Annotated in this window: 37 protein-coding genes and 1 pseudogene (1 of these 38 running past the window's edge); 14 read left to right on the top strand and 24 right to left on the bottom strand. The window is 68.1% G+C overall.

Features of this window, described 5'->3' with window-relative positions; translation table 11 throughout:
- From ACRWND_RS15510 to ACRWND_RS15500, 3 genes are all read left to right on the top strand, one after another.
- Positions 1-5,220, top strand: partial view of a LamG-like jellyroll fold domain-containing protein gene (locus tag ACRWND_RS15510; protein WP_431949529.1) — the end only. It extends 5,283 nt beyond the left edge of the window; only the last 5,220 of its 10,503 coding nucleotides appear in the window; its start codon lies off the left edge, out of view; its stop codon occupies positions 5,218-5,220.
- A gap of 11 nt (positions 5,221-5,231) precedes the next feature.
- On the top strand, positions 5,232-5,753 hold the full coding sequence (locus ACRWND_RS15505; RefSeq protein ID WP_431949527.1) for an SMI1/KNR4 family protein: 522 nt from the start codon (positions 5,232-5,234) through the stop codon (positions 5,751-5,753).
- A gap of 436 nt (positions 5,754-6,189) precedes the next feature.
- Complete coding sequence (locus ACRWND_RS15500) at positions 6,190-7,566, top strand: IS1380 family transposase (protein ID WP_431949525.1); 1,377 nt, start codon at positions 6,190-6,192, stop codon at positions 7,564-7,566.
- A gap of 249 nt (positions 7,567-7,815) precedes the next feature.
- On the opposite strand, the gene ACRWND_RS15495 is transcribed toward ACRWND_RS15500, so the two are convergent.
- From ACRWND_RS15495 to ACRWND_RS15385, 23 genes and pseudogenes are all read right to left on the bottom strand, one after another.
- On the bottom strand, positions 7,816-7,968 hold the full coding sequence (locus ACRWND_RS15495; RefSeq protein ID WP_431949523.1) for an integrase core domain-containing protein: 153 nt from the start codon (positions 7,966-7,968) through the stop codon (positions 7,816-7,818).
- Positions 7,969-8,193: 225 nt separating this feature from the next.
- Positions 8,194-8,667, bottom strand: a complete 474-nt coding sequence (locus ACRWND_RS15490; RefSeq protein WP_431949521.1) for a hypothetical protein — start codon at positions 8,665-8,667, stop codon at positions 8,194-8,196.
- Positions 8,664-9,473, bottom strand: a complete 810-nt coding sequence (locus ACRWND_RS15485) for a hypothetical protein (RefSeq protein ID WP_431949519.1) — start codon at positions 9,471-9,473, stop codon at positions 8,664-8,666. The genes ACRWND_RS15490 and ACRWND_RS15485 overlap by 4 nt, the downstream gene beginning before the upstream one ends.
- Position 9,474: 1 nt before the next feature.
- Complete coding sequence (locus tag ACRWND_RS15480) at positions 9,475-10,080, bottom strand: DUF4913 domain-containing protein (RefSeq protein WP_431949517.1); 606 nt, start codon at positions 10,078-10,080, stop codon at positions 9,475-9,477.
- 257 nt (positions 10,081-10,337) lie between these two features.
- Positions 10,338-11,093 (bottom strand): DNA cytosine methyltransferase, encoded by a 756-nt coding sequence (locus ACRWND_RS15475; RefSeq protein ID WP_431949533.1) that lies wholly within the window; start codon positions 11,091-11,093, stop codon positions 10,338-10,340.
- Positions 11,086-11,328: a DNA cytosine methyltransferase gene (locus tag ACRWND_RS15470; protein WP_431949531.1), complete on the bottom strand. Its 243-nt coding sequence runs from the start codon at positions 11,326-11,328 to the stop codon at positions 11,086-11,088. Before ACRWND_RS15470 ends, ACRWND_RS15475 begins: the two co-directional genes overlap by 8 nt.
- A gap of 37 nt (positions 11,329-11,365) precedes the next feature.
- A complete protein-coding gene (locus ACRWND_RS15465) occupies positions 11,366-11,968 on the bottom strand; it encodes a hypothetical protein (protein WP_431949515.1) in 603 nt (200 codons plus the stop codon).
- Positions 11,965-13,143 (bottom strand): DnaB-like helicase N-terminal domain-containing protein, encoded by a 1,179-nt coding sequence (locus tag ACRWND_RS15460; protein WP_431949513.1) that lies wholly within the window; start codon positions 13,141-13,143, stop codon positions 11,965-11,967. Before ACRWND_RS15460 ends, ACRWND_RS15465 begins: the two co-directional genes overlap by 4 nt.
- Positions 13,140-13,376 (bottom strand): hypothetical protein, encoded by a 237-nt coding sequence (locus ACRWND_RS15455; RefSeq protein ID WP_431949511.1) that lies wholly within the window; start codon positions 13,374-13,376, stop codon positions 13,140-13,142. The genes ACRWND_RS15460 and ACRWND_RS15455 overlap by 4 nt, the downstream gene beginning before the upstream one ends.
- 100 nt (positions 13,377-13,476) lie before the next feature.
- Positions 13,477-15,270 carry a type IV secretory system conjugative DNA transfer family protein gene (locus tag ACRWND_RS15450; protein WP_431949509.1) on the bottom strand — a complete coding sequence of 598 codons (1,794 nt, stop codon included), beginning with the start codon at positions 15,268-15,270 and terminating at the stop codon, positions 13,477-13,479.
- A 165-nt stretch (positions 15,271-15,435) separates the two neighbouring features.
- The gene (locus ACRWND_RS15445; RefSeq protein ID WP_431949507.1) at positions 15,436-16,143 is read right to left on the bottom strand and encodes a hypothetical protein; all 708 of its coding nucleotides are present in this window, start codon (positions 16,141-16,143) and stop codon (positions 15,436-15,438) included.
- 14 nt (positions 16,144-16,157) lie between these two features.
- Positions 16,158-16,655, bottom strand: a pseudogene (locus ACRWND_RS15440) (hypothetical protein).
- 40 nt (positions 16,656-16,695) lie between these two features.
- Entirely contained in the window at positions 16,696-17,415 is a 720-nt protein-coding gene (locus ACRWND_RS15435) for a hypothetical protein (RefSeq protein WP_431949505.1), read from the bottom strand.
- Positions 17,416-17,494: 79 nt separating this feature from the next.
- The gene (locus ACRWND_RS15430) at positions 17,495-18,211 is read right to left on the bottom strand and encodes a hypothetical protein (RefSeq protein ID WP_431949503.1); all 717 of its coding nucleotides are present in this window, start codon (positions 18,209-18,211) and stop codon (positions 17,495-17,497) included.
- Positions 18,212-18,299: 88 nt separating this feature from the next.
- Positions 18,300-19,655: a hypothetical protein gene (locus ACRWND_RS15425; protein ID WP_431949501.1), complete on the bottom strand. Its 1,356-nt coding sequence runs from the start codon at positions 19,653-19,655 to the stop codon at positions 18,300-18,302.
- Positions 19,648-19,839 (bottom strand): hypothetical protein, encoded by a 192-nt coding sequence (locus ACRWND_RS15420; protein WP_431949499.1) that lies wholly within the window; start codon positions 19,837-19,839, stop codon positions 19,648-19,650. The genes ACRWND_RS15425 and ACRWND_RS15420 overlap by 8 nt, the downstream gene beginning before the upstream one ends.
- Positions 19,840-19,939: 100 nt before the next feature.
- Positions 19,940-21,445, bottom strand: a complete 1,506-nt coding sequence (locus ACRWND_RS15415) for an ATP-binding protein (RefSeq protein WP_431949497.1) — start codon at positions 21,443-21,445, stop codon at positions 19,940-19,942.
- Between the two features lie 19 nt (positions 21,446-21,464).
- Positions 21,465-21,920, bottom strand: coding sequence for a DUF6238 family protein (locus ACRWND_RS15410; protein WP_431949495.1), 456 nt, complete (start codon positions 21,918-21,920; stop codon positions 21,465-21,467).
- A gap of 44 nt (positions 21,921-21,964) precedes the next feature.
- Positions 21,965-23,434, bottom strand: coding sequence for an SCO6880 family protein (locus tag ACRWND_RS15405; protein ID WP_431949493.1), 1,470 nt, complete (start codon positions 23,432-23,434; stop codon positions 21,965-21,967).
- A gap of 90 nt (positions 23,435-23,524) precedes the next feature.
- Positions 23,525-24,895 (bottom strand): SCO6881 family protein, encoded by a 1,371-nt coding sequence (locus ACRWND_RS15400; RefSeq protein ID WP_431949491.1) that lies wholly within the window; start codon positions 24,893-24,895, stop codon positions 23,525-23,527.
- A gap of 31 nt (positions 24,896-24,926) precedes the next feature.
- Positions 24,927-25,613 carry a hypothetical protein gene (locus ACRWND_RS15395; protein ID WP_431949489.1) on the bottom strand — a complete coding sequence of 229 codons (687 nt, stop codon included), beginning with the start codon at positions 25,611-25,613 and terminating at the stop codon, positions 24,927-24,929.
- Complete coding sequence (locus tag ACRWND_RS15390; RefSeq protein ID WP_132850668.1) at positions 25,613-25,921, bottom strand: DUF6112 family protein; 309 nt, start codon at positions 25,919-25,921, stop codon at positions 25,613-25,615. Before ACRWND_RS15390 ends, ACRWND_RS15395 begins: the two co-directional genes overlap by 1 nt.
- Before the next feature lie 73 nt (positions 25,922-25,994).
- Complete coding sequence (locus ACRWND_RS15385) at positions 25,995-27,122, bottom strand: C40 family peptidase (protein WP_431949486.1); 1,128 nt, start codon at positions 27,120-27,122, stop codon at positions 25,995-25,997.
- Between the two features lie 641 nt (positions 27,123-27,763).
- Here ACRWND_RS15385 and ACRWND_RS15380 point away from each other — a divergent pair.
- Positions 27,764-28,513 carry a DNA-methyltransferase gene (locus ACRWND_RS15380; RefSeq protein ID WP_431949484.1) on the top strand — a complete coding sequence of 250 codons (750 nt, stop codon included), beginning with the start codon at positions 27,764-27,766 and terminating at the stop codon, positions 28,511-28,513.
- 92 nt (positions 28,514-28,605) lie between these two features.
- Here the strand turns inward: ACRWND_RS15380 and ACRWND_RS15375 are convergent, their stop codons facing one another.
- Complete coding sequence (locus tag ACRWND_RS15375; protein WP_431949483.1) at positions 28,606-29,520, bottom strand: DUF5655 domain-containing protein; 915 nt, start codon at positions 29,518-29,520, stop codon at positions 28,606-28,608.
- Positions 29,521-29,734: 214 nt separating this feature from the next.
- Here ACRWND_RS15375 and ACRWND_RS15370 point away from each other — a divergent pair, with 214 nt between their 5' ends.
- From ACRWND_RS15370 to ACRWND_RS15325, 10 genes are all read left to right on the top strand, one after another.
- Positions 29,735-30,802 (top strand): serine/threonine-protein kinase, encoded by a 1,068-nt coding sequence (locus tag ACRWND_RS15370; RefSeq protein WP_431949481.1) that lies wholly within the window; start codon positions 29,735-29,737, stop codon positions 30,800-30,802.
- A 63-nt stretch (positions 30,803-30,865) separates the two neighbouring features.
- The gene (locus tag ACRWND_RS15365; RefSeq protein WP_431949479.1) at positions 30,866-33,805 is read left to right on the top strand and encodes a DEAD/DEAH box helicase; all 2,940 of its coding nucleotides are present in this window, start codon (positions 30,866-30,868) and stop codon (positions 33,803-33,805) included.
- A 5-nt stretch (positions 33,806-33,810) separates the two neighbouring features.
- The gene (locus ACRWND_RS15360) at positions 33,811-38,730 is read left to right on the top strand and encodes an Eco57I restriction-modification methylase domain-containing protein (protein WP_431949477.1); all 4,920 of its coding nucleotides are present in this window, start codon (positions 33,811-33,813) and stop codon (positions 38,728-38,730) included.
- 9 nt (positions 38,731-38,739) lie between these two features.
- A complete protein-coding gene (locus tag ACRWND_RS15355; protein ID WP_431949475.1) occupies positions 38,740-45,345 on the top strand; it encodes a DEAD/DEAH box helicase in 6,606 nt (2,201 codons plus the stop codon).
- A complete protein-coding gene (locus tag ACRWND_RS15350) occupies positions 45,345-47,495 on the top strand; it encodes a UvrD-helicase domain-containing protein (RefSeq protein ID WP_431949473.1) in 2,151 nt (716 codons plus the stop codon). The genes ACRWND_RS15355 and ACRWND_RS15350 overlap by 1 nt, the downstream gene beginning before the upstream one ends.
- Positions 47,496-47,811: 316 nt before the next feature.
- Positions 47,812-48,969: a hypothetical protein gene (locus tag ACRWND_RS15345; RefSeq protein ID WP_431949471.1), complete on the top strand. Its 1,158-nt coding sequence runs from the start codon at positions 47,812-47,814 to the stop codon at positions 48,967-48,969.
- Positions 48,966-52,316 carry a hypothetical protein gene (locus ACRWND_RS15340; protein WP_431949469.1) on the top strand — a complete coding sequence of 1,117 codons (3,351 nt, stop codon included), beginning with the start codon at positions 48,966-48,968 and terminating at the stop codon, positions 52,314-52,316. The genes ACRWND_RS15345 and ACRWND_RS15340 overlap by 4 nt, the downstream gene beginning before the upstream one ends.
- Positions 52,310-54,976, top strand: a complete 2,667-nt coding sequence (locus ACRWND_RS15335; RefSeq protein WP_431949467.1) for an RNaseH domain-containing protein — start codon at positions 52,310-52,312, stop codon at positions 54,974-54,976. Before ACRWND_RS15340 ends, ACRWND_RS15335 begins: the two co-directional genes overlap by 7 nt.
- A 604-nt stretch (positions 54,977-55,580) precedes the next feature.
- Positions 55,581-55,820 (top strand): helix-turn-helix domain-containing protein, encoded by a 240-nt coding sequence (locus tag ACRWND_RS15330; RefSeq protein WP_431949465.1) that lies wholly within the window; start codon positions 55,581-55,583, stop codon positions 55,818-55,820.
- A 127-nt stretch (positions 55,821-55,947) separates the two neighbouring features.
- Positions 55,948-57,201, top strand: a complete 1,254-nt coding sequence (locus ACRWND_RS15325; protein WP_431949463.1) for a tyrosine-type recombinase/integrase — start codon at positions 55,948-55,950, stop codon at positions 57,199-57,201.
- Positions 57,202-57,671 lie beyond the last annotated feature (470 nt).

The following is a 57,671-nucleotide window of genomic DNA, read 5'->3' as shown; positions in this document are numbered from 1 at the left end:
CGGAGGGACACCACCGGCGCTGTCACCTCCTACGCCTACGACACAGCTGGCAACCTGCACACCATCACCGACCCCGACGGCCACACCTCGGTCACCGGACACGACGCACGCGGAAACGTGGTGTCGACCACGACATGCCGGGACGCCGACTCCTGCTGGACCGGCTTCACCTCGTACCAGCTGAACGCGTCCGACCCGCTCGACCCGCGCAACGACAAGGTGCTGTCGGTGAGCGACCAACGCTCCACCGACTACAAGGACACCCGCTACCGCACGACCTACACCTACAACGCCCAGGGCCTGCCGTTGACCACGGTCCGCGCGGACGGCTCCACCGCCACCACCACCTACACCGCCGGCACAGAGGCAGCGGTCGGCGGCGGCACCGCGCCGCCGGGCCTGGTCCTCACCCGTATCACGCCCGCCGGGGCGAAGACCTCCTACCGGTACTTCGCCAACGGCGACGTCGCCGAGGCGACTTCCCCGTCCGGCCTGGTGACCTCGTACACCTATGACGGACTGGGCCGGAAGACCTCCGAGACCCAGATCTCAGACACCTTCCCGAACGGCGTCACCACCACCTATGCCTACGACGCGGCCTCCCACGTGGTCTCCCAGACCGGTGCGGGCGTGAAGAACGAAATCACCGGCACCACCCACACCGCGCAGATCACCCGGTCCTACGACGAGGACGGCAACCTACTGTCCGAAACGACCAAGGACACCACTGGCGGCGACCCCTCGCGCACGACCACGTACCACTACGACGCACACGGTCTCAACGACTCCTTCACCGACGCCGAGAACAACACCACCAGCTACGAGCACGACAGCTTCGGCCAGGTCACCGGCATGACCGACGCGGCCGGTACGTACTTCACGTACGCGTACACCTCGCGCGGCCAGCACGCCACGACCGTCCTGAAGGACTGGACGGGCGACCCGTCGGGCACCGCACGTGACCTGACCGTGATCTCGAACGCCTACGACCCGGCCGGACGCCTGGCCTCCACCACGGACGCCATGGGCGCGACCACCGCGTACACCTACTACGACGACGGTCTGCCAGCCACCACGACGGCGAAGCGAGTCACCCAGTCCGACGGCACCCGGCACGACATCGTGCTGGAGAACGACGCTTACGACCCGGCGGGCCACCTCACCAAGCAGATCACCGGCGGTGGGAAGACCACCCGGACCTTCACGGTCGACACCCTGGGCCGCACCGTCACGAGCGTCCTCGACCCGGGCGGTCTTAACCAGAGCGCCGGCTATACCTACGACGGTGACGACCGCGTGAAGACGGAGACGCACTCCATCTCCGCCAGCCAGACGCTGACCGTTTCCTCCGAGTACGATGCTGCTGGTGACGTGACGAAGCGGACCGTCACGGACGGCAGCAGCACCCACGTCACTACGGGAACCTATGATGACCGCGGCCTGCTCCTGACCGCTGTCAGCCCGCGCGGCAACGAAACGGGTGCGGACCCGGCCGCCTTCACCTCGTCCTACCGGTACGACGAGCTGGGACACCTGGTACAGCAGACTGCCCCTGGTGTGCAGGCTGAGGAGCAGGGCAACCCGGCCTCCACCATCAATCCCGCCACGGTGACCGGCTACAACACCTTCGGAGACGTCACCGACACCAAGGACCCCCGGGACGAGGTGACCCGGGCGGAGGTCGACCGCCTCGGCCGGACGACGGCGCTGACGCTGCCCGACTACACCCCGCCGGGCTCCTCGACCGCACTGACGGCGACCAGCCGCACCAGCTACAACGCGCTGGGCCTGCCCACGTCGGTCACCGACCCGCTCGGCCGGGTCACCCGGTACGGCTACGACCAGTTCGGTCGGTTGGCTGACAAGACCGACCCGGTCGCCGATCCGGCGGACGCGCTGGCGTCCAAGTCCGTCCCCGGTCTCGTCACGGGCCCGGTCACGTCCACGGACGGCGGTGGCATCACCCACTACTCCTGGACACCGACCGGCCTGCGACTGTCGGTCACCGACCCGACCGGCGCCCGCACGGAAGCCACCTACGACGAACTGGGTCGGCAGATCACGGCGACGACGGTCGAGCGCTACCCGACCCTCCAGAACCTGACCAGCCGTTACACCTGGGACTACGCGGGCAACCAGATCTCGTCAACCACGCCCGAAGGGGCCACCACGACCGCCGGCTTCGACCCGGCAGGCGAGGTCACGTACGTGACCGACCCGGCCGGCACGACCCGCTTCGGCTACGACGGCCTGGGCCGCAGGACCGGGGTAACGGACGCGACTAACCGCAGGACGACGACCACCTACGACGCCCTCGGCGATGTCACCGCCACGATGGACTACGGGACCGGCGGTACGGCCCTGCGCACGCTGACGGCCGAGTTCGACGCCGACGGCGACCGCACGGCCGTGATCGACCCGCAGACCAAGGCCCGTACCACGTACACGTACGACGCCCTGGGCCGACTGACCCAACAGGTCGAGCCGGTCTCGGACACCAAGTCGATCACGACGGCGTTCGGCTACGACGCGGCGGGCAACCGCACCCGGCTGACGGACGGCCGCGGCAACACCACCGTCTACACGTTCAACAGCTGGGGCCTGGCCGAGTCCACGATCGAACCGGCCACCGACGCCACCCCGTCCGAGGCCGACCGTACCTGGACGACTGCCTACGACAAGGCGGGTCGGCCTGTCACCGAGTCGCTGCCGGGCGGGGTGAAGCGCGAGCGTACCTACGACGGTCTGGACCGGCTCATCCACGAGACCGGCACCGGCGCCGAGGCGGCGACCGTGGACCGCGGCCTGGACTACGACCTGGCGGGCCGTCTGACCTCGGTCACCACGGCTGACGGCACCAGCCGGAACAAGTACACCTACAACGACCGCGGCGAACTCCTGACAGCCAGTGGTCCTGCCGGAGAGGCCAGTTACACCTACAACGCCGTCGGCGACATGACCCACCGCAAGACCACCGCCGGCGACACCGACTACGGCTACGACAGCGCGGGCCGCATCGACTGGGCCTCGGACTCCCTCACCGGCAGCCAGGTCTGGTACGACTTCGACGCCGCCGGACGCCCGAGCCTGGAGCAGTACGCCACCAAGCGGGCCGGGGCGACCCAATACACGGTCACGGCCAGGCGTAGCTACGGCTACGACGACCTGGGACGCCTGACCACAGACAGAATCACCAACCCCGACGGCTCGACCACAGTCGCCTCCACCACGTACGGCTACGACTTGGACGACAACCTGACGTCGAAGAAGACGACGGGCACGGCGGGAGCTGGCGACAACTCCTACGCGTACGACCACGCGGGCCGTCTGACGTCCTGGACGAAGGACGGAGCCACGACGCCTTTCGCGTGGGACGCGGCGGGCAACCGGACCACGGCGGGCCCGACCAAGGCGACCTTCGATGCTCGCAACCGTCAACTGAGTGACGGGGCGACGAAGTTCACCTATACGCCACGCGGTACTCTGGCATCGGTCGATGCTGGCAGGGACACCCCGCGTTCGCTGACCTTCGACGCCTTCGAGCGCAAGATCACTGACGGCGGCACGACCTACACCTACGACTCCCTCGACCGTGTCCAGACCCGGGGCTCGTCGGCCTTCACCTACGACGGAGGCTCCAACAACCTCGCGAGCGACGGCGTCAGCGCCTACAACCGCACACCCGAGGGCGCCTTGCTGTCCATAGCCACCGGCACCACCAAGCAGTGGGCGCTGACAGACCAGCACACCGACCTGGTCGCAGGCCTTAGCGCCGACGGAGCGTCGGTCAGCGGCTCGAAGGCGTATGACCCCTTCGGCACGGAGACAGCCACCAACGGCACCACCCCCGCCGTCGGCTACCAGTCCGCCTGGACCGACCCGTCCTCCGGCGGCATAGACATGGCCGCCCGCTGGTACCAGCCGGGCACAGGCTCGTTCGAGTCCCGCGACACCTACCAGCTCGACCCGACGCCCTCGGCCCGGGCCAACCGCTACGTGTACGCCGATGGCGACCCGCTCGGCGGCACAGACCCCACAGGGCACTGCCCGGATGCATGCGTAATTGAGGGGACGTTGGTCATCGGCGGTCTCACCGTTTTGGCCGGCTGGGCCTCCTACGAGTTGCAACACGTGAACATCGGCTCCTGGGGCGACTCCGGGACCACGGTCGGACACCACAGCGCCCCGGCCGGTCACGCGCTGTCCCAGTGGACGAACACCAGGAGCCTGGCCGACGCCATCGCGGCCCAGGCCGAGGCCCAGGCCCAGGCCGCGAGTGCCTGGAGGGCGCGTGCATCGAGGGATAGCGCCGCCCATGTCTCCACGGGCACCAGCAGCACCTACTACCCCCACCCCTACGTCGGCAGCTGGTCCGCCGCGGCAACCCGGGTGACCACCCCGCCAAAGCCGCCCATCCCTCAGAACCCCAATAAGGGCAAGAACCCCAGGCCCGCCCCCACTCGCCCGGCGCCCAAGCCGGACTGGGGAGGCAAGGGCAGCGGAGGCTGGAAGCCCGGCGACGCAATCACGCTGGTCGTCGGCGCGCTGAAGATGCTCGACCTCGTAGGAGACGACCGCTACACGCCCGACAATGAACCGGAGGCCATGCCGGCACCGGTGAACAACGCCGTCTGCGTGTCCACCGGCGGCTGCACCGGAGACGATGATGACGAGGGGCGCAGGAGCTCGTGCGATGCGACGCCCCTGATCGACGGTGGGCGGATCTACGGCGGTCTTGAGGAATACACGGACCACCACGGGAACAAGGGATGCAGGGCGACCGGCGCCATCGCATTCCTCACCAAGAGCGATCGCAGGTCGCGCACGGGAGCGGGTGGCCTGCCGAAGTGCCCCGAATGCGAGCCCTCCGTCGCTCCGGACGGAATGGAAGAGATCCGGGCAGGGGGAGGAGATCCGCAGGCTGGTCACCTGATAGGTTATTGGGGTAAGGGTACCGGTCAGGATATTCGAAACCTGGTGGCTTTGAATGCTAGGGCGAACGCCCGGATGGCGAGCAAGGTGGAAGCCTTCGGCTGGAAGTCCCTGAATAAAAACAACAGCCTGTTCATGTCCGTCGTTCCCCTATACGGAGACACTCGCTCGGCCGTTCCTACGACTATCCAAGTGGGAATGACCGTGTATGGACCCGGGGGAGGGATCGTGGACAGTTATTCATGCACTGCGATCAACTCCAAGACGGGCATAGGCTCGAAATGCTAAGGAGGTCTGTGGTGGGAACATTCGCAGAGATCCGAGCCCTGCTGGGCGAACCCAGATTCAACTGGACGGATCCGGCGCCATGGATTGAAATGAAACGGGAGTTCGGAATCGAATTCCCGACAGACTTCCGCGAGATCGTGGATGCCTACGGGTCGGTCCAGATCAACAATCAACTGTATCTGAAGCACCCCGCCGGCCATCTTCTGCACAGCCTGGGAGAATCCATCAGAGGGGATCTCGAGCTCTGGCGCGAGGAAGACATGGTGGAATATCTGCCCAGTCCGGCAGGGGCGAACCCTGGTGATTTGATGCCGATCGCGTTGGCCAAGACGGGGGAATGGGTTTTCCTCCGGGTCCCGGAGGGTTCCTCGTCACCCTGGCGCGTCGTGGTGGCGGAGCTCGACAGTCCGGCCTGGACTCTGTACGAGATGACGTTCGGCGAATGGTTGGTGGCTTACCTCAGGGGTGAGGACGTAACGGTGTGTTCTCGCCACTTCGCACCTGACCGCCCGTTCTTCGAACCGCTAAGCTGAACCGGGGTATCGCAGATCAGCACATCGCCGTACGCCCCCACGGCAGAGATGAAGTCGGATGGGAGCTCAACACCCCGCTCCATCGCTACCGCTTCGATCAGCTCCTCCTCGCCCGAGCGGACCGGTAGTTCGAGAGGCGAGGAAGGGGCGGGGGGTTCAGTGCGCGGGCTCATTGTCCCTCTCCATGTCGACAGCCGGGCGTTCCGCTCCTGGTGCTGTCTTCGCCCGGGGGAGCCCTGGTGTGGGGTAACGCGGGTCTTCAAAGTTGAGCGGTGCGGAGATGTCCGCGGGCTCGGCGGGTGGTGACACCAGCCTCGGGCTTTCACGGGGTGGGCTGTCCGAGGCGTGATCATAAAAGCGGAAAGTGCTCCTGACCTGCAACGATGGGACTTGTCGAGGGTCCTGTCGGTTGCGAGGAAAGAAGCACACTTGCCAGGTGAAGAAGCGTATCGGGTCCTACCCGTGTGTCCGTACCGAAGGCGGCGGCCGTGGGGTGGTCTCCCAGGCCGGTGGTGTGCTGCTGGTGGAGACGATCCGCAAGACCGGGCTGGATCAGGCGATATCGGCGGCGCTGACGCCGTGGCGCAAGCCGCGGGCGGTGCACGATCCGGGCAAGATCCTGCTGGATGTGGCGCTCGCGGTCGCGCTGGGCGGGGACTGCCTGGCCGACGTCGGGATGCTGCGGGCCGAGCCCGCGGTGTTCGGGCCGGTGGCCTCCGACCCGACGGTGTCCCGGCTGATCGACACCCCGGCCGCCGGCGGCAAACGCGCGCTGACCGCGATCCGTGCGGCCCGCGCCCACGTACGCGAGCACGTCTGGCAGGTGGCAGGCCCCGCGGCGCCGGACGCGGCCGGGCAGGTGGTCGTGGACCTGGACGGAGTGCTGGTAATCGCGCACTCCGACAAGCAGGACGCGAAGCCGACCTGGAAGAAGACCTTCGGCCATCACCCGCTGATGGGGTTCGTCGACCACGGACACGGTGGGTCCGGAGAGCCGGTGGCCGGGCTGCTGCGGCCCGGAAACGCGGGCAGCAACACCGCTGCCGACCACATCACCGCTGCCAAACTGGCCCTGGCCCAGCTACCGAAGAAGTACCGACGCGGGCGGCAGACGCTGATCCGCACCGACTCCGGCGGGGGCACCCACGAGTTCCTCGACTGGCTGTCCGCCCGCGGCCGGTGGCTGTCCTACTCGGTGGGCATGACCATCACCGACGCCATTCACCAGGCCGTCTTGAAGGTCCCGGCATCGGCCTGGACGCCGGCCGTCGAACCCGGCGGCGACATCCGCGACGGCGCCTGGATCACCGAACTCGACGGCGACTGCCTCAAGGGCTGGCCGAAGGGAATGCGGCTGATCGTCCGGAAAGAACGGCCACACCCCGGAGCCCAGTTGCGGATCACCGACGCCGACGGCATGCGCCTGACGGCCTTCGCCACCAACACTGCCGGCACCCCGATCGCCGAGCTGGAACTGCGGCACCGCCAGCGCGCGAGGGCCGACGACCGCATCCGGGCCGCACGGGCCACCGGCCTGCGAAACCTGCCCCTCCACGACGCCGCACAGAACCAGATCTGGCTGGAGATCGTCCAGATCGCTCTCGATCTCCTCGCCTGGATGCCGATGCTCGCCCTGACCGGTGAGGTCCGTCGGTGGGAGCCCCGCCGCCTGCGGCTCCGGCTGTTCTCCGCCGCCGCCCAACTCGTCACCACCGGACGGCGCCGCATCCTCCGCCTCGCGGCCCACTGGCCCTGGACAGGCGTGATCACCCAAGCCCTACAGCGCCTCGCAGCCCTGCCGAACCCAGGCTGACCAGCAGCTTCCCGTCCCTACGAGCAGCACCACCCCGACCGGAACCGTGGAACCCGGCGCCCACCCGACGCGACAGACGGGCCACCAGCCTGCCCACCTGCAGGAACCTCGGCCCCCGAAGGAGCCGAAAGGGCCCGCCAGCAAGCTGACGGACCCTCATGCAAGATCGAGGCCAGCGACGCTTGTGCCAGTAGAACTCCAGCTTCCGGTTGAGCTGTCCCGAGTTTCGTGGAGTCCGGTGGTCTTGTTTCAGGCGGACTGCGGGACGGCTTCCTGCTGTCGCCACCAGTCGCGTTCGTACTCGGCGGGCGGTACGTAGTCGATGGCGGAGTGGAGCCGTTCCTCGTTGTACCAGGTGACCCATTGGAAGATCGCCGCTCGACCTGGTCGACGTCCCGCCACGGTCCTTGCATCTCGATCGGTTCGGCCTTGAAGGTGCCGTTCAGGTCGACCATCGTGTTGTCGTAGCTGTCCGTGACCGAGTCCTGCCCTGAGCGACAGCGTCGACTGACAATGCCTTTCCACGGGGTTGGCGATTCGGACACGCCTTGGCCGTCGGGTCGAGGCTGCCGAGGTCGATAGGTGGAATGGGGAGTACCTCGGGGCGTGGCGGATGAGGGGTGGGTGTCATGACCGGCGGCGCGTTCGCGGCGAAGCCGTGGAGGGGGCGGGGGTAGCCGCACCGGCGTGCACCGGACCAGCGCTCCCGTGCTGGGACCGGGACCGTGCCGCCTGGGCACGACGGCCGTGCAGCGGCGTCGTCGCGGCGGATGCCTCGTGTTCAAGCTCCAGCCGGCGAGCCGCGGTGCGGTACGCGGCCTGGTCCTGGCGCTCGCCGACCGCCAGGAGGTAGATCTCCCGGCAGTGCTGCGAGGACGCCGTGGCCTCTCGGTACTGGATGACCATGCGCCAGCGGGTCTCCGGATCAACATAGATCTTGTGGCAGCCCGCGAGTTCGCGGGTCAGCGCCGCGCCGCGTTCGTTGCCGTGGACCAGGTGCTGCAGCTCCAGCAGGGCCAGGTCGCGGATGTTCTCCGGGACCGAGCGCAGGTCGGCCAGGGCCGCGGGGTGTGCCGCGAAGGCGTACCGCGCCCGACTCACCGCGCACCCCGGCGAGAGCGCTGCGCGGAAGAGAGCGTGGGGCGAGGAGCCGTGACAGGCGCCGGGGGGACCGCGAGGCCGGCGGCTCCGGCGAGTGGCGACCGGGTGCGGGCAGCCTGAGCCCTGTGGGCGACGACGCTCTCCGGGGCCGGGGCCAGCGGGAGGGGAGCGGTGCGGTCCATGGCCCAGGCGTCCGCTGCCTCGGCGCCGGCGAATTCCCCTTCGCGCATCGTGTAGGAGCGGAAGTCCTTGACCGTCTCTTCGAGGAAGAGGCGGTAGGGGGCGTGCGCGGAGTCCGGGTGGCTGTCGCGGACGAGGGTGCGCACCTCGCTGCCGAAGTCGAAGTAGCCCGGGTTGTCGGTGTAGTGGTCGACGACCTCGTACCGGCCGTCGGGGTTGGTCCGGAGCAGGTCCTCCAGCCGAGAGGTGAGCGCGTCGGCGGGGCGGGGCCCGTGGTTGCGGGTCGGCATGGTGGCCTCTGGCGGGCAGCCCCGGCGGATGAGCCAGTTCTGGGCGAGCGGCACGACGGGAGCCCGCTCATACGCGAAGTCGAAGGTCCGCCGCTCCACGTCACGGGTGAGGTGGAACGCGACGTACTCGGCTGTGCCGGGCGTATCCCAGATGGCCGCCCGGTCGTGGTACAGCAGGTAGGTGTCGCGCCCGTCGTCGCTGTGGTGTTCGGCGAGGGCCACGAACACGTCGTCCGAGAGCGTGACCGAGAAGAAGTCCTCCTCGATCTGCTCGGAGACGGCCTCGAAGCCGTCGATCCGGTAGTCCGGTACCGAGGGCTCGTACGTGTCGGCCATATCAGGCTCCCGCGGGCTCGGGCGAGGCCAGGAGCCGGTGGTCGGGACGGGCCGCGTTGGTGGTGCACGCGCCGAACGGGCCGTCGGGTGCACGGAGTTGGAGCAGGGTCGGTTCGAGGTGGTCGCGGTGCCACGTCGAGGGGCCGGTGAGGCCGGCCTCGACGTCGGTGAGCTGCTGCCAGGCCAGCCACAGGGCATGCAGTCGGGCCACGGCCTCGGGATGCTCCTGCCACTGGTGGCACCACGGGCGGCTGGTGGTGATCTCCCGTCCGTAGACCGGCAGCAGCAGGTCGTGCACCCAACTAGTCAGCGCCGCGAGTTCCTCGACGTACGCGTTGCCGTCGAGCGCCAGGATGAAGATGGACGCTGGGCCTTCCTGGGAGCCGCCCGGCTCGGCCGCCGCTGACGCGGCGACCGAGCCCTCGCCGCCACCGTGCTCATACGCGCTGCCCTCGTCGTCCGAGAGCGGGGCGTCGTCGGTGAGTCGGGCGAGCGTCTCGCCCTGCTTACGGCTCTCCGTGACCAGCCTCGCGACCATGGAGACCAAGTCGTCCAGGTCGTGGTCCGGCACACGTATAGGCTCGCTCTCCTGAGCGGGTTCAGCCATCGCTACCCCTTCGCAAGATCGGGTGGTTGGGGTGGCGAGGATCCGGAGAAACCCGGGTTTGGCCCGGCCGGGGAAACTGGTGTAGGAGCCGCCGGTCACCGCAGGCCGTGATGGCCGCAGAGCGGGACCGGAGGAGCAAGGATCTCCAGTGCGCGAGACGCTTGCTGGGGCACGACTCCGTTGCCCAGGGCAGCCAGTTGGGCGGGACGGCCCAGCCCCGGAGTGGCTGTCACCCAGCCGACTTCAAGCCCCTGCATTCACTCGACGAACAGCGGGCTGAGGCGGCCCGCTTCGTCGGTGGGCCGGGGCGCCGGTCGTGTCGCCCTCTCCCATCGAGCGATGGCGGCGGCGTACGGCCCCCACGCCCGTCGTCCGTCGGCGTCGATTGGGTGAACAAGGGGAGCACCACTGCCGAGAGCGGAGGCCGAAAGCCGGTGCCCGGTCGGCGTCCCGGAGTGCCCGTGTCGCTGGCTCGTGGAGTCGGCAACAGGCGGGCCGCTGCCGAGGGCAGCGTCAGGTCCCCGTTCCCGTGACGCTGGTTCGGCGACCCTTTGGTGCCGTCCGACGCCTTCGGCGTCGGCAGCAGCCACTCGACCTCGTCCGCCAGATTGGGGCCGTGGCCCCCTTGCTTCCTCTTCGTCGGATGCTGACTCCCTCCGTTCGTGGCCAGGTTGCTCGTCGGCGTCTTCAACAGGGCCGGACCGCATGGAGGGCCAAGCGGCGAGGAAGATCCGCTCGCTGTGCGGGGCTCCGACGTCAGAGGCGCGAAGCACGCACCAGAGCGCATCGAACCCGAGGTCGGCCAGGGAGCCGAGTACGGCACCGAGGGCGCGCACAGCAGGCTGGCCTGCGGTGTCTCCCAGACACCACGGGCAGGGTTCCACGTCGCCAGGGGAACCGGCGGGGGAGGTGAGGAGTCCTCGGACATTCTCGATGACCACCAGGCACGGGTTGAGGGCTTCGATGGCACGGGCGATGTGCAACCACAGGCCGGACCGGGTGCCATCAGCCAGTCCGGCGCGACGGCCGGCGACCGAGACGTCTTTGACAGGGGAACCCGGCCGTCAGGACGCACACCTCCGAGACATCGGCCCAGTTCACGGCCGTGATATCGCCGAGGTTAGGCACGCCAGGCCAGTGGCGGGACAGGATCCGGGCCGGGCCCGGATCGACCTTGGCATGCCAGGTGACCGTGCCGCCGAGGACGGCCTGGACGCCGAGATCCAGGCCGCCGTACCCGGAACACATACTCCCGATCGACGGCTGGAGCGGTGCCGCTGGAAGGTCAGCGCGCATGGCGGGACACCGGCATGTAGGCGAGGCGGATCGGCTCGGTCGCGGGGAGCTTCGCCGGGACGCGGTAGATCGAGTTCGCTGGGTATGCCGAGCGGCTCAGTGCCGCGAGGACGCGGGGCGGGGTGCCGTCGATCCGGTCGGCGGCGTGCCGCAGTGTGACGAAGGTTTCCTGGAGCGAGTCCACGGTGAGGTCCAGCCGGTCCTGAACGACGTTGAACGCGGCCTGGCGGGCGTCGCGAAGGTTTGCCGTCGCTGGGGCTTCCGCGTACCTGCGCAGGAATCCGAGCTGCTCGAAGGCTTCGGTGTAGTTGTTCACGGCCCGTCCCGCAGGGGTGGACGCGCTCGTGTAGGCCGCGATGACCGGACCGAAGTCGAGTCCCGGGTCGTTGTCGGTGGCGCGGAAGAGGACCTCGTCGGACAGGTCCTTCACCAGTCCCGTCAGTGCGGCGAGATGACGGGACGCGGTGACCAGGTCGGGCAGGGAGGTCGTTGTGTACGACCCGACGATCGCGTGGCGGGCCTGCTCGAACTCCTGAGCTACTGCGTACAGTTCGTCCTTCTCCAGGCCCGCGCGGCCGGTGTGGTCGGTCATGACGGACTCCGGTGGTTGTGTCGGTCGGGAAGCGCGGCGCAGGAGGTCGTGACAGCTGTCGAGGGAGCCGAGGTGGCCGCGAGGCGGCTGCGGGCTCGGGCGGCGTCGATGCGGGCGGCGGGTGGCGGCGCACCGGGCCGACTGGCCGGCCGCTGCGGCTCTGGTTCGGCTTCGTGCGCGAGGCGCAGACGGTGACGCACTTCGTCCAGCGGGCCGAGCGCGTGCAGGGCGTACCCGATGAGCTGTCCGGGCGCGAGGGCGTCGCGGCTGGCCAGGGCTCCCACCTGCTGGGCCGCCAGGGCGGCCGTGCGGACGAGAGAGGCTTGGACGACCTGCTCGCCGAAGTGCTCGGCGGCCAAGCCCACGAGCGGATCGCAGACCCGCCGCACACGCTCGGCATCGAGCGTCCCGTCGGCCAGAGAGCCGCGACGCTGGACCTCCCACAGCACGGTCAGCTGGTCGATCGGCTCGCCGCGATGGTGCAGGGCTCCCAGCGCGCGGTAGATCTGCTGATGTCCCGGGTCGGAGAAGTCACCGGGGCGAAGCCACCGCACCAGGCCGAGCAACTGCTCGGGGCGGGAGGCAAGACAGCCGAGGAGGAACTCCTCGTCGGCGAGGACCTGCTCGCCCACCGGCTGGGGGCGCTCGGCCCGGGGCGCGTACGCCACGGGTGGTTCCACGGACCGCGCCTCGGCACCCCAGCCGCGAGCCAGGTCAGCGAGTACGTCGGCCAGGACCTGGGCGTGGTGCAGCGTCTCTTCCACCGTGCCGGCACGGCCGTCATCGAGCGCGGCCTGGTGAAGACGGGCGGCATGCTTGGCCACACTGCGGTGGATGGCGCCCTCCAGGACCATCCGCCCGTACACCGGGGCGTGGTCGGGGCGCGGACACGCCGACACGAGGGTGTGCAGGTGCGAGGCGGTGAGGCCGCGCGTGCGCATGCTTGCCTCCCGCAGCGTGTCGGTCAGCCAGGCCAGCGGGACGGGAGCGCCGGCCGTCGTGGCCGTTGCTGGGTGACCGTCGGCCTTGAGCTTGAGCATCGCGGCGTAGATGGCCGTGTGGGCGGGGCGGGAGAAGTGCTCCGGCCGCAGCCAGGGCGAGAGCTGGTCGAGCTGGCCGGGCTTCAGGAAGATCGCGCCCAGCACGGCCTGCTCGGCGTGGACGAGTGGCGTCACGACTGTGCCTTGCGCGCGGTGTTGCCCAGGGCGCGGATCTCGGCGACCGCGCGGTTGGCCGCCGTCAGGTCGGCCGCGAAGCGGTCCAGTTCACCCGTGAGGACGGGGTCCGAGGCAAGCACGGACCCGGACGCGGACACGAGCCACCAGTCGGCGCCACGCCGTACGACGGGTGTGTCGGCCAGGCGCTCGGACCGGTGGACCGAAGCCCAGGACGGGACGGGGTGGGACATGGGAGTACCTCAAGAGGACGAGGACGAAAGCCCGGGGATGGAGACGGATGAGGGCGTGCCCCATCGCGTCTCGTCACCCGGGGGCCTGGCAGCACCGGGGTCATGCGGCCGGACCGAAGTCGTCGCGACGCAGGTTCTTGGCCAGCGCTCGCTCGGTGATCGCCGCTGTCTCCTTGGCGGACGCGGCACCGAGTTGGTCGGCGTCCGGCTCCCTGTACCAGGGCTTGAGGTCGAGGAGCGCGGGGCGGATGCCGGTGGCAAGCAGGAGGGCGGAACCCTTGGGCAGGGCGCGGATCGCGTCAGCTGGCAGCACGCGCTCCTGGCGCATGGAGACCGACGTGGACTTGCCTGACTCGCTGGTGGACACCGAGACCGTACGGACGTCGTGATCGCCCACCAGACGGCTGAGCTTGTCCGCGAAGTCGGCGTCGTCGATGCCCGAGCCGACGAGCTTGATCGTCGCGGCGGACCACAGGGCGTCCATCCCGGCCTCGCCCCAGACACGGACGCCCTGGCGGTAGGACTGCAGGATCGTGATCGGGATGACGCCCCGGGAGCCGAGGTGCGAGTACAGGTCCGGCAGGTCGGCGATCTTGCACACGTTGGCGGCCTCGTCGAGGATCGCGAGCAGCGGAGCATCGAGCCGCCCGCCGTCGCGCTCGGCCTGGATGACCGCCGCGCGCATCACCGCGTCGGCAGCGGCGGCGATGATCGCGGAGGCGGAGCCGCCGCCGTCCTTCGACAGCAGGAACAGGGTGTCCTTGCTGGTTGCGAACGCCTCCGGCCTGAACTCGCGGATCTTGCCGAGGCCGGTGGGCGGCGTGACCCAGGCGGCGATGGCCGGGTCGAGCAGGCAACTGGCGTACTGCCGCGCGGTCTCGAAGATGCCGTCGCGGGTCTCGACGGCGCCGGCCACGGTGCCCTGGAGCTGGGCGGCGACCGCGTCGAGTCCGGCGTCCCGGAGCAGGTCGATGGGGGTGCGGTCGGCCGGGGAGGCGAGCCATGCCAGGACGTCGGTGATCGGCCGCCGGTCGCGGGCTGCGGCGAGGAACAGCGCGGTGAGCGTGTTCGCGGCGGCGGTGGACCAGAAGTCGCCCGCGCTCGACTCGTCCACGGAGGCGGTCACGAAGTGGCCCGCCAAGCGGCGGGCCCCGGCGAGATCGCGGGCGTCGGCGAGGATGTCCCACCACATCGTCTGTGGCGCATGGGCGATCTGCTGCGGATCGAGCGTCCACACCGTGCCGACTTCGGCGCGGGCCGCGAGCGTGGCGGTGTAGGCGTCGCGGGCAGCCTTGTTCGAGGTCAGCAATACCGGTCCGGGCGCACGCAGGATCGCCGGGATCGCCAGGCCGGAGGTCTTTCCCGACCGGGGCGCCATGATGGCCAGGATCACGTCCTCCCACGAGGAGCGGACCTCGCGTGCGCCGGGTGCGAGAGTGCCGAGCAGAACGCCGCGGTCGTCTGGGACGACGTCCTTGGGCCTGGTGCCCTTGAGGCTCGGACGAAGGTCGATCGCCTTGGCCGCGATCTTCTTCGGCATCAGATCAGCCAGATCGCGCTGGTCGGCCAGCCCCTTGGTATTGCCGCGCAGTCGCAGCCACACCTTCACACCGAGCAGCGCGGCGGCCAGGAGGACGAGCGTGGGCAGGACGTAGCAGGCGCCGACGAGGACGGGCTGCGGGAGGTGCGGCCAGAGCTCATGGGGGTGCAGCAGCGCCGCAGTCGGCTCGTAGGGGGCCCAGGGGCCGGACCTGGTGAAGGTGCTGGCGCCGTTGCCGAACAACCAGGCCAACGTCCCGGCCCCCACACCGAGCGCGGCGACGGACAGCATCAGGTACAGCAGGAAGTCGGTGCCGGTGGTGGTCGAGGGCGTGCTGGTGTGTGCAGGAGACAAAGTGCGGTCCCGGTACGTGGTGCGAGATGGGCGGTGGGCTGGGGCCGGCGGGTTCTTCTGGCGATCACGAGTGGGCTCCTGGCGGCTGTGCGGGCGGGTGGAAGAGGAGAGGGCCGAGGGGGACGGCCCCGGTCGCGTTGTCCGGATACGACGGTGGCGTGGTGGTCAGCGCGTCCGGTTCGGCTTGGGCGCGGGCGGCGGGGCGGCGGCAGACGCCTCAGGCGTGGCGGTGGGCGCTCCGGTACGCCCGGCGGCCGGGGCGGTCGCGTAGTAGTTGGCGACCTGCGCCTTCCAGCTCGGCATCGCCGGACGATCGAGTGCCCTCAGCTGGTCGGCGGCGTTGTACAGGTCCTCGCCGAGGGAGGTGAGCGTCGCGGCGGCTTCCGCGAAGTCGTACGAAAGGTCCCAGCCGGTGTCGGTCTCGGATGCCTTGGCCTGCTCGGCGGCAGCCTCGAAGAACTCGCTGAGGCGGACAAGCACACCGTCGTTGGGGTCGAGGACGTGCTCGGTGAGGTCGGCGGCGGTTTCGTACGTCCCGGCGCCGTTGATTTCGTCGGTCAGCCGCAAGATCTGCTGGCCGTGGACGCGTTTGCCCTGAGGGTCGGAAGGAGTGGTGAGGCGACCCACGCGCAGGTCGGGGCCGAGGTCGACGCGGTAGCCGACGGCGGTGAGCATACGGGCCGCGTGGCTGGCCATCTCGTTCTCGCGCGCCTCGCCCATGTCCCAGGGCAGGCGGTACCAGAAGGACAGAGGCGTCGTCTCGATGACGAAGCCCGCGCGCTTGAGGAGGGCGACGGCGAGTTCGTCTCCGCCTTCGGCGGTGACGTTCCCGGTCGGGTGGCGTGTGATGACGACGTCGGGCGGGGTGGGCATCGTGGTGGTTCCGTTCAGAAGTGGGGGTTCTCGGTCGGCCGATCGCCGGCGGAGGCGGCTTCCAGAAGTTCGGGCAGGTCCGCGGGGTCGGCGTCGCGCTGATCGATCCACCAGCTGGCACGGGTCAGGGGCCGGGTGGCGTCCTCGATGGCCGCCCACCCCGCCTCGCTCGTCGTTCCTTCGACGACGAGTGCGGTGAACGCGGCGGAGACGAGCTGGTGGCGACAGCGGGTGGCCCAGGCGACCGCGCGGTCGGTGCCGTCCAGCGGGGGCATGCGGTACTGCTCGGCCCACGCCTCGGCCTCGGCCCGCACGGCTGCCCTCTGCTTTGCGAGCCACTAGGACTTGGCCTCGGTGTCCTCCGCGCGGGAGGCCCGCCAGCAGTCGGTGCAGTCCCGGCCGGCGAGCCAGCGGGCGTACCCGGCACGCCGGTCGGCCGGACGGTCGGAGAGGTCGGCCTCGTTGGTGTGACCGCAGGCGTGGTCGATGGTCCAGAGCTTCTTCACGGCCATGCGACGGACTCCTTGAACGTCGGGGGAAGGTAATGGGGGATCAGCGGGTGCGACTCGGGCTGGCCGAGGCGTTCTGGGGACGAGGCACTGCCTCGTCCTGATGCTTCGGGGAACTGGCGGGGCGGTTGGGCGATGACCCCACGGCGGCGCGCGCTCGCGCGGTGTGCGTGACCCGCAGCCACTCCTGCCGGTCTGGCAACGGCACCTCGGCCAAGGGCGGGGCGTTCGCGGGAGTCGCGTCGGGCATGACGGCCAGTTCGAGCTGTGCTCCCACGAGTTGGTCGCCGAGGAAGGCGACGTGATGAGCGATGTTGCGCAGATGAAGGCCCAGCTCGTGACCATTGGGCGTGCCGAGCCGCTCGCACCAGGCGGCGGCCGTGTCGATGAACTCCTCCAGGTCGAGCACGACGCCGTGGCGCTCGTCGAGGATCTCGCCCAGGACCTCGGAGACGTCCGCCGCGCGGCGCAGCTCGTGCAGTTGCCCGGTCAACGCGGTCAGGGACTGACCAGGTTGGGTCGCCCGCGCCGGGACTCCGTCCGGAGTCGGGACCGGTGGCGGAACCATGATCCTGGGATCGGCTGCGACGGAGAGACCGGCATCCTGGAACTCGCGGGTCGCGCTGGCCACGGTCCGCACCACCGTGTTGTGGGGAGTGTCGTCCGGCAGCAGGTAGACGTCGAGGTACTCGCTGTGGCGGAAGTGGTGCTTGCGCAGGACTTCGTCCAGGAACGGGCGGTCGTCCGCGACGGCGGCGGCCACCCCGAAGTCGGGTGCATTCCGAAGGCGACGTCCGGCTCGAGTTGCAGAGTCACCGGGAGGGCTCCTTGGCGTGTGCGGTCTATCGGGTGCGGACCGGCTGCGGGGCGGCGGGGGCAGGGCGGAACTCGACGGGGACGGTGGGATGTCGCGCCGGCGGGAGACCCGCCCGGGCCGGCGAGATCGCGGTAGCGGCCTGCGCCCGGCGCTGCTGGGTCGAGGGCGTCGGATCGGGGCGCCCGTTGCCGCGGATGTAGGAGAAGGCGTCGAAGGCGAGGTCCGTGTTGGCGAGCCGGGTCTCGACATAGCGGAGGTCACCCACGCCGTGGAGCAGGACACCCTCGCGGGTGCGCGTGTCCGTGCCCACCGCGCGCAGGGTGCCCTCGGGATCGCGGACCTGGTCGTGAACGACAATCCGGCCTGCCCGGATGTCGGCGTCGAGCGTGCGTGCCGAGGCGAACGCGGCTTCCTCAACGGTGGACACCGACGGGCCGGAAGGTTTCTCCAGTCGGTCGAGGAGACCTCGTCCCGCGCCGAGCCGGGTATGGGGCTGGAGGTCGTACGCGGCATCGGAGGTGACGCTGTACTGCGCGGCCCGCAGGGACTGGACCGCTTGCGCCCCGCGTCGGACGGGGTCACGGTGCGGATCGGTCAGGCCGTACAGGGTGCTGCCGGGCAGCCGCTCGAAGCCGACGAGCCGCAGGATGTGCTCGGCGACGTGGTTGTCGTGCAACGTCGCCGCCACGACGCCGTACCGGTCGTTGTGGCCGACAGTGATGTGCGGGCGGGTTTCCGCCATGAAGATGCACCTCGCAGAGGTCGGGGCCGTGCGGAGGACGAGGATGCGGCCGGAAGACGGGTTTGGTGTGGCCGGAAAAGTGCGCTAGTCAGCGTGAGCGCGGCGGCCTGGTGCCGTTGAAGAAGCGGATGGCCAGCGGACCGCCGGCCGTCTCGATCGCCGCGGTGATCTGGCGAGCGGCGTGCGGTGACCAGGCACGGGCTGCCTCTGCCCGTGCAGACTGGGCTGCCTGCTGCGTCGGGACTGGTCGGGCAGGTGGCGCGGGTAGTGCCTCCTCAGCTCGCGCCATGTCGACGAGTACGCCGGCGTTGTCCATCCACGTCAGGGAGTAGTGCCAGCCCTCCGCGTTGCGCAGGGCCACGGCGTCCGCGAAGACCTCCCCGGAGCGGGGGTGGTCGGGCAGCAGCGCCTCGGCGACCACCTGGAACTCGGTCTGTACGCGGGCGCCGCCGTCCAGCGTCTCACGCAGGGCCCGGAGCCGGTACGACCAGCGCCCGGCCACACGCTCGGCGGGGTCAAGGAGGGGAAGCGTCTCCTCGGCGTGCGCGGCCAGGGCCGGGCCGTGGTCGAGGAAGGGGGCGAACTGCGCCCACATCTCCGCGTCCCGTACCCGCTGGCGCAGGTCGTACCGCTCGTCGAGCGGCCAGTGATCGGCATCGCACAGGCTGTCCGAGACAGCGTCCCACTCGTCGAGTACCCGCTCTCCGGCGGCCACGGCGAGAGCGAGCTGCTCGATGCGGGCCTGGTGGACGGCCTTCTCGTACCGGGGCAACAGGCGCTCGGTCACACGGGACGCCGCTCGCGCCGGGTCGGCGCTCACGACGATGCCAGTGGGCGCCTCGGCGGTCGCGGCGAAGCCACTGCCTCGTGGCTCCAGCGCGGCGACCAGGAACTCGTGCCTGCGCAGAGGCCGGTCGAAGACGACCAGCTCGACGCCCGAGTCACTGGTGAGCACCGCGTTCCTGAGCGGCGTGAACTCGGAGAAGGCCCAGCTCACGTGCCCGCGATCCCAGACCCGCTCGCCGAGCGGGAAATCTTCCGCGTACGCGTTGGGCCCATGGGAGGCGGCATGCCAGGTGCCGGGGAGCCGTGCCGCCAGTTCCCCGGCGAACTCCGCGAGATCCCGCTGGGGGTCCGGTAGACCGGACGAGGGGACGAGGAGGTGCTTCGTGGGCGGGACGTCCTCGTGAGGAGCCGGTTCGAAGAGAGAGGCGTCGTCGATCGCGACGTGGTGGGTGGCAGCGGTGTTGTCGAGCTGCTGAAGCGCCGCTCGGACATCGCCTGGGTGGTTGCCGCCGAGGATGTAGGCGAAATCAGGGTGCCCGGCCGAGAATCCGGCATCCACCAAGAGCCGGTGCGCTGCACCGAGGTCGTCCTGGGCGGTGGCGGCGGTGAGCCCCAGCTCCGGGTGTTTGCCGAGAGTGATCCAGACCGGCTCAGCCATGACGGGCACCGTCGCCCTCGGGCTCAGCGAAGCGTCGGCCGTTCACCCGGCGGGCCTCGTCCAGGGGGCCGGACGCATTTGTCGCCGCAGGGATTCGGCCGTGTGCGGTGTGGGCCTGGGCGGCGTCGGAGTAGAGCTGGGCGAGGCGGCGCAGGTCGCGACGGATCGTGCGCTGCAGGTGCATGGGGACGGCTTCCTGTACGAAGGGGTGCGGATGGTGTGTGGAGAGGGGGAGCGGGCGATGCGTCGGCTCCCCAGGAGGGCCTTGATCGCGAACGGACGGCTCAGGCGTGCATCCGGGAGTCGGTGTCGAACAGCTCGCGCTCGTGCGGGTGGAGAAGATGTTGAGTGATGAACGACCGGCCTGCGACCTTCCACAGACCGCGCCCCTTGGTGAGAGCGGAGACGGCCTGGGTCTCGACGCCGGTGAGGCCCAGCAGGGAAGCCGCAGAGGCGAGTTGGTCGGCTTCCTGGCGGTAGATGATGCGAGTGGAGCAGTCGGTGAGCAGGCCCTCGGCGAGCGCGCGGCCCCGGGAGCCGGCGTCGCCCGCGGTGAGGAGGTCGCTGAGGCGGTGGATGACCATCATGTTGGCGATGCCGAGCCCTCGGCTGAGCTTCCACTGGCTCTGCATGCGTTCCAGCAGGGCGACGTGTCGCATCACGCGCCATGCCTCGTCGTAGATCACCCAGCGTCGTCCGCCGGTGGGGTCGGAGAGCGCGGACTCCATCCACGCGGAGGCGCAGGTCATCGCCAGGACGAGCGCGGTGTCGTCGCCGGCGCCGCCGAGCCGGGACAGGTCGATGGAGAGCATCGGCGCGGCCGGGTCGAAGGCCACGGTGCTCGGCGCGTCGAACATGCCGGCCAGGTCGCCGTGCACGAGGCGCCGCAGCGCGTGGGCCAGGTCCTCGGCCGCCCGTCCCAGGCGTCCGGACAGGTCACCGAGCGCAGCGTCGAGCCGCTCGGGCGAGCCGAGTACGTATGCCACGTCACCGAGCAGCGGGGTGGTCCCGGCTGCTTCGGCGCGTACGACGGCGTGGTCGAGCGCCACGTCCAGGGCGGTGTGTTCCATCGGGTGCAGGTCGCGCCGTAGGACCGTCTTCGCGAGCGAGCCTAGGAGAAGCAGGCGCCGCTTGCGGACCTCGCCCGCCCAGTCCTCCGGGCTGACGCCGAACGGCCTGGCGGGGGCGTCCAGCGGATTGAGCCGACCGGGGAGGCCGGGGCCGAGTGCGATGGTCTGTCCGCCCAGCGCCTGGGCGACCACTGTCCATTCGCCCTTGGGGTCGCAGGGCACGTAGATGCGGTAGCCGAAGGCGACGGCGCGCACGGCGAGGGACTTGGCCAGGGCGGACTTGCCCATGCCGATGATCCCGGCCAGGAGGATGTTCGGGTTCGTGAAGCCGTCGAGCCGACCGTACAGCGCGAACGGGTCGTAGGTGAAGGCGGCTTCTGCGTGCACGTCGCGGCCGACGTAGATGCCCTGGGCGCCCAGGCCGCCCTCGGCGAGGAAGGGGTAGGCGCCGGACGCGGTGGCGGTGGTCATCCGGTGGGCGGGGAGCTTGAGACGGCCGCCGCGGGCGGATGCGGGACCCGGTCGGCCGGCGGCCGAGTAGGTGGCGCGCAGTTCGGGATCGATGCCGGTCTCGGTACGGCGGGCTTCGGGCCGGGCCGCGTGGCGGGCCTTGTCGCGGGCGGCGGCGAACTGGTCGCGGGCGGCGCGGGCCGTGCGGCGGTCGGTCTTGCGGGGGACGAACAGCGGGCTGGCGCTGGCGCGGGTGGTGCGGTTGGGCATGGCGGTGGTGCTCCGGTGGTCAGTGGCGGGTGAGGCCGGTGAAGGGGTCGCGCAGGTCGGCCGGGGTGTGGTCACGGCGGACGCGGGCGGCGGTGGCCAGGTGGCGCTGGCACACGGTGAGGTCGGGGGCGCCCTCGGGAAGGCGGGCCCGGCACGCCTCCCGCGTGGGGAGGCGGCCGGTGAGTCGCTGCGGGGCCGCGTGATACGCGGCGTGGAGGTGCTCGGCTGCCTGCCACAGCCGGATACGGCAGGCCCTGAGGTGATCACCCTCGGCTGCGGCCACTGGAGAAGTCCGCGCGGTGTGCGCGTCCAGCAGGCCGTACAGGGCGACCAGATGGGCGTGCAGGGAGTCCAGTTCGGTGCGGCTGGCGGCGACCGGGGCGACGGGCATGTTGATGGCCCGGTGGAAGTCGAGCGCGGCGGTGGCGAACGGGACGAAGTCCGGAGCCAGTTCGGGCAGGGGCTCGGTCGGCATGGGAGTGCCCTTCGGTAGAGCGCGGTCGGTGGTGCTGGGCCGCGCTACAGGCGGGCGAGCGGCAGAGCGGCGTTGGTGAAGGCTTCGGCCTGCTGCCAGGTCAGCAGGCGCAGGTCGACGAGGGCGGCGACGGCCGCGGTCTCGATGGCGGCGCAGGCGGCGTTGAGTTCCTCGCTGGTGTCCGCGCTCACGGTGAGCAACCCGGTGAGCGCGACATCGGCGTGCCCCGCGATGAGCTGGCGCTCGCGCTGCTTGATGTCGGCGTACTCGACCGAGTCCTCCTCGGAGTCGACCTGGCCCTTGCGGGCCCGCTCGGCGGCGTCCGCGATCACGGTGGCCTTCTTGCGCTGAACGTCCTTGAGGGCGGCGTCCAGTCCCTTGGGCTCGTAGGTCAGCGAGAGGGTGCGGCGCACGCCGGTGGTGAACAGCAGCTGGTGAAGGAAGCCGGGGCTGGTATCGATGCGAGGCCAGTTCTCGATCCAGAACGTGGCGTGGTGGGCCGAGTCGGTCTGGATGCGGTCGGCCTTCTCGACCAGGACGACCGGCCCGGCGGCAGCGGGGTCGGCCTGCGGACGGCCCGAGTCGGACCACCGGTCGAGCGCGGCCGACGCCTTGGGGTCGTACGCGGTGCGGATCACGGCGGCGATCTCGCGCGCGGGCAGCCAGCCCCCGGGCATGAGCCCGGAGGTCCGGGCGGCCTGATCGAAGGTGGAGGCGAGCTGGGACAGAACGGCGAAGGCCCCGGTGAGCCCGCCGCCGGCCTGGTTGATCAGGTGCCGGGCCGCCTTGAGATCGAGGGCGAGGGAGACGTACGCCTCATGGGGTGCGGCGGCGGGGCCAGCGGCGGCCAGCAGGTCGCCGTAGATCGGACCGGCAAGCGGGGTCTGGACGTTGCCGTGCTCGTGCCAGTAGCGGTTGAGCGCGTCGCCGGAGTCGGGGACGGTGCGCTCCAACACCTGGACGCGGGCGATGTGGCCGGTGCGCGCGAGCGCGGCCAGGGTGTGGCCCCAGCCGGAGACGTTGCCGGTCTGGGTGGCGGGGTCGAGCAGGGCGAAGGCGCGGGAGGAGACCTTCACCACGGCGGCGAGGGTGGCCTGGTGCGGATCGTGCACCGCGCCGAGGCGGCCGTCCGGCGAGGTGACCACCCGCAGCGACGCGGCCGTGCCGGGCAGGTGGAGAAGGCCCTCCCGCTGCGGTCGGGTCGACGGGCGGGTGAGCCAGATCAGCTGACCGCGGAAGCGGCGGAGCGCGTACCGGGTCGCGATCGGCGCCCAGTCGGCGAGCGAGCGCCCGCGGTGGCGGATGAAGACCCCCGCGAGGACGACGGCCAACAGCGGTACGAGCTTGAGCGCTCCGGTCACACCGGAGGTCAGCAGCACCCCGAGCAGGAGCAGACCGCAGGCCGCGACGACGATCAGCTGAGGAGCCGAGAGACCGAGCAACACGCCCCGGCGCGAGCGATGAGGGAACTTGACGGTGGCCGGACCATCGGGGTGTGGAGCGTCAGAGAGCATGGCGAAGCCGTCCTTGGAACGTCGAAGAGAAGGAAGAAGAGGAGGACGGGGCGGGCCGGGCGGGCCTCGGCCCGCCCCGTCAGCTGCGGGCTACGAGCCCGATCGATCCGCTGGTCCGGGATAGATCCACCGCTGCGGGGTGGCGCCACCCTGTGGCGGAGGACCGCCGCGCCGTGGTGCCGGCGGGTCCAGGTGCGTGACCTGCGGCGGCGCGACCGAGGCGCCCTGTGGCGTCGGTCCGGAGACCACCGGCGCCGAGTCGGACGCCTCGCTGCCACCGGGGCGCTGGATGAGCGGGACTCCGCGGTCGCCGTCCGTGGGAGGACGGCGGATCAGCGCCTGACCCTTGTCGCCGGTCGCGTTCGGATCCTCACCGAAGCGGAAGTGGGTCTGCTTCGGCTTGGCCTCACCACCGGATCCGCCCGTCGGGTCGATCCCGGAGGCGACGCCACCGGAGCCCTGGCCCGGCACCTTCGCTGGCCCCTGCGGAGCCCGCATCCCGGTGCCGGCCTGGACCGCGAGCTGCCCCGCGGTCTTCGCCGCCCCTGCGGCGACCGCCATGCCTGCGACACCGGTGCGGTGCAGGTCGTCGTGGCCGCCGCCGTCGGCCGCCCAGTGGACGAACTTGTACGTGGCGTAGGGGCAGAGCAGTACCAGGACCATCACGACGATGCCCGCGATCGCGTCCGACAGGGCGCTGAGTCCGTCGCTCGCGTCGGTCTTGCCCATGGCCGAGACGCCCAGCAGGAACACGATGGTCATCAGGAGCTTGGAGACGATCAGGGTGCTGGTCGCCTCGATCCAGCCGCGTCGCCAGCGCCGTGCGACCTCCCAGCCGCCGCCGGCCCCGGCGAATACGGCCAGGGTGACCAGGACCAGGATGCCGACCTTGCGGGCGACCATCACCGCCCAGTACAGGAAGGCCCCCACCGCGCAACCGAGCGCGGCGATGGCTGGGAGAGTCCAGCCCAGGGCGTACATGGGCCCCAGGTTGTTGACCGCGATGATGCGGCGGACGGCGTCGTCCACGGAGGTGTTGGCCGCCTTGAAGAGGCCGGCGCTGAGCGCGTCGACCACAGTGATCGCGACGGTGGTGCAGGCGATGGCGGCGAAGGCGAACAGCACTCCGGCCACCGTTCCGTAGACCGCCTGAACAAGGGCGCGTTCGTCCCGACGCCAGGCGGCGCGGGTGAGCTGCAGGCAGAACGTGCCGACGGTGAGGATGAGGCCGATAGGCAGGATCAGCTCGTAGTTGCTCCTGAACCACTCGGCGTTGAGATCGATGGCTGTGGTCCTGTCGACGGCCTTCGAAGCCAGGTCCGCGGCGGCCTGGGCCATCTCGCCCATCGACTTGGCGATCCAGGCGCCGATGCCGACCGTGATCGCCTCGCCGGTCGAACCGACGACACCGCCGACGGTGTTGCAGACGGTGCTCATCAGAGGAAGGTCACAAGCCCCCATGAGGGCACCTCCTTTCGCGGGTTGAGGGCGATCACGGCGCGACGTTCGGCAGGACCCCGACGAGGGCGCAGTCCTGGTGCGGTCGGCACTGGACGGCGAGGGTCGTCGAGCGGGACTCGGCTCCGGCGCCGGAGCCCTTCCAGGCGATGGACTGCTTGCCGGTGACCGTGATGGCGTAGACGTACGCCTCGGTGATCGCGCCGGGGTCCTGGGCCAGGGCGGTCTTGAACGCCTGCGGGAAGTGGCCCTCGCCGACCGTGGCGCTGGCGTGCTGACCGTTGTCGTGCATCCGCGACCACAGCACCGGACTGGGCACCTGGTTCGAGACCGACTTCCAGTCGGCGTACTTCTTCTCGTCGGTCATCCACTGCTTGAGGCCGGCAAGGTGCTCGGCCTGCGAGAAGGAGCGGGTGTCGTACGTCCACAGGACCTTGGTGGCGGCCTTGGCGAACGCGATCGGATCGGTCGTCCTGGGCGGGGCGGCCACCGCCGCCCCGGTGCGCGTGGTGGCGGCCGGGGAGGGGGATGCCGAGGAGGATGCCGGCGTAGGGGTGGCCTTCGACGGGGCTGGGCTCTCCGTACGGGTGGCGTACGCGACCAGACCGGCGATGGCCAGCAGAACAGCGAGGACGATGCCGCCGATCGAGGCGCGGCGCAGAACCGAGGACGGGGCGCCATGCCTTCGCTGGCTGGCGGAGGGGAAACGTTCCTTCGACATCAGTGAACCTGCGTCCCCATCGCCGAGAAGAACGCCACGATGCCGTTGGCCGCGCCGAGCAGCAGCGCGCAGCCGGCGGCGACGACAGTGCCCTTCTTGCCGTTGGCCTCCGCCTGGTGGCCGCCGCTGTGGTGGCCCCAGGCCCAGACGAGGGCGGAGATGGCGAGGGCGCCGACCACGGCGATGATGCCGAACAGGTTGATGCTGCCCATGACCTTCTTCAGGACGTCGAGACCGGGCAGGCCGCCCTCGCTCGGCGTGACGCCGGGGTTGTACGCCAGGATCTGGGCGTGCTGAATGAGCTTCATTGGAACTCCAGTGCGATTTTAGGGCGTGCGAAGGCCCGGAGAGGGAGGTGCGAGAGGGGAGAGGAAGGGGTGGTCAGACGATCCGGCGGGCGGCGAGGACGTCCGGCCGCCAGTCGGCGAGGGTCGAGATCTTGACCACGTCACCGGTGCGCGGAGCGTGCAGGATCAGGCCGTCACCGATGAACATCCCGACGTGCTCTGGGACTTGGGCCGTACCGCGGGTGAAGAGGAGATCGCCCGGCTTGAGGGCGTCGACACCGACCGCCTTGCCGTCCTTTACCTGCGTGTACGTGGTCCGGGAGAGCGAGATGCCGCCGGCCTTGTACGACGCCTGCATCAGGGACGAGCAGTCGCAGCGGCCCATCGGGTCCTGGCCGTGCGGATTGGTGCACGCGCCACCCCACTGATACGGAGTGCCGAGCTGGCCCAGGCCCCAGCGGATGGCGGTGCGGATCGACTTGGGCGCATCAGCCGGGATCTTGTAGCTCTTGGGGACGGAGCCGGCGGGGATCGGACCGAACTTGGCCCCGTCCTCACCGGTGCCGCACCCGCCAGGCACCGAATACGTCTGCTCGTTCTCGTCGCCCTTGCCAGAACTCGACTCGGTTGACAGCGACTTGGCGATGGCCCTCTGCAGAGCCGTGGCCAGCGGCTCCCACTTGGCGTAGGCGTCGGGGAAGCCGCTCTTCTGGACCGCCTGCGCGGCCTGCGTGACGGTCATGGACTGCCAGCCCGAGACCTTGAGCAGCGCCTCGTAGAACTTCGTCGAGGCGTGCACCGGATCGCGGACCTGCTGGGCCGTTCCCCAGCCCTGGCTGGGACGCTGCTGGAAGAGGCCGAGCGAATCCCGGTCGCCGTAGTCCAGATTCCGCAGCCCCGACTCCTGCAGGGCCGTGGCCAGGGCCACGATCTGCCCCCGGGCCGGCACCTTCATGGCGACGCCGGTGGCCTGGATCGTCCTGGCGTTCGGGATCTGCTCCGCAGGATCGTCCAAGCCCGGGACCGACACCGCGGCCTTGCCGCCGCCCTTGAGGATCGACTCCACCTGCTTGGCGACCGCAGCAGAATCCACAGCCTGTGTATTGCCGCCCGCGCAGGCGGCCTGGGCACTGCTGGCACCGGCCAGAGCCATGGCGAGCGGGGCGACCAGCAGCAGCGGACCGAGCGCGACGGCCCCGACTATCGCCGCGCCCGCCTTCACGATCGCGAGCCGTCCGCCAAGGGGTGGGTGTGGGAGCCGTGCTCCGGAGATGGGCGTGCCTGGGCATGCTGCATCAGCAGCTCCTTACTCGAAGGCAGCGCGGCACCAGCGTTCTCGTCGAAAAGGTCACCGGCACCGCGCCGGTCAGGAATTCACATCACCTGGGATCAGGGAATGGAGAGTCCGGAGGTCGGGAGCGGCTAACTCCCGAACTCCGGAAACCCCTTTGCTGAGATGCGGCAGCCAGCCGCGCTCGTAATCTCACACGCCACATGGAGAATCTCTCCCGTCGAAATTTCGCGCCGCTTCATGAGCGCTGCCCACGTCGTCATCTGGACGGGACAACACGGAGCAACACAGCTCAAAGGAGGCGAAGCCAGGCCCCGTCCGTCGAACACGGCGAGACTGTAGAGACGGATTCCGGCCGCACCAAACGACGCCTCGTCCGGCGGCCGGGACCCGTCATCCGGTAGCAGAGCATCGTTAGGCGCGGCCGGGAATGACGGTTACTCTCCAGCCCATTGCTCGCCCCGGGCGGCTGTCTATGCGGCGGCCGGGAGCGACCCACGCTGGCGTGTGCAGAATTCCGGGAACGCGGAATCAGGCGCACGACCCTCCCTTCGGAAAGAGAGAACCGCGCAATGCCGTACACCCTGCACCGAGGCGACGCGCTGACCGCCCTCGCCGGCATCCCCGACAACAGCGTCGATGCCGTCATCATGGACCCGCCCTACAACAGCGGCGGCCGAACCAGCAGCGAGCGAACCGGCCGTAGTGCCCGCGCGAAGTACACCTCGGGCGACGCTGAGCACGACCTCGCCAACTTCCCCGGCGAGAACCGCGACCAGCGTTCGTACGGCTTCTGGCTCACCCTCCTGCTCACCGAGTCCTACCGGGCCACCGTCGAGTCCGGCGCCGCACTCGTCTTCACCGACTGGAGGCAGCTGCCCACCACCACCGACGCCCTCCAGGCGGCCGGCTGGACCTGGCGCGGCATCGCCTCGTGGCACAAGCCGGTCTCCCGACCGCAGAAGGGGCGGCTCAAGCAGTCCTGCGAGTACATCGTCTGGGGCACCAAGGGCGCGGTCGACCCCGACCGGAACCCCGTCTACCTGCCGGGCCTCTACACCGCGAGTCAGCCCAGGAAGGACCGCGTGCACATCACACAGAAGCCCGTGGAAGTGATGCAGGAGCTGGTGAAGATCTGTCCGCCGGGCGGAACGGTCCTCGACCCCTTCACCGGCTCCGGTACGACCGGCGTCGCCGCCCTGCGCGAGGGTCGCAAATTCATCGGAGCCGAGCTCTCCGAGCACTACGCCGACATCGCCGAACAGCGGCTGCGAGGTGCGCTGACCCAGGACGACTTCGAACTCGCCGGGCCCGAAGAGTGAGACCGAGAAGCCCCGGGCGGCAGAGCCCGAACGCAGAAGGGGCGGTTGTTCCACCATGCTGGTGGAACAACCGCCCTTTGCTGTAGGGAGAGTTACCCGGCCTCGATGCTCCGCTGTATCAGATCGGTCGCTCGTGCGAGGTCCTCACGTGAGCCGATCCGCACCTCGACTCCGTCTCGGATTCCAAGGACACCCACACCGCGCATGTCGCGGGAGAAGCCCTCCTGCAGCTCGACTGTGTCCGGATCGAGCCTCAGATTGACCACGAGCAGCCGGTTGCGCGGCTGCACGCGCACCGTGGCCACGTTCATGATCCGCCGGTATGCGACGTAGTGGAGCTGGGGCTCCTTGAGTACATCTCGGTGGGACAGCAGCAGCTCGTCGAGGTCCGCGTACAGCTCCTTGAGATCCTCGGGCGACTCGTCGAGATACTGCTGGACCGACTTCGGTGCCGCAGACGTTGCGCGGGCCGATCCCGACGCTCTGCCCCGCGCAGAGGTGCGGCTCCCGCCGGCTGACGCAATGAGCTGCAGCGTCAGCACGTCCTCGAAGACCCGGTACGTCACCAGGTCGATCCGGTGGCCGATCATCTCCACAGCCACCGTGTCGTGGTGGGTGAAGGCGCCGGCGACGCAGACGATCCGCGGAGCGCTCCAGCCGATCTCCGCGGCAGCCTCGTCGCCGAGCTTCTCCCGGGTCAGGCTCTCGAACTCGTGGTGGTGGTCGTGGAGCCACCACAGGTATGAAAGCCCCTGGCTGATGACGTTCTGGTCGCGGTTGCGCTTGTACTCCACGATGACGGGCGTGCCGTTCTCGTCCAGCCCGAGGGAGTCGATCCGGCCGCCGTGATGGCCGGTGCGATACTCGGTCGCCAGGAAGCGGATGCCGAGCATCGCCTCCATGTTGGCCTCGATCAGCCGCTGCAGATCGACCTCCACCCCCACGGAGGCCCCCGGCACCTCCGTCGCCTGTCGGCCTCTCACCCTGAAGACCTTCAGGTTGCTCATGAGCCTCCCCGCCCCACCTTGATCGACGGGAAGGAACAATCGAGGTCGGGGGGTGTTTATTCCGGCATGGGGCGATGCTCAAATACGCCTTGGTCGAGATCTCGAGAGGGCACGAGCGGAAGCCCGCGCCGCTGATAACCTCTCGTTGTTGACTTGTGGTTCTTCGTGTGTTGTGCGTCACGTGTGTGCGCTCGGACACGGAACGGGGGCGAGGGTGTTCGAGCCGCTGCGGGACAAGGACCCCCGAGAGATCGCGGGTTTCCGTTTGACCGGGCGTCTCGGCCAGGGCGCGATGGGCGTCGTCTATCTCGGTTACCGCAGCCCTCGTCCTGTGGCGATCAAGGTCGTGAAGCCCGCGCTGGCGGACCAGCCGTACTTCCGCCAGCGCTTCGCCCAGGAGTTGGAGGCCATCCGGCGCGTCGGCGGATTCCATACGGCCGCGCTCGTGGACGCCGACCCCGACGCCGAGCAGCCTTGGATCGCGACCGAGTACATCCATGCGCCCTCGCTCGCGAGGCTGCTCGACCAGCATGGGCCGGTCAGTGAGCTTGGAGGCTGGTGGCTGGCCGCGAGCCTGTCCGAGGCGCTGATCCACATCCACTCCGTCCACCTTCTCCACCGAGATCTGAAACCCAGCAACGTACTGGTGACGACCCATGGCACGCGCGTGATCGACTTCGGCGTCTCCCACGTGGGTGGGGCGACCGGGCTCACGTCCGGAGACTCTCCCGTCGGAACGCTCGCGTACATGGCCCCGGAGCAGGCGAAGGACTCCCGTAAGGCGAGTGAGCCGGCCGACGTGTACAGCCTGGGCGCGACGATCGTGCATGCCGCGACAGGGCATCCACCGTTTTACGCTGATATGCCGGTGCAGCGGATGCTCGATACGGATCCTGACCTTTCCGGTCTGCCGGAGAGCCTGCGAGACGTGGTTGTCAGTGCACTGTCCTACGCTCCAGAGGACCGGCCCACGGCCCAGACTGTGCTTGAGGCGGCCATGGATCGGTTGCTGGAGCATGCCGTGACAGTGAGCGGTCCAACGCATCCGCCGCTGCCCGACACGTTCCTCATGGATGTGTTGCAGGTGGAGGGGACTCCTCCCGTGCCGCCGCCAGCGGCGGTGCAGGCTCCAGGGAATCCCGGGGCGGTTGCGGAGGAACCGGGTGTTGCGGCCTTGCCCGCCGAACCGGCCGCCGCGGGCGCGTCCAGCGGCGGGGGAGAGCCGTGGGCCGACCGCTGGCGCGGGAAGATCCGCGACCGACGTTCCGACTTTGGCGGCTGAGGCCGCCGGCCGCGCAACAGCGCGTAACGAGGCAGTGTAAGAGTGAGTGAAGGAGAGAGCCCGGTGACCAGCGTCGTAGGCACCGCCAAGTTCGCCCCGGGCATGCAGGTGCGCGCGAGGGACGAGGACTGGCTGGTCGTCGAGGTGTCTGAGACGGCACAGGACGGGACAAGGCTGGACGTCCGAGGGATCTCCCCGCTCGTACGCGACCAGCGGGCTGTTTTCTTCGCCCACGAGTCCCTGGACAAGGTCACGCCCCTGCGTCCCGAGGACACCGACCTCGTGGTCGACACCTCCCCGGAGTGCCGGCGCTCCCGACTGTTCATCGACGCTCTGATCCGTAAGACCCCGCTGCCGCTGGCGGAGCAGCGGCTCGCGACAGTCGGCACGCACCTGGTCGACGACCTCGCCTACCAGAGGGAGCCCGCCAGAGCCGCGCTGAAGGGGCTGCGGCCCAGGTTGCTCATCGCCGATGCGGTCGGGCTGGGCAAGACGCTGGAGGTCGGGCTGCTCCTCTCGGAGCTCATCCGACGGGGGCGGGGCGAGCGCATTCTCGTCGTGACACCCAAGGCGATCTTGGAGCAGTTCCAGCACGAACTGTGGACGCGCTTCGCCATCCCTCTCGTACGCCTGGACTCCAGCGGTATCGAGCGCATCCGGCGGAACATTCCAGCCGGTCGCAATCCCTTCTCGTACTACAAGCGTGCGATCATCTCCATCGACACGCTGCGCTCCGACCGGTGGCGCAGCCACCTCATGCAGGTCACCTGGGACGCCGTCGTCATCGACGAGTCCCACAAGCTGATCAACAAGGGCACGAAGAACAACCGGCTCGCGGGACTGCTCGCACCGAGGACCGATGCTCTGATCCTGGCCAGCGCCACGCCGCACAACGGTGAGCGTGAGTCGTTCGGGGAGTTGCTGAGCCTGCTGGACCCGACCGCCATCCCCGACACCAGCGACTACGACGAGTCGCAACTCGGTCACCTCTACGTGCGTCGGCACAAGATGTCGCCGGATGTGTCGGCGGAGATCGGCCACAAGTGGAAGAGTCGCAAGAAGCCCGAGGCTTTCGACTGCCCAGCGAGCGACGCAGAGCAGAGGATCTTCGAGGAGCTCTACGACGTCTGGATCAACCCTGGGCAGGGCCGGTCGGCTCCGGTGAGCGGCAAGGGTGCCCGCCTCTTCCCCTACACCCTTCTGAAGGCGTTCCTCTCGTCACATAAGGCGCTGGCCGAGACGGTGAAGAACCGGATCGAGGCCATCGACAAGGACATCAAGGAGAACCCGGACAAGCGGGAGCAGCGTGCCGCTGAACGGTCGGCGCTCGTAAACCTGGGCGAGCTCGCTGCCGAGCCCACGGTTCAGGAGGCTGCCAAGTTCCGCCGTCTGGTGGCCGAGCTGAAGGGCCTGGGGGTCGGCCCAGGGTCCGGCACTCGCGTCGTCGTCTTCTCCGAACGCCGTGCCACGCTGAAGATGCTCCACGAGGCCCTGCCTGCAGAACTGGGCTTCGAGGCGAGCACGGAGAGGACCGGCGGCGCGATCCGACAGCTGCACGGAGGGCTGTCCGACGATGAGCAGCAGAGGACCGTCAAGGACTTCGGCCTGGCGGACACCGACCTTCGGATCCTCCTCACTGGCGATATCGCATCCGAGGGCGTCAACCTGCACCGTCAGTGCCACCAGATGATCCACTACGACCTGCCTTGGTCGCTGATCACCATTGAGCAGCGCAACGGCCGCATCGACAGGTATGGGCAGGAAGAGCACCCGGAGATCCGCGCCCTGCTGCTGGTCCGCCAGGACGAGGATCCGGCCGTCCCGTCTGCGGACCGACTAGTGTCGCGCCGACTGCTTGAGCGCGAGTACGAGGTTCACCGCACTCTGGGCGAGGCCGCCTCCATTCTTGGCCTGCGAGATGAGGACGCGGAGGAGGACGCGATCAAGACGGGCCTCGCGGACGGCAAGACGTTCGACGAGATCGTCCCGGCGCAGCCGGACGACCCCTTCGACCTCTTCATGGCCCAGCACACGGTCGACGGGACGGGATCGCATTACCGCGTGCCCCAGTTGTTCGCCTCCACGCGGGCCTTCGTGGAAGAGGCGCTCGACGAGGTGTACGACGAGAGCCCCCAGGCGAAGATCGGCATGCAGTGGGCTGAGGACCACCCCGAGATGCTCTCGTTCAGTCCTGATCGTGAGCTGCAGCGGCGGCTCCTCGTGCTGCCCCAGACCTACCTTGACGAGCGCGGCGTTCTTGAGGAGCTTCGGGTCACATTCGACCAGACATTCGCCCAGCAGCGGCTGGAGCGCGCCCGGGAACTGAGCGGTGAACGGCCCAAGGGCACGATCACCAAGCAGACGCGGCGCGAGACGTCCGGATGGCCGGACGTCAGTTTCGTGACCGACCAGCACCCGCTGGTGGAGTGGCTCACCGACAAGGTCCTGGTCCGCCTCACCCGCAACACCGCCCCCGTCATCACGGCCAACGTCGACGGCCCCAAGTTCCTGATGCAGGGCATGTACTCCAATGCCAAGGGCCACCCGACGGTCCTCGCCTGGTCGTGCGTGAGCGGCCTGGAGCACGGAGCCCCCGAGTTCGACGACGACCTGGTCAAGGTGCTGAATGAGGCAGGGGTGGCGCCGAAGATGCTCAACCGCCCCTTCGCGGGAGACCTGGACATGCTGCGGGCCTTGGTGCCGGACGCTGTCGCGGCCACCCGCCGGCATCTGACCAAGCTGCGTGCCATCCAGGAAGAACCACTCATCGAGCGGTTGGTGGAGTACGAGAAGCGCCTGCAGGCATGGCGCAAGGCGAGCGAGACGGCCTTCGAGCAGCTTACCTTCGGTTTCCGCCGTGACGATGCAGAGCAGCGCGTCGAGAAGACGGCCATAGAGGTCGAGCAGCTCATCGAGGACCTGGCCACGCAGGGCGAGGCGATGGTCCGCGTGATCGGGGTCCTCGTCCCGGCCACTGGGACCGGCGAGAAGAAGGAGGCGTAACCGCCATGGCATTCGAAGCGATCGTCAACCGCGGTGAGTACATCTCCGCCCACTATCTCGCCGAGGTCTTCTCCAAGGACCTCGTGGACCTGCGTAAGCGCTGGACGGCGGCCGACCGGGCAGGGTTGCCCACCTCCCGTTCGGGCATGCGAAACCTAGGGCGCAGCTACTTCAAGGCCAAGGTCCGGATCACTGAGAAGGGCGACTCCGACGGATCCGAGCTGCGTAGCCTCAACGACACACTGCTCGCTGCTCTCGCCTACATCTCCCTTAACAGTGAGCAGCCGCGACGCGACGACACCCACGTCAGGATCTCGCGTGGTGCCTTCGAGGTCCTCCACGCCGACAAGGCCAGGGAAGTACCCGTCGCCTTCGCCGTGAAGGGACCGGGCGGTGTCGAACTCGTCGCCCTGGATGTCACGTGGAGCACGGACGCCGAGCTCGTCGTCTCCGACGTCGAAGACGGAGGCGCCGAACTCCTGACCCCCATTGCGCTGGACGGCAAGCAGGAGATCACCAGCGCAGCGGACGCCGTCACCTTCCTCTTCGGCTGCGACGACGCCTACGCGCCGCGGTTTGTACTGCTCCTCGCCGGCGGGGCCGTGCTGCTCGCTGACCGCACGGCATGGCACGAGGGTCGGTTCCTCGGTGTCAGCGTGGATGCCGCGCTCGACCGAAACCTGGCCGGCGACGGCGGCGAACTGGAAGCCGTCTCCGCGCTGTTCGGCGCCGAGTCTCTGTTGACTGAGGGCGGCGCCGCCGGATTCCTCGATAACTTGGTCGATAACGGCCGCAAGCATGCGGTCGGCGTCTCCAAGGAGCTGCGAGAGGGCCTGCGTGAGTCCGTCGAACTGATCGCCCAGGAAATCCTGAATAGGATCCATGACCACCCTGCGGACCCGGCCGAGCTCGGTGACCGCGACGAACTGGCCACCCGACTCACCCGTGAGTCACTGCGTTACCTCTATCGCATCCTGTTCCTGCTGTATGCCGAAGCCCGCCCGGAACTGGGGATCCTGCCCAGCAAGGACGATGCCTACCAGGACGGATACGGATTGGGGCGACTCGGCGAGCTGGTCTCCTACGACCTGCCCGAGGAGTCCCAGGACAGGTTCCACTTTTACGAATCCCTGGACCTGCTTTTCCGTCTCGTCGACCAGGGCCACCGTGCTCTGGAAGACCGTGAACTGGTCGACCGCGAGACGCTGGACGCCGACGGCATCCGCTTCGAGTCGCTGCGCAGTGACCTGTTCAAGGCCGACGCCACCCCGCTGATCGGCACCGTGCGCATCGATGACGAGAAGGTGGACACCCGGCTGCGCAACAAGGTCCTTTGGCAGGTACTGAACCTGCTGATGCTCAGCCGGGGCAAGAACGGCAAAGGCTTCATCTCGTACGCCCAGCTCGGCATCAACCAGCTGGGAGCGGTGTACGAGGGGCTCATGTCGTACACCGGTTTCTTCGCGGATGAGGACCTGTACGAGGTCGCCAAGCCGGACTCCGACGGCCTGGCCGGCACCTGGGTCGTCCCGCAGAGCGAAGCCGAAAACTATGACGACGACGTCTTCGTCAAGCGCCGCGACCCGATCACGGGCGCGTTGAAGCGCGTCGAACACAAGAAGGGCTCGTTCGTCTACCGTCTCTCGGGCCGTGAGCGCCAGCGCTCCGCCTCCTACTACACCCCCGAAGTTCTCACCCGCAGCACGGTCAAGCACGCCCTGGCCGAACTCCTCGACCAGAATGGCGAGACTACCGCCGCCAGGGACATCCTCGACCTGACCGTGTGCGAGCCGGCTCTCGGCTCGGGGGCCTTCCTCAACGAGGCGATCAACCAGCTCGCGGCTGAGTACCTCAAGCGTCGCATGGACGAACTGACCGTCGAGCGGGGCCAGGAAGTGCAACTCCCGCCGGACCGCTATGAGGCGGAGCTGCAGAAGGTCAAAGCGTACCTGGCTCTGCACAATTCGTACGGCGTGGACCTCAACCAGACCGCCGTAGAACTGGCTGAGGTCTCGCTGTGGCTGAACGCGATGCACGAGGGCCTGAAGGCTCCGTGGTTCGGCCTGCATTTGCGACGCGGCAACTCCCTCATCGGAGCCCGACGGGCGCTGTACGAGAAGGGGGCGCTGAAGCGGAAGGCATGGCTGACCACAGTGCCGATCGACCGACCTCTCCGGGAGGACGCCGAAGACAGTGCCTATCGCGCTGGCGAGGAAATCCACCATTTCCTGCTTCCAGCCAAGGGCTGGGGTGCGGTCGCGGACGCCAAGCAGGCCAAGGAGCTTGTACGGGAGGAGCGGGACAGGCTTGCGGAGTGGCGCAAGAGAGTGGCGACCACTCCGTCCGTGACGCAGACCAAGCGGCTGCTGGCGCTCGCGGGGCGTGTTGAGCGGCTGTGGGAACTGACCAAGCGCCGACTTGTCGTGTCGGAAGCTGAGGTCCGCCGGGAGGTCGACGTGTGGGAGGTCGACCAAGAGCGGCCTCTGCCGCAGTCCTCGGGGGCTGTCTCGCGTGAGCAGGTCGAGCAGGCACTTCAGCAGCCGGGCGCCCCGCGCGGACGGCTGAAACTGGTGATGGACGCGTGGTGCGCTCTCTGGTTCTGGCCCGTGGGACAGCTGAATACCCCGGAACCGCCGACCTTCGAGGAGTGGCTAGAGTTCTGTGAAGCTGTTCTTGGGGTACCTCCAGCGAAGGCGAAAGCGAAAGAGGTGTCAAGCAACGCAGCACGTAAGCGAGGGGTCGCTGCTGGTCTGGAGGACAATCTTGGCCTGTTCGCCGACATTGGAGACTTCGAACAGCTTGCACTAGATGACGACTTCGACCGCGTCATGAGCCAGTGTGCGGACATGCCGACGGTGGCGCTTCGTTTCCCTTGGCTCGGCGAGGTCGACGCGATTGCTCGGCGGGAAGGATTCTTCCACTGGGAGCTGGAGTTCGCACATATCTTTGAGCAGGGTGGGTTTGATCTCCAGGTAGGGAACCCACCTTGGGTCAAGTTCGAGTGGGATGACGACCTTGCGGTCGCTGAGCATGATGCCTGGTTTGGGCTCGCCGATAATGCGCCTGTTCAGGCAAAGGCTGAGCGCAAAGAGAAAGCGCTATCCGAGTCGTCTGCTCTGGGTGCCTACTTGCTTGATCTGGCCTCATGGGCCGGGGTCAGCGAACATCTGGGATCCTCAGTGGACCACGCACTTTTGTCCGGGATGAAAACGAACCTGTACATTAGCTTCATGGAGCGGGCGTGGCGCAACATTCGCCAGCATGGGTCTATCGCGCTGATCCACGAAGAGAATCACTTCACCGTGCCGAGTGGAGGGGCGTTCCGGGCGGCTACATACGCTAGGCTCCGGCGCCATTTCCAATTCGGAAACAACATCCTCTTGTTCGAGGATGTAGATAACAATAAGAACTTTGGCGTTAGTGTCTACGGTCTGCCGAGAGATATCAAGTTCCTGCAGATTGCGCGAGCGGTTCACCCGTCGATCGTCGATCAGTCGTTTGACCACAAGGGGCAAGGCGAGCTGCCGGCGATCCAGTTCCCAGAAGGTGGCTGGGATATGCGACCGCATGTAAAGCGCATCGTGCGAGTGACGCGTGAAACTCTTGCTGACTGGGCGGCACTGGTGGGCCCGCCCGGCACGCCTGCAGAGCAGGCGCGGACGCTCCGTCCTGTAACGGTTGCCGAAAACGAGGTTCTCCGCGCGCTCTCGCGATTTCCGGCGAGGGTGCAGGGGAGGAAGTTCTGGTGGTCGCTGGAGCTCGATGAAGGGAAATCCAAAAAGGATCGCGTGATTGAGTGGAGGACTCGCAGGCCAGATTCTTGGGAAGAGGCGGTGTTGCAGGGGCCGCACTTCTCTGTCGCGACTCCATTTGCCAAACAGCCAAATCGGGAGTGTAAGTCCAATAAGGACTACTCGGTGTGGGACCTGGAGTCGATTCCGGAAACAGTCCTGCCGCGGGTGAACTATGCGCGATCGTGCACTCGCGATGAGTTTCTAGCGGCGCTGCGTTCCTGGGAGGGGACTCCCTCACGTGAGTTCTTCCGTCTTGCCTGGCGGAACATGGTGACATCCAATACGGAACGATCTCTGCATGCTGCTCTGATCCCCCCCGGCCCTACGCATGTTCACACCGTTCACACTCTCGCCTTCGAGTCTAATAGAGGAACGGGTGTTCTGGCTGGACTATGGGCCTCCCTTCCGATGGATTACCTCGTGAAGGTTTCGGGAGCATCAAAGGTCAGCATGGAAATGGCGCGAAGTTTCCCGGCTCCTTTCGAGCATCCCCTCACCGTCCCGCTTCTCCTTCGTACGCTCCGTCTCAATTGCCTGACCCGCGATTACGCGCCCTTGTGGAAAGAGCTGTTCGAGCCCGCCTGGCTCTCGGACCGATGGACGGCCCCTGGGCCGTCTCATCTGAAGATCCAAGGCGTCGAGCCGTCGTGGTCTATGGCGACGCCGCTGCGCACGGAATACGACCGGCGCATGGCGCTGGTCGAGATCGACGCGATCGTCGCGGTGATGCTCGGTCTGACCGCCGAGCAGCTTTGTGCCATGTACCGGTCGCAGTTCGCGGTGCTCCGTAAGTACGAGTGGGAGATGTTCTTTGCCGCGGACGGGCACAAGATTGGTGCGGCGACCCACAACGTCGGGATCCGCCAGACCCCGGAGGAGGCTGCTTTCGTCAAGGCGTGGGTGAAGGCCGCCCGCGCCGGCGATCCGACACCCGAGATGCCTGAAGGCTGGGTGAAGCCCGACCGTGAGGCCGAGATGACTCGCGCCCACGCGGACTTCAAGGCACGGTTGCTTGCCGGCGAGTACGGGGACTACGCCGCGTACGCCGCCGAGCACGGGGACCACGGGAACCTCCTCGGCGGCGCCGAAGCCGAGCAGGCTCCCTCCGATGTTCCGGTAGAAAGCAGGTAAGTCGCCGTCATGCTGCCCTCTCTGGTCGCCGAGGACCTGCGTCGAGCCCTGGCCACCTACCTGACGACGAGCTTCGCGCTTGCCGATGACGACGTGCGCGAGGAACTGGACGCGTTCCTGGAAAGGCCGGAGAGTCGACTGTTCCGCGGGCCGTATCTGCGGGTCCGTACGCCCTTCCGGGAGGCTGCGAAGGGGTGGGAGAAGGCGCTCGACTGGAGCCCGACAGGCCTCACGCCGTACACCCACCAGGCTGCTGCCTGGCAGCGGTTGTCCTCGAAGGACGGGCGCCAGCCCGAGCCCACCATCGTCACCACGGGCACCGGGTCGGGTAAGACCGAGTCGTTCCTCGTGCCGATCCTGGACCACTGTGCACGAGCCCGGGCGGCCGGCCAGCGGGGCGTGAAGGCTCTGCTGCTGTACCCGATGAATGCTCTGGCCGATGACCAGGCCCGTCGCATCGATGAGTACCTCGCCTCCGAAGAGGCGCTGAAGGACGTCACAGCAGGTATCTACATCGGTGGGGCGTCCGGGCCCCGGTCGGGCTCTGACGAAGATGAAAACGAGCCCTGCTCGTACGGTCGCGACACCGGATCGACCTCTCTCGCCGGAGACCCGACCGTCACGAAGCTGATCACCGATCGGGACGCGATCCGAGCGGATCCGCCGGACATCCTGCTCACGAACTACAAGATGCTGGACCTCCTGCTGCAGCGGATCCCGGATGTTCCGCTATGGCAGTCCGGCACCTTGGCGTACGTCGTCCTCGACGAGTTCCACACCTACGACGGCGCGCAGGGCACCGATGTGGCCATGCTGCTGCGCCGCCTCGGCGCGGCGACCGGAGCCGCGCGTGAGGGGCTTCCGCTCGGCGACATCACGCCAGTGGCGACGTCGGCGACGCTGGGTGGTGGAGTGCCCGACGGCCCCGTCGCGGCGGGGCCCGAGCGGTCGGACCGCGAACTTCTGCTGGAGTTCGCGGAGAAGGTTTTCGGCACGCCCTTCCCGGACGCCGCGCTCATCGGCGAGGACCGGCTGCTGCCTGGCGAGGTCGTGGACGTACCGGACTTCCTCCTTCCCACACCGACGCCCGCTGATCTGGCAGCGCTTCCCGATCCGCTCGACGACGAGGCGGCTCTCGTGGACCTGGCGCGGGTCATGCTCGGCGAGCCGATCACCGACCCGCTGCAGGTCGGCGCCAAGTTGAAGCAACACATCCTGGTCAAGGCCATCCTCGACGTTGCCGGCAGCATCCCGGTGACTGTCCCGGACATCGCGCGTGAGTTCGCGCAGCGCGGCGGCGGCCCCGCGTGGGACGAGGCCGCGCGAAGCGACTCACGCCTTGTGGAACTCGCGTTCGCGCGGATCCTCGCACTGATCTCTCACGCTCGCACTCCGCACCCCGAAACGGGAAGGCCCGTCCCTTTCCTGCGCGTTGAGGCGCAGCTTTGGGTGCGCGAGGTCCGGCGCGTCATCCGGGCGGCGACCGCTGAGCCGCACTTCCGCTGGTACGACGACGACGGCCCTACGGGCGACTCTCGGCCGAACCCGGCCAATCTGGCCATCTACCAGCCGATGGAGGTCGACAGCGCGGGTGAGATCGGCGACCGGGAGGACGTGTCGCGCCGTCCTGTGGGCCCGCCGTACAGGCGTCACCTTCCGGCGGTCTACTGCCGTCACTGCGGCCGGTCGGGCTGGGCTGCCTTGTCCACCGAACTGGAGTGGCAGCAGCTCAAGACGAACACGCTGGACATCTACAAGGCTTCCGCGCAGAAGAAGCGGCCCGTGCGCTGGATGCTGCGGGCTCGCCCGGACGAATACCCGGTGCTGCACCTGCACGCGGAGAACGAACGGCTGTTGACCAACCCAGCTGAGGACACCGTCGCGGTAATCACCCCCCAGGGGCCGTTGCCCGTCGGCGCCGATGAGGAGTGCCCCTCGTGCGGTCTCGACGACGGTATGCGGTTCCTCGGCGCGGGCACGGCCACTCTCGCGTCGGTCACCACGACGCAGTTGTTTTCGGAGCGGGGGCTCGCCAAGAGCGAGCGGAAGCTGCTGGTGTTCACCGACGCGGTGCAGGACGCCACACACCGGGCTGCGTTCATCGCGAACCGCAGCTTCGGGTTTACCCTTCGTGGCCTGCTGACCAAGCACCTTGTCCCGGGACAGTCGATCGCCGTGCACGATCTCGCGGCCGATGCCGCTGAGGCCGTTGTCATGGCCGCTGGTGGGGGGGAGCGTGAGGAACTCGCCTCGATCGTCCCACCCGACCTGCGAGAGAACCCGGACATCCGGACCCTCCTCGATGAGTCGGACGACTTCAGCGACGCCGGCGCGGCGATGCTCCACAGCCGCCTGGTCTTCCAGACCCTTCTGGAGTTCGGCCTGCGCTCGCGCCTAGGCCGCACCCTGGAACTGACTCGCACGGCCGCCGCCGAGGTCGACCTCAAGGGACTCCCGTATCTGTGCGCGGAGTTGCGGGAGCGGCATCAGCGTCTTCCCGGGCAGATCTCCCTGCCAACGGATGACGCGGCGTACGAGGTCTTCCTGCGCGGCCTGGTCGAGCGGCTGCGGCTGCGCGGCGCGCTGTTTCACCCCTGGCTGCAGGAGTACATCCGCCAGGCCGGTGCGAGGCGCTGGCCGATCTGGGGCGGAAGGCCCACCGGCATGCCGGCCTTCCCACGTGGGCTCGCTGCACCCGCCTTCCCGGTAGCCGGCGGCGCACGTACCACCGGCTTCGACTCACTTACCCGGGACAACACGTGGTTCGCGGACTGGGGGCACCGCACACTTGGCTGTGACCGGCGTGAGGCCCGCGCGGTCACTGAGCTGGCCATGAAGCTGCTCGCACAGCGAGAGATCCTGGCCACCTACCACGCCGAAGGCGGGGCGCTCGTCTACGCACTCAAGCCGCGCAATGTGCTCGTGTACCGCATCGACGACAGCGCTTCCTCCGACGAGGACGGTGTCAACGCGTGCGGCGTACGCTGCGACACCTGCACCTGGCGGCAGACCGTACCGCCGGGGCGGCGCGCGCAGTGGCTGGGCACCGCGTGCCTGCGGTTCCGCTGCTCGGGGCACTTCGTCGAGGACGACCGCGACTACACATCCGACTACTACCGACGGCTCTACACCTTCGACCGGCCCGGCGACGTGCTGACTGCTGAGCACACGGGGGCGCTGAGCCGGGAGCGGCGCGAGCGAGTCGAGGCCGCGTTCAAGAACCGGGCATCGGCCTTCGACCCGAACGTGCTCACCTGCACACCCACACTTGAACTCGGCATCGACATCGGCGACCTCTCGGCAGTGTTGCTCGCCTCGATGCCGCCCGGGCCGGCCAACTACGCACAGCGAATCGGCCGGGCGGGACGCAGCACTGGCAACTCCCTGGCGGTCACGTTCGTCCCGCGGGGTGCCCGCAGCCACTACTACCTGCACACCCCGGAGCAGATGCTGGCGGGCAGGATCATTCCGCCGGACTGCTACCTGGACGCCTCCGAGATCCTTCGACGCCAGTACCTGGCCTTCCTCTTCGACCGCGCCGCCGACCGGAGCCTGTGGGAAGGCACGGTGATCCCCGAGCGTCCCATGCCCCCGCGCATCGGTGAGCTGTTCGGGCAGGGGCTGGCCGAAGATGGATGGTTCCGCCGCTTCCTCGATGTCGCCAGCGCCCGCCACGCCGAGCTGTTTCAGGCATTCATCAAGCTCTTCCCGGCGATGAGCCCGGCCGCACGCCAGGGCGTGGAGTCCTTTGCTGCACAGGAATTGGAGGTGGCCGTCGGGGCCGCCGCGAGCGCGTGGAACAAGCGGGTGGCCGCCCTACGCGCGAGGATGCGGCAGATCGGCCGGGCCTTCGACGCCCTCGCATCAGCGTCGGGGGATCCGGAACGTGACAAGCAGCGGCGCCAGCTGTTCGCCGAGCAGCGGACCGTGCGTAGACGCCGAGATGAGCTCGTCGCGGAGAACTCGATCAACGCCCTCGTGCGGCTGGGCCTCCTGCCCAACTACACCCTCCACGATGACGCGACCGTCCTCGACGCCACCTTGTGGTGGCGCGACAGCGACGGCGAGTTCGACGAGAGCTCCACCGACTACGGGCGAGGCTCACGCCTCGCGCTCACCGAACTCGCCCCCGGCAACATCTTCCACACCGACGGTTTCAAGTTCATCGTCAACGGCGTGGACCTTGGCACCGGAACCGGAGGCGGCGAGGATGCCTACGCACTGTGGCGGTTCTGCCCTGAGTGCGGATTCGTCGCGACAGAGGAGACCGGACTCGACGTCACCGCCTGCCCGCGCTGCACGGCCCCACAGATCGCCGACCCCGGCACCGTGCACAAGGTACTGGTGCCCGAGCGGGTCCTCGCGCGTGAACGTCGCGAGGACGCCCGCCTCACCGACGAGCGCGACGAGCGCGAACGCCGACAGTTCGACGTGATCACCTTGGTCGACATCGACAAGGACCAGGCCCAGGGGCTCAGGGCGTGGCGTCGCATCAGCAAGACCGGGGAGAAGGCCCCGCCTTTCGGCGTCGAGTTCGCCCGGGTGGCGACCATCCGCACCATCAATCTGGGACCGTCCGCTGCGCCGGGCTCGACACACGTGATCCGCGGCGACGAGCTTCAGGCTCCTGGATTCGAGACCTGCCTGGAGTGCGGGGCGGTGAGAGGCGTGCATCCGCAGGCATGGGACCCCTCCGCTCAGCGCGTCGGCACCCGGCATGCGTACTGGTGCTCCCACCGCGATGACGGCGTGAACCACGAGCCGACCGAGAAGCTGCTCCTGGCCCATGAGCTGACCACACAGGCTCTGCGTATCCTGCTGCCCGTCTCCACGATGGATCTCACAGAGCGCTTGGTCTCCTTCAAGGCGGCACTGCTCCTCGGTATCACGAAGCACTTCGGCGGAGCCCCCGACCACATCCGCGTGGCTACCGACAGCATGCCCGGGGACAGCCGGGAGCTACGTAGGCGCTTCCTCGTCCTGCACGACTCCATGCCCGGCGGCACCGGCTACCTTGAGCACCTCGCGGATCCCAAGGTGCTGCACCGCGTCCTGAGCCTTGCCCAGACAGCTCTCCGAGACTGCCCCTGCCACAAGGAGGGGCAGCGCACTCCCTGCCACCGCTGCCTGCTGCCCTTTGTCTCCAGCAGCGAGCACCCGCACGTCTCCCTTCGCATCGCGAGGGAACTCCTGGACGAGATCCTCAAGGACTGGGACGTCGAGCGCGTGGACACGCTCTCCGGCGTCCGCATCGACCAGCTGGTCGACAGCGAGCTGGAGGACCGGTTCGTCCGCACGCTCATCACCTGGGGACGCCGCGAGGAGGAGGACGGCTCGGTCACCGCCAAGGCCGGCCAGCGCGGCATCGAGCACGAGCTGCGTTTCACGAGAGGGGGTACGGCCACGCGCTGGCGCATGCGGGATCACGTGCGGATGGACACGGCCGTGCCGTCCGAACCCGACTTCCTCCTGGAACGCACTGATGGCCCTAGCGAACGTGTCGCTGTTTTCCTTGACGGATTTGCCTTCCACGCCAGCGAGCGCGTCAACAGCATCGCCGACGACGCGGCCAAGCGGGCGGCTCTCCGAGCCGAGGGAATCCTGGTCTGGCAACTGACCTGGGGCGACGTGATGGCGTGGGCGACGGCAGTCGGCGGCGCGGTTCAGGGGCAGAAGGTGCGCACCCCGACTTCGCCCCTGCACGCAGAACAAGCGCTCGGGCGAGCCCGCCAGATCCACCAGGGCCTGGTCGGCGAGGCCCGACCTGACGACACCCTCGACCCGGTGCTGCGCAATCCGGTGGAGACGCTGCTGGAGTTCCTCACGGATCCCGATCGGGCCAAGTGGGCGAGGCGAGCAGCCGGCCTGCTGGGCGGCTTCGGAGCGGTGGCACAGCCGCAGCCTGTGGACCGCGAGGAGATCGGGCGAGCGCTTCATGACATCCTGCGCGGCGCGGATCTGCCTGCCGCACCTGGGACCGCGGAGGCGTTCGGGATCGAGGCCCGCACCACCGGCCAGGTACGGATCATGGGCCTGCTGGACCGTCGGCCAGAGCCGCGGACTGGACGGCCGGACATGCGCGCATGGTCCGCGCTGACGGTGCTCGACGACCGGTCGGAGGCCGTCGCCGACGACGACCACAAGAACCGTTGGACGGACTGGCTGCGCTGGTCGAACCTGCTGCAGTTTCTCCAGCCTGCAGCCAGCGACGAATTGCCGCGCTCCTTCCACCATGTAGCAGTCTCCACCAGCGACCAGGTGGACCCGCACACCGTGGCGTTGCTGACCAGCGCGTTGCCCACGGAAGGCGGGGCCCCTCCGGCACTGCCGCCCCAGTGGGCCGAGGCACTCGAATGGGCATCGAGCAAGGTCGAACACGTCCTGCTCGCCCTGGTCGAGGAAGCCCGCGAGGGATGCATCGATGTGCCCGAAGTCGGCTACGAGTACGGAGACCAGGCGCTGCTGGCTGAGCTTGCCTGGGAGGATGAGAAGGTCGCGATCTTCATCGATGTGGACGAGGCACGGGACGCCGCGTTCGAGAACGCTGGCTGGTACGTGGCCCAGGCCGGCGCCGTGGACGTATCCGAGCTCATCAAGAAGTTGGAGGGGAACTGATGTCCGGCGCCAAGGTGATCATGGCGGACGTCTTCGGGAAGTCCTACGACGCGCTGGACGGCTCTGTCCAACCGCTTGTGCTGCAGTTCATCATGAAGATGCAGCGTGACCCCGACTCCAACGGCCTCAACCTCAAGCCCCCGAAGGGCGCCAAGGACAAGAGAGTCCGCACCGCGCGCGTCACCGACAACTACCGCGCCGTGCTCATGCACTACGCCGACCGCATCTACTACCTGGTCGCCGTCCTGCCGCACGACGACGCGTACGACTTCGCCGCGAACATCCTCTTCGACATCAACAAGGTCACAGGCGGTATCGAGCTGATCAATCTAGGCAGCCTGTATGGCACCCTCAGTGGGCAGTCGAAGAATGCGGACAGCACGGCGGACAAGAAGCCGGCGCTCTTCGAGGGTGTCTCCGACGCCGACTTCGAACGCCTCGGCGTCCACTCCTCCATTGTTCCGGCACTCCGCGAGATCCACAGTGAGGACGCCGTCCTCGGCATCGTCGAGACCCTGCCGAAACTGGCCCGCGACGTGATCCTGTGCCTCGCTGACGGCATGTCCGTCGAGGAAGTCTGGGAACAGGTCAGCTCCGTTGCCGCGACCGAGGACGAGGTCGACCCCCAGGACTACGAGGCCGCCATCGAGCGTCCAGCCACCAAGGAAGCGTTTGTGATCACCGGCGACATCGCCGAGTTCGGGCGCATCCTGACCGAGCCGCTCTCGGCCTGGCGGATCTTCCTTCACCCTGCGCAGCGGAGCCTGGCCGAACGGAAGACCCCGTACAAGGGCCCTGCACGCGTCACCGGAGGCCCCGGCACCGGCAAGACCGTAGTGGCACTGCACAGGGTCAAGGCCCTCGCCGAGCGCCTGCCGCCTGGCCAAGCCATCCTTCTGACCACCTTCACCACCAACCTCGCCAACCTCCTCAAGTCCCAGCTCAAGGACCTTGGCGGAGCCCAACTGCTGGCCAAGGTCGATGTCCGGAACATCGACAAGGTCGCCTACGGCACGGTGAAGGAGACCTTCGGCCCGGAGGCCCCCAGCCGACTCAAGGACAGCGACGTCCTCAACCGCTGGATCGAACTCGCTCAGGAACAGGCCGAACCGCACTTTGACGGCCGCTTCCTCGACGCCGAATGGAAGCAGGTCGTCCTTGCCCAGGACATCCGCAGCCGAGACGAGTACTTCGCCGCTCGACGGGCCGGCCGCGGCAGACGGCTGAACCGGCCCGAGCGCGCCCAAGTCTGGTCCCTCATTGAGGAATTCGAGCGCAGGCTCGACCGCGAGAAGGCCGCTGGCGTCACCCAGCTCGCCGCCCAGGCGGCCCGGATCGCCTCCGGCTGGTCCGACGAGGAGCGGCCATACCGGCACATCGTCGTGGATGAGGCGCAGGACCTGCACGCGGCGCACTGGAAGCTGCTGCGCGCCCTGGTCCCCGAAGGCGACGACGACCTCTTCATCGTGGGTGACGCACACCAGAGGATCTACGACAACCGGACATCCCTCAGCGCTCACGGGATCAACATCCGTGGCCGATCCCGGCGGCTCACCCTCAACTACCGGACCACCCGGCAGATCCTCGCCGCCTCTCTGAACCTGCTCGGAAACACGGACTTCGACGACCTCGACGGGAACCCCGAGCAGCTGCGCGGATACCGCTCCGTCCTCTCCGGAGCCACCCCCGAGACACAGGAGTACCGGACCCCCGCCGCGGAGATGAAGGCGCTGGCGAAGCGCGTCGACGGATGGCAGCGGGAAGGCATCAAGCCGCATGAGATCGCGGTCGTGGCCCGAACCCACGCGATTGCTGACGCCGTCCTTCAAGCCCTGCGTGACGCCGGACTCGCGGCCGTGAAGGTCGAGGACTCCCGCGTCCCCGAACCTGACCAGGGCGTCCAGATCATGACCATGCACCGCATCAAGGGCCTTGAGTACCGAGCCGTCGCGGTTGTCGGGGCCGGTGCACAGAACATGCCGCTGCCCACCGCCCTCACCCCGGAGACCGAAGACAACCTGCAGCACGCTGCTGACCTGCGGCGCGAGCAGTCGCTGTTGTTCGTCTCCGCGACGCGTGCCCGGGAGCAGCTGTCGATTACATGGTCGGGCCGACCCAGTCGGTTCTTGGAGCCAGCCGGTACGCAGTAGATGACAGTGAGCAGCGCCATCACCTGGCTCACGTCGACCCAGGCGATCACGCTGCTCGCCCCTTGTCCTGCGCCCATCACTGATGCGGCCAGGGCGTCCCGTATGGACCGAGGTCACCCGAGCGAGTGAATCCCTGATTCACCCACCCACCCCTGGCTGAATGGAAACGCCCTGGTCAGCCGGGTGGAAGCCCCTGGGCGCGCGACACGCGCGCTCGGATGCTTGCCACCGAACCTTCAGGGGTTCGGCATCATCACTTCCGTCACGCAGTGCTCTCTGTCAAGAACACTCAGTAAAGTGGGATGGAGGAGTGACGGTGCTTGATGCCGTAATGAGTCGGCGCCGGACGATGATGGTCAGCGCCACCGTCCGCCTCGGTTACGCCTGGACGATCCGGCGCGAAGAACCGCGGGCGTGGCGCGAAGTCATGAGTATGACTGGAGTGGTCAACTCGATCCTCGGTGCTGGCCGTGAGGCCCTGACGCCGGCTGAACTCGTCGACCAGCTTTCGCGGCATCCGCTTCGTCAGCTCGCTCCCGAAGTCTTTGAGGATGACCCCCTTGGGCGGGTCACGGTTTTGGAGTGGGGCGAGATCAGCGACGACGTCTACTCCGACGGATGCTCGGCGATCGTCGAGCTGCTGGAGCGAGGGGATCGCGGACGCGGCTGGATGCCCACGTGGACGTGGATGCAGCACGAGCTTGTCGAGCAAGACGCGTTCCTGGGGCTCAAGGCGGGTGCGAGCGACGCGGATTACGTGATTCGCCGACGCTTCTCGATCGAGCACCCGGCCGGTGAACGAGGGACCATCGCTGACCTGTGCAGCGACGCCGGGATTCTGCCCCCAGTCCGCTACGTTCCCCTGCCGCCGGATCGTTCCCATGAAGGACGTTACTGGTGGCCGTGCCCCGTGTGCCACTGGCCCATGCGGGTCAACGGGGCATCGGTGCGCTGCAGCTACCAACCCCACAACGCTGCATACGCCATCCGCAGCCTGCCAGAAGGCCAGCCTCCCAAGCTCCGCCCACGCGACGACACGGTGCGCCGGCAGCCTGCGGCAAAGATCGTGCACCACGACGGTGATCGCCAGACAGTGTGCGTTGAGTTCCCCGTGTGGCGCTACATCGTTGTTCCCGGCGTCGAGGAGATCAAGCTCTACAAGAGGTGGGACGGCAAGCTGCCCATGTCTGTCGATCTTTGGCCTCATCAGGACGCCTACGACTTGAGGTTCGCCATCAACGAGCTGGACTGGGCATGGGCGATCGATCTCAAGGACGTGGCCAGTGCCTCCGCACTGGCCGACGAGGTCGCCAAGAAGCCGCTGGTCGCGAAGACCATCGTCCTTCCGGACCACCGCGGCACCGCGCAGCGCGAGGAGCTGCAGGATCTGTTGCCGGACTACACCGTCCTCATGGTCGAGGACGTGAACCGGATCCTGAAGAAGAAGCTCGGCGAGGCGAGGAAAGACCGGTGATCGACGCACGCGATCACGGTGACCTCGGGCGGCGTCAGTCCCAGCTCGTGTCCCGCCTCATTGCCTGTGCCTGTGCTTGCGCGCAGGCGTACTTCCCCGACGGCAGGACGGGCACCACGCTTACGGCCGCTCAGTACCTTCTGACGGGGAAGTACGACGCCTGGGCGTCCTTCGCCTCGCTCCCGCAGGATGATCAACGTCGTCTCAGCCGACTGCTCGCCCACAGAGCGAACCCGCTGGCGAACGACACAGCGTTCCGCGATTATGCCAACACCAACTTCTTCGAGCGTCGCGTTCCAGGCTTCCGGTTGCACGACGACCGAGAGCGAGTAGGCGCGCACCATGGCCTGGACCCTCGTACCTGCGCTGACCAGCTGTTGGCGGAGATGGACGGCATCCGGGCCTCGCAGCTGGTGGCCAGCGCGATCGCGAAGCCGGGCGAGTACACCCACACGCTGCGTGTGCCTATGGCAGGCCGCCAGAGCGCACCCGTACTCGCCTACTACACTTTCGAAGAGCACCACGCACCGCCGCACCAGCCGCAGCCGGCACGGATGCACACGGCTCCAGAGCTTCTGGAGCCAGCACTCAAGATCCGGGACTTTCTGCAACTGAACGCAGAGCTCGACCAAGGGACGGGGAAAGCGTTCCGGGCGGAGACCCTCGCCCCGTTCTTCAGGAAGATGCGGACCGCACGGGGGGAGGCGGTCAAAGACGTCCTGAGACTGCAAGCGGGCCCGACGAATGTGCTGAGCGCACCCACAGGCTCCGGAAAGAGCGTCTTGCTCCGAAGCTATGCGACCTGGGCGGTACAGGAGGGGCACACCGTCGCCCTGGTCGTGGGCACCAACGCGAACGCCCTGAAGCTCGCCCACTCGATCGAGCAAGATCTTGAGGAATGGGGCGTCCGAGAACGGCTGGGTGCGGATGCCTCGACCGTGGTCGTCCCGCTGATGTCCCCCAACAGCCTGATGCGGGAACTGGACCGAGCGGTTCACGGCTCGCATGACCCGGAATACGTCGACTGGGTCTTCGCCCGGATCGGTTACTCCTGCCAGTTGCCCTCATGCGCCTCTGTGGACGAAGCGGTGGACACATGGGTGCCTGGCGGCGAGCCCTGTACGAAGCTGACCCCCGTACGCCCAGCGCGCGGGGAGCCTTACCGGAGTATGCCGGCGCCGAAGGTCTGCCCCTTCCGACAGGGCTGCGGCAAGTTCCGGCTGGCCCGCCAAGCGACCTCGGCACGCATCATCGTGACCACGCACGCCAACCTCTATGAGGGGCGCATGCACATCCCGCTCGAAGCGGATGACGGGACGGTGGACGAAAAGGTCAGCGTGGAGAAGTTCCTCATGACTCGCGCCCAGGTCATCCTCATCGATGAGCTCGATGCTTTCCAGTCGACGGTGATGGACCGTTCCGGGCGTGGGCTCGCGCTGGCATGGGGTGACCGGGGGCACGATCGTCCGCTGCTGGAGGTGGACACTCAGCTCGTCAGTGCCTTCTATCGGTTGCCAGGTGCCTTGGAAGAGCGGACACGCTCCAATGTGTCGGAATGCAGACGTCTGGCTGAGACCTACACCATGCATCTGGCGCGAGGTGACCTAGCCCTTAGAGATCAACTCTCCGACAAGCACCAGCAGAAGCCGGGCAGGAGGCGGGGCGGCCGTCGGTGGATCGTCCCCCAACGCTGGGATGGATGGCTGTCCAGACACCTGGCAGCCTTCCTCTCGGACGACCTGGCCATCGTGCCCACCGCCCCCGAAACGCGGGAGGCTTCGACAGCGGCCGTGCTGCTGGAAGCCGTGTATGACAGAAAGATCGCGACGTACGTTCTACCTCCGCACGTCCGAGAGTTCGCACGGCTGGTGCGCTCGATCACCGCTCCCATGGACGCCGCAGGAGTTCTGGAGCACGCCCGCGGTGAGCTGTTCGAGCTGCTGGCCTCCTGGATTCCCTCGGGGAAGACCCGAGCGGCGGTGATCGACCGCCTGGCTCGCAGGATGTTCCTGGTTCCGCTGAGGGAGATGCTGTACAGCTTCGTTCACGACGCCCCACAGCTCAAACTTGCCGGTGTCCCGGCGGCAGAGGAAATCGCCCAAGCCCTGGGCGGCTACGAGAAGTGGAGGGCGATCCCGCACGGGCCACTCGGACGACTGGTGTTCGCCTTCACCGAGGACCACAACCCCAAGTCACCCCACGAGACCAAGCTCAGCGCCGCCGCGTTCGGCGGCGACCCGCACCGCTACATCACTTCACTGGGACAGATCACGGCGCTCGCGCATTCGGGGCACCCCCGAGCCGTCCTCGGACTGTCGGCAACGGCTTACATGCCTGGGGCACATCGGCACCACATCCACATCCGCCCCCAGTTCGTCGTGCCGGACGAAGGATCGTCAGTGGTCATCGACGCCCGTCCCATCCCAGACCTGGAGGGAGAGCTGATCCGGATCTCTGGTCTCTCCGGCAAGAAGAGGCGGGAGGCCACGAGACAGCTGGGCATGAGGCTGTGGAGTGAGCTCTCGCGCGAACTCGAAACGCTCGCTGCACCAGACCTCCCGGGTATTCAGGACGCGATTCTCCTCGCCACCACCTCCTACCAGAGCTGCCGAGACCTGGCCGAAGGCATGCGTCTCGCCGGCGCACCACCCGGCCTCATCGCTGCCGCAGTGAGGCCTGACGCGGATGCCGAAACCGCAGCCGAGCTGGGCGTCGAAGACCGGCCCTGGATCGAGATTCCGGGGGACCAACTGGAGGACTTCGGCGCACTGGCCCACGCCCGTATCCTCATCGCCCCCCTCAAGCGCGCCGAACGCAGCCTCAACATCCTCACGCCCGGCGAGCGCCGATCCCGGATCGGCTCCATCTGGCTCGCGGTACGCCCCATGTCGATCGTCGATGACCCCGACGAACTGCTCGCTCACGTGGGCGCCAGAGCCCTAGACGATCACCGCGTCCACGACAAGCCATGGCTCGAACTCGCGCGATCCAAGAAGACCGCCGGCCAGTACTTCGACGAACTGCTGAGCAGGGAGCGCTACTTCAGCGCCCTGCCGCGCCGGGCCAAGAAGGCCATCGCCGCTGAGCTCATCGCCTCCATCATCCAGCTGGTCGGCCGTGCACGCCGCGGCGGCACACCAGGCCGGATCCGCCTCGTCGACTACGCCTTCCTGGACCCCAAGGGCAACTCCGACCTGCCCAGCCTCATCCGGCAGCTCCGAGCTGACTGGGCTCGCACCGGTGAACTCGACACCCTGCTTACCACCAACGGCGAGGCACTCAAGGCCTTCTTCACCTTCGCAGAGAACCACCACGTCACCGCTGACTCATTGGATACCGCATGCTGACGTCCCTCGCCTACCTCCTCGAACCTGAGCGTCTGGGCAGAGTGGTGCTTTACCGACTGACCAAGGACTTTTCCGAGGCATGGCGCCAGCTGCCTCGCTACCGCGACAACGACACCTCTAAGCCGGTACGGCCCGCTTACGCCGGACTCGCCACAGCACTGTCCGCCGTGACCAGCCAGCCCATCGTGATCATGCCGGACGCCATCACTCCACCCGAGGATGACTTCGCAGTCCCCGCAGTCCTCGCCACCACCAAGCCCATCGCACCCCGCTTGCTGACACGGGCAGTCCGCAGCTGGGAGCAGCTCATTCGAGGCGGTGCGGACGACAACACCCTCGCCCCGCTCCTAGCACAGAGCGAGATGGTCAAGCCCAAACTCGGATTCTTCATCGAGAACGCGGCCTCCGGTCGACCGCGCGCGCCACAGTGGTTCTACCGAGTCGCCGCATGGAACTTCGCCGCCACACTCGCTCGCACGCCGCTCCACCTGCCCGCAGGCACGGCTGACGCAGGCAAGCGCCTCGAATGGCTCATGGACACAAGAGGCAGTCTGCTCGCCTGGGACCACGTTCTGAAAGGGCAGACAGAACGACCGGCGAGGATCGGCTACGGGATGCACAAACTCGACTTCCGTGTCATCACCCTGCCCGGCGAACCGAGGATCGGCATCCACGTTCTGCCGACCTTCAGCAGGCTGGCCACGCACTGGGCCGGCACCCGCACCGCATTCGTCGAACGTGGCAAGAACAACACCGTACTTCGTCTCCCCGTCGGCCACCGCCGCACGGACGAGGGATGGGAGCCGTACGCACGAAACTTCGCCGCCCAAGTCGTCTCGGCCTGCAACCTGGAGGCAATCAAGCTGGGCACCAACGAGACCCTGGCTGACATGAGCGGCTCGGTGCGCGCCTTGGTGCCCGGGCCCACCGAGCATCCGCTGGGAAAAGGCACAGGCACTCGCTTCAACCTCTACCTCGCCAACCATGTGAAGACGGCTGCGGCGAAGCTGAAGATCGAGCAGGTCACGTACGGGCGAACCGACGTCGAGGTAATCCGTCACACGACGGGACCGGTCGTACGGGAGGACGTCGACCACGCGCTCAGCGGCACGGGACAGGACCGGGTGCGGGTCCTCGCTTTGTACGACGATGAATACACGCGCGAGCGGATGATCACGGCGCTTACTCCGTACCTTGAGGACCCGGAACAGGCCGCGGACTGGAACGACAACCGCGATCACCAGCTCACAGAGAGGTTGTGTGTTCAGCTGAGGCGGGTGCCTGCTCTGGTCTCCCCGACGCCAATCGACTGGGACCGTGAACTTGCCTTTCTTGCCCCACTTGTGAGTACCGCGCTCACTGGTGTGTGGGTAGAGACGATCTGGAACCCCAAGAAGCGCACCACCCGAAGGGGACAGCAGGCCGACGTCTACGACCCGAAGCGCGATCTCCGCAGGCACTTCCACCGACGTGGAACGGTTTCCCAGTTCATCGCCCAGCGCCCCCGGCCGAGGCCCCCCAAGCCTGAAGACGAGGAAGGTCTGCCACCGGAGCCGGGGACCGACGCTGATCTTGAGATCCTTGGGGCTGACGGTGCCCCGGAGCCTTCGGAAGACGAGACGCCGAAGAAGCCGAAGCGGAGCCGGCCGCGTCTGGACTACCCGGCCATCAACGGGTTGCGGGATCTGATGTTTCGCATGGGGGCGGTCGACGGACGCCTCGCCGAGGGGGTCGCACTGGACCGTCCCACGATCCTCGTCGGTCTGCACCTGCGTCAGCAGCGGATCAGCTCGAAGATCGGTTCTGCCGACAGGACACAGATGGTGGAAGTCCTCACGGCCCTTCACACCGATCCGGATCCGCGCTGGCCCTGGCGCCTGGAGATGTACAGCCGCCGCGACCACGCCTGGCTGCCCCTTCCCCAAGGGGAGGCTGCCTTCGGGACAGGCCCGATCGGAGTGGATCAGCACGCCCGTCACAAGGAAGGCGCTGCGTTGGTCCGTGAGCACATCAAGGCCGCACTGCGGATCCTGCCCGGACAGACACCGCTCGTCATCTTCGTGGACACGGAAGCATGCCGAACCATCTGGCCGGGACTGCAGCATGCGCGGTTCGGCGAAGCGACACTCCCCAGTGAAGGTCTTGACGACAACGGCCGCTCGGTAGCCGTCGTCAGCATCAACACGTCGTATGGCGAAGTCCCGACCCCGGTCGACCGCGCCGACGCCCGGGGGCGGCGGGACCCGGCGCGGCCACAGGCCCCCGACGACTGGCTGCACGAACGGACAACAGCCACAGGGCTGACCAGCTGGTACTTCGCCCAGAAGTCGCGTAGCTACGACGGCTTCGGACAGACCGGCATCAACGGCAGCACTTACACCCGCTTCACGATCCCTGAAGACCTGAGGGACAAGCTGCTGCGCAAGGATTGGCACAGCTTTACCGCGACTCAGATCACCGTGCCCCAGCCGGGCGAGCACAGGGCAAAGGATCTCGCTGCCCTGGCTGCGGCGCTGTGTCATCAGTCGCTCGCTTGGGACGCGCGCACTCGCCATCCCGTACCGCTCCATGTGGCCGGTGCCGTTGATCGAAACCATCCGGAGTACCGCGGCCCCAGCTTCGAGACCGAGACCGACCAGCCTGGTGATGACGTCTCCTGATGCTTCAGGAGTGCGCTGCTCAGACGCTTCCAGCAGGGCGTTGTAGGTGATGCTGTCGACGACCGAGTAATTCCCCAGCTGCGGCGCCACTGTCCCCAGGCAAGTGGTCGAACGCGTGGCGAGGCTGAGGGCGGCCCGCCTGCCTGGGCAGTGTCTCGTGTCCGGCGGTCCGTCAAGAACGCCTTCGGAGCCGCTGCCGCGGTGAGCTGCGCTCATCCTTGATAGTCCACCACGACCCGCAAGATCCGGCAGCTGTCATGCGAGCCGGGGACGAGCGACGCCCCCTTGGTCGCGCAGGCGCAGCGCCGGGATCCCCATGGGGAATTTTCCGGCGCCGCAGCCGGGGAATATCGCCGTCGTTCGCAGTGGCCACGCCCTTGTTGGTGCTGCCCAAAGCTGACAACACCGCAGGGCTTTGCATTATCACGACTGGGGCAGCCACACCAAACCGCTGGTTCTCCGGATTCTGATGCTGCTCGTCAGCGGCGATCCGTTCAACTTCGCCTGCAGATGGGCGTGAGCACGGAACGTCTGCTGCTTCGGCGGCCCTACCCGGAGAGACGCGATGCGTAACCAGCCAAAGCCCGCCATCGAGGCTGCCTTCTTGAACGTTCAGAACGCCGCAAAGTACATGGGCATCTCGGTGAACACCCTCTACGTCTGGCGCCACCGCCGGCAAGGGCCGCCCAGCTTCCGGATGGGGCCCGGCGGGAGGGTCATGTACCGCAGGGATCTGCTCGATGCGTGGCTCAGTGAACAGCAGCAGGCGGACTCGCGTTCGAACCCAGCCCTCAACCCGCTGAACAAGGCCCCGCGGCAGCGTGAGCGTCGCCGGGCTGCCTGACCTGGGAAAACGGGTCTGAGGAGTTCAGCAGCACTCGGAATTTCATGCACGCGGAGATCGTCTGTGTGTCTGATCGCGACGCAGATCGCGCCGAGAGAAGCAAGGCGAGGCCGAGGGTAAGACGAGTATGGCGGGTTACATCGAAGACCGGTGGCTCAAGAAGCGGCCGAACAAGGAGACGGGCAAGCGCGAGCGCACCGCCCTATGGGGCAAGTGCACGCGCTACCGCGTGAAGGGGATACCGGGCGTCCGTGACCGTTCATTCGACACGGTCGCGGACGCCAAGGCGTGGCTGGCCGAGGCACAGACCGACACACGTCGAGGGGATTTCGTCGACGCGCGGGACGGTGCGATCAGCCTTCGTGAGTACGTTGAGAAGCACTGGTGGCCCTCCCAGGTGCACCCTGCTCAGACGCTGGAAAGCATGAGGCACCGGATCTGGGGGCAGGTGCTGCCGCAGCTCGGAGACCTGGCGCTCAGGGACATCGGCGTCGCGGAGCTGCGCAAGTGGTCGGCCGACGTACAGAGGGCGGTCGCGTCGAGCACGGCCTATGTCGCCTGGGTGTACCTCAAGGCGATCATGCAGGCCGCGGTCGAGGACAAGCGGTTGTACCGCAACCCGTGCAAGGGCAACAGCTCGATCAAGCCGCCGAAGAAGCCGGAGCGCAAGGCTCGCGCCTGGGAACAGGATCGCGTCGACGCCGTACGGGGGGCACTGGCCGACCGCTACCGGATCATGCTCGACCTCGGCGTCGGATGCGGCCTTCGGCAGGGTGAGGTGTTCGGCTTCAGCCCGGGTGACATCCATGGCGACTTCGTGCACATAGAGCGGCAGATCCTCATGTATAAGTCGCAGCTGTACTTCGGCCCGCCCAAAGGCGGCAAGGAGCGCGACGTGCCTTTGCCGAAGGTGCTCGCGAAGCGGCTCCTCACCCACCAGGAACGCTTCGAACCGATCGACGTCACCCTGCCGTGGCTGGACCCCGAGGAACCCGACCTCACACGCGAGGACCGACGCAAGGTGACTGTCCCGCTGCTCGTCTACACCGGGCGGCGCGGCGCGATCAACCGCACCACCTGGAACACCAAGGCATGGAAGCCCGCGCTCGCCGCAGTGGGAGTCATCCCGCCGCTGCCCGAGCGGCAGCCGGGCGAGAAGCCGTCGCGGGTTTGGGAGCCGAGTCGCGAGCACGGCTTCCACGTCTTGCGTCACACGTACGCCTCGGTGATGCTCGAAGCCGGTGAGTCGATCGTCTCGCTCGCGAAGTGGCTGGGGCACTCCGATCCGGCGTTCACGCTCCGGACGTACACTCACTTCATGCCGCAGGCCGGCGCGCGGGGACTGTCCGCGATCGAGGCGTGGCTCACGGATCTCGACTGAAAGTCCCTGAGAAGTCCCAGAGGGCCGGAACAGCCGCCGGACTCCCATAAACATGCAGGTCAGAGCGTGATCGCTCCCCGAGCGGAACAGAACCCGGCGTACAGCTCGACTCGTCTGCCACCGGGGCCCTGACCAGGGCAGTCGCCTCGGTCGGGGCCACAAGGCGTTCAGCCGGTGTGCCCGCTCCTACCCGCGGTTTCCCGGCACTTCCTGCGCCATTGTGCACGCGATGTGCGGCCTTGCAGACTGGCATGTCTCATGGCACGGAAACCATTTATTTGTCGGCGCGTTGATGCGGCGCAACTTCCTACTGACGCTTCTATGACGTGCGTTCACCTGCCAGCCGCCTCAGTATGTGACACGCGGCGCCAGGGGAAACACGGCCCTCGTGGGGACTCGGGCTTCGATACTCCGGGTGCAACACGCCACGGACCGGCCCGTTGCCGCTCGGATCCGGGACGCTGTGCAAC

This window comes from Actinacidiphila sp. bgisy167, assembly GCF_965342175.1.
Classification (GTDB): domain Bacteria; phylum Actinomycetota; class Actinomycetes; order Streptomycetales; family Streptomycetaceae; genus Actinacidiphila.
The sequence above is the reverse complement of the archived record's forward strand: the minus strand, read 5'-3'. Positions and strand labels throughout refer to the sequence as shown.

Excerpts from the sequence above, each read along its gene's own strand:
- ACRWND_RS15355 (WP_431949475.1), top strand. The coding sequence starts at position 38,740 with ATGCTGCCCTCTCTGGTCGCCGAGGACCTGCGTCGAGCCCTGGCCACC.
- ACRWND_RS15405 (WP_431949493.1), bottom strand. The coding sequence starts at position 23,434 with ATGCTCTCTGACGCTCCACACCCCGATGGTCCGGCCACCGTCAAGTTC.
- ACRWND_RS15390 (WP_132850668.1), bottom strand. The coding sequence starts at position 25,921 with ATGAAGCTCATTCAGCACGCCCAGATCCTGGCGTACAACCCCGGCGTC.
- ACRWND_RS15325 (WP_431949463.1), top strand. The coding sequence starts at position 55,948 with ATGGCGGGTTACATCGAAGACCGGTGGCTCAAGAAGCGGCCGAACAAG.
- ACRWND_RS15485 (WP_431949519.1), bottom strand. The coding sequence starts at position 9,473 with ATGGCCGACACGTACGAGCCCTCGGTACCGGACTACCGGATCGACGGC.
- ACRWND_RS15360 (WP_431949477.1), top strand. The coding sequence starts at position 33,811 with ATGGCATTCGAAGCGATCGTCAACCGCGGTGAGTACATCTCCGCCCAC.
- ACRWND_RS15425 (WP_431949501.1), bottom strand. The coding sequence starts at position 19,655 with ATGGCTGAGCCGGTCTGGATCACTCTCGGCAAACACCCGGAGCTGGGG.
- ACRWND_RS15445 (WP_431949507.1), bottom strand. The coding sequence starts at position 16,143 with ATGCCCACCCCGCCCGACGTCGTCATCACACGCCACCCGACCGGGAAC.
- ACRWND_RS15430 (WP_431949503.1), bottom strand. The coding sequence starts at position 18,211 with ATGGCGGAAACCCGCCCGCACATCACTGTCGGCCACAACGACCGGTAC.
- ACRWND_RS15335 (WP_431949467.1), top strand. The coding sequence starts at position 52,310 with ATGCTGACGTCCCTCGCCTACCTCCTCGAACCTGAGCGTCTGGGCAGA.
- ACRWND_RS15375 (WP_431949483.1), bottom strand. The coding sequence starts at position 29,520 with ATGAGCAACCTGAAGGTCTTCAGGGTGAGAGGCCGACAGGCGACGGAG.
- ACRWND_RS15400 (WP_431949491.1), bottom strand. The coding sequence starts at position 24,895 with ATGGGGGCTTGTGACCTTCCTCTGATGAGCACCGTCTGCAACACCGTC.
- ACRWND_RS15380 (WP_431949484.1), top strand. The coding sequence starts at position 27,764 with ATGCCGTACACCCTGCACCGAGGCGACGCGCTGACCGCCCTCGCCGGC.
- ACRWND_RS15455 (WP_431949511.1), bottom strand. The coding sequence starts at position 13,376 with ATGTCCCACCCCGTCCCGTCCTGGGCTTCGGTCCACCGGTCCGAGCGC.
- ACRWND_RS15350 (WP_431949473.1), top strand. The coding sequence starts at position 45,345 with ATGTCCGGCGCCAAGGTGATCATGGCGGACGTCTTCGGGAAGTCCTAC.
- ACRWND_RS15410 (WP_431949495.1), bottom strand. The coding sequence starts at position 21,920 with ATGCCGACCGAGCCCCTGCCCGAACTGGCTCCGGACTTCGTCCCGTTC.
- ACRWND_RS15480 (WP_431949517.1), bottom strand. The coding sequence starts at position 10,080 with ATGGCTGAACCCGCTCAGGAGAGCGAGCCTATACGTGTGCCGGACCAC.
- ACRWND_RS15470 (WP_431949531.1), bottom strand. The coding sequence starts at position 11,328 with ATGTGTTCCGGGTACGGCGGCCTGGATCTCGGCGTCCAGGCCGTCCTC.
- ACRWND_RS15420 (WP_431949499.1), bottom strand. The coding sequence starts at position 19,839 with ATGCACCTGCAGCGCACGATCCGTCGCGACCTGCGCCGCCTCGCCCAG.
- ACRWND_RS15465 (WP_431949515.1), bottom strand. The coding sequence starts at position 11,968 with ATGACCGACCACACCGGCCGCGCGGGCCTGGAGAAGGACGAACTGTAC.
- ACRWND_RS15415 (WP_431949497.1), bottom strand. The coding sequence starts at position 21,445 with ATGCCCAACCGCACCACCCGCGCCAGCGCCAGCCCGCTGTTCGTCCCC.
- ACRWND_RS15395 (WP_431949489.1), bottom strand. The coding sequence starts at position 25,613 with ATGTCGAAGGAACGTTTCCCCTCCGCCAGCCAGCGAAGGCATGGCGCC.